Source organism: Halalkalibacter sp. AB-rgal2, from assembly GCF_041821005.1.
Classification (GTDB): Bacteria; Bacillota; Bacilli; order Bacillales; family Bacillaceae_D; genus Halalkalibacter.
Genome location: NZ_JBGUAV010000020.1, coordinates 1 through 57,671, shown reverse-complemented (window position 1 = coordinate 57,671; position 57,671 = coordinate 1). Strand labels below are relative to the sequence as shown.

Here is a 57,671-nt window from a genome sequence, read left to right as displayed (position 1 = left end):
TAGCGTTGCATCGTTAATTCCATTAAAACCGCACCAGCTAGGCCATAATGAATGGATTGTGATGCATTCATGTTCATTTTCCCTGTTTGATCATCTAAAGCAATTAATAATAATTTTTCGGCAAGGGTTAACATACGATCAGCCTCCTTAATTATATAGGCGCTGAAAAAGTTTGATTTTAAACTTTTTCGTGTCCTTTTCCTATACTAATAGTACGAGATGATTAGAAGAAAGGTTTCGAGTATGGATAGGCACAAAGCATATTTCTGCGAATAAAGTATAGTATGAGACTCTTCTTGTTTGCCGACAATGAAGTAAGAGGTGATAAAGGTGGTTCGTATCCAATGTAGTGTGTGTAAGCAGTGGTGTGTTGAAACGATCACGTTTCGATCTGTTTCGCTTTGTGATGAGTGCGAAAGGTTTGTGGTTCAAACGGAGATCGGTGAAGGGAATTATGATCAGCTAGTTGATACATTTAGTGAAACACAAAAAAAATAATATGGAGAATGGAAAATGCGTAACCCAACTATGATACATTATAGTTGGGTTATAGAGCGTGTTCAAGATGTAGCGACTCTGCACATGACTGTAAAGTTGTTCGAAAAAGTCCAATATGTATTTTGATCAAGTGTAAAAAGGAAGAAATAAGGTGAAGGAAATGAAGCATTCAAAGCCATTAATTACTGCGATTCAACAGCATATAAAACAGCAACCTCTCTCTTTACATGTACCGGGACATAAAAATGGTCATGTTTTCTCACACGCGCTGCAAGATGATTTTCAATCTGTGCTACCGTATGATGTAACAGAGCTGATAGGGCTTGATGATCTCCATGATCCAACTGGCCCGATAGCTCTTGCGCAACAGAAGGCAGCTGATTTTTATCAAATGGGTGAAACCCATTTTCTTGTTGGAGGGTCAACAGCGGGGAATCTCGCGATGGTGTATGGTTTATTTGAGCGAGGAGATACGGTCCTTTTGCAACGCAATAGCCATAAGTCGCTTTTTCATGCATGTGAGATTGCTGGAGTAACACCGGTCTTGGTAACACCAGAGTATGATGAGCAAACAGGGCAGGGCGTTGGAATAACAGTAGCTATCGTCAGACAAGCACTGGAGCAATACCCGCAGATTAAGGGTGTTATATTAACGTATCCCAATTATTTTGGTGTGAGCATGGACATTCAAGAGGTAATTCAGGAGGCGAAGAGCCAGGGATTAGCTGTACTAGTAGATGAGGCTCATGGGGCACATTTTTCCATTAGTCAGCAGTTTCCCCCGTCAGCTTGTGAATTAGGAGCGGATGTCGTCGTGCAATCTGCACATAAAATGCTACCAGCGTTAACGATGAGTTCTTTTTTACATATAAGTAAGCACCTTCCTATGCAGGTTGCTCATAGTATAAAAGAAGCACTAACGATGTTCCAGTCAAGTAGTCCATCCTATTTGCTAATGGCCTCACTTGATGGTGCTCGCGAGTTTGCAGAAAGGTTAACAGAAGAAGACATTGAAAATATCTTGGCAGGGATCAATGCTAGTAAGCGAGAATTAAATACTATAAAACAGATTAAAGTGATAGAGTCGAGCAATCAAAGCTATCATTATGATCCGTTAAAAGTTACAATTAGATCAAGAACTGCATTATCAGGCTATCAGCTACAGGAAGTGATGATGGAGTGTGGCATGTACGTTGAATTAGCAACAGAGCGAGATGTTCTGTTCGTGTTTGGTTTGGCTCCCGTACGCTTGGACACAGATGTGCTAGATAAGCTAAGAGAAAAGCTTTCTATCTATTCTGTCGTGAACGAGGAAGATTCAATTTCTCTCTCATCCTGGGTGTCAGATGTACGTTTTACTGAAATGAAACTCGGTCGAGTTAATCAGCTTCAGCAAATAAGAATTCCACTCACTGAAGCGTGTGGACGAATGTCATTAGAGTCGTTTATTCCGTACCCACCTGGGGTTCCCGTATTGCTACGAGGAGAGGTTATTCAGCAAGGGACGATTGACTATATTCAACAATTAGCCGATGCGGGTGCTCGTTTTCAGGGGAAGAAACGAGTGGGTGAGGTTTTAGTAGTAGATTCGGAGGAAAAAGAATGAGTAAAGGTTTGTTTATAACAGTAGAAGGTGGCGAAGGTGCGGGGAAGACGACGGCACTTGATCGCCTTGAGGAAGAGCTTGTCGGAAGAGGTTATGACGTGTTACGGACGCGTGAGCCAGGAGGTATTCGAATTGCGGAACAGATTCGCGAGGTGCTATTGAATACAGACCATAAAGAAATGGATGGTCGAACAGAAGCACTCCTCTATGCCGCAGCGAGAAGGCAACATTTAGTGGAGAAGGTCTTACCAGCTATTGAGGCGGGGCAAGTCGTACTTTGTGATCGATTTATCGATAGCAGCTTGGCCTATCAAGGGTATGCGCGAGGCATTGGAATGGATGCGATCCAGTCAATCAATGACTTTGCGATTGATGGATGTATGCCTCAATTGACGCTTTTCTTTGATGTTGATCCGAATGTAGGCTTACAACGAATAGCGGCTAATCAAGAGCGAGAAAACAACCGACTTGATCAGGAAAAGAAAAGCTTTCACGATCGTGTTCGTCGAGGCTACGAGCTATTGTTAGAGCAATACCCTGATCGTATAAAGAAAATAAATGCTAATGAAGATGTTGAAATGGTTTATCGTATGGCTTTGGAAGAGGTAGAGACTTTATTAAAAGAGTAAATAAATGGTCGGGGGTTTTTGGGGGCTAACTCAAAGCCGCTTCCATTAAGTGTTACGACTATATCATTCTTAGAGGTTAAATGAAGGGAGCTGAAAGTTATGAAGCTAATTATGGCGGTTGTGCAAGATAAGGATAGTGTGAAGTTATCTGATGCGCTAGTGAAAGCTGATTATCGAGCGACGAAGCTTGCGAGTACAGGTGGATTCTTAAAGGCCGGAAATACAACTTTTCTCATTGGAACAGAAGACGAGAACATACAGGACGTTATGCGAATAATAAAAGAGAACTGTGAAAGCCGTGACCAGCTCGTTGCCCCTATTTCACCGATGGGTGGGAATGCTGATTCATACGTTCCATACCCTGTCGAAGTACAAGTTGGTGGTGCTACGGTGTTTGTGTTACCGGTTGAACAGTTTGAACAGTTTTAAGGAGTTATGATATGAAAACATGGCAGCAGTTAGCAGAAATACAGCCAAGAGTTAGTGGCATCCTCATGAAAACGTTAAAAAAGAACAGGTTAGCTCATGCTTATCTCTTTGAGGGTAGTAAAGGGGCAGGAAAAAAAGACGTAGCTCTTCAACTAGCGAAGAGCTTCTTTTGCGAGAGTCTTGAAGAAACTGAGCCGTGCCAGCAGTGTTTGTCATGTCGTCGAATTGAACATGGCAATCATCCAGATGTACATATAATCGAACCAGATGGTCAATCGATAAAAAAACAACAAATTGAGCATTTACAAAAGGAGTTTGCGTACCGTGGTGTCGAATCTATAAAAAAGGTCTATATCGTAGGAGATGCTGATAAGATGACGGCAAGTGCGGCTAATAGCATTTTGAAATTTCTTGAGGAGCCAAATGGAACAACGTTAGCCGTTCTTATGACTGAGCAAGGAAAAAATATTTTGCCGACTATTCAGTCGAGAAGTCAGCTGCTAAGCTTTGCCCCGCTGGCAAGAGAGCCATTTATCCAATTTCTAATAAATGAGGGTATTTCTAGAACGAATGCTCATTTATTGGCTAGCTTAACAACAAGTTTTGACCAAGTGAAGGAGCTCGTTCAAGAGGATTGGATTGCACAAGCACGAAGCGTAGTGATACAATTGATGGAAGAGCTTTACGGTCGACCTTCACAGTTGCTTTTTACGATTCAAGAAAAGTGGTTGGGAACGTTTAAAGACAAAGCTCAGCAAGAAATAGGACTAGATATGCTCCTATTATGGTTTAGAGATCTTTTGTTTGCCAAGGTGGGCAATTTAAATACGGCTTCCTTTGTTGATCAAGTCGATTCATTAGAGAAGCAAGCGCTTCAAAGCTCCCAGGAACGGCTTAGCAGTCACATGGCTGCTGTGCTCGATGCGAAGAAGCAATTGCATGCGAATGTGAATCCACAATTGGTAATGGAGAAGTTAATGCTTTCGATACAGGAGGGATAGAAGATTGCATCAAGTTGTAGGTATACGCTTTAAAAAAGCAGGCAAAATCTATTATTTCTCTCCAGGTACGTTTCAGTTAGAGAAGGATGAAGATGTCATCGTTGAAACCTCACGTGGAGTGGAGTTTGGACGAGTCGTAATTGAAACGAAAACAGTCGGTGAGAATGATGTCGTTCTACCGCTAAAGCAAGTGATTCGAATAGCAACAGCTAAGGATAAGCTTGTGGTAGAAGAGAATCAAGAAGCAGCGAGAAAGGCGTTTCTCGTCTGTTCAGAGAAAATTAATGAGCATCAGCTTGACATGAAGCTTGTTGATGTTGAGTATACATTTGATCGAAATAAAGTGCTATTTTATTTTACTGCTGATGGTCGAATTGACTTTCGGGAGTTAGTGAAAGACTTAGCATCTGTCTTTCGAACAAGAATTGAATTACGTCAGATTGGTGTTCGAGATGAGGCGAAGATGCTCGGCGGGATAGGGCCATGTGGAAGAGTGTTATGTTGTTCTTCCTTTCTCGGTGATTTTGAGCCTGTTTCGATTAAAATGGCAAAGGATCAAAACCTTTCACTAAATCCGGCTAAGATTTCTGGATTGTGTGGCCGACTCATGTGCTGTCTGAAGTATGAAAATGATATTTATGAGGAAGCAAAGAAGATGCTGCCGGATGTTGGGAAAATCATTCGTACACCGCATGGAAAAGGGAAAGTGACAGGTTTAAATTTACTAGAGCACCTCGTTCAGGTCGAGTTAGCTGATGGTGAGGGTATAGTCGAATTTACATTAGAGGAATTAACGAATAAACCGGTTGAAGCCACGGAATAGTGGGGTGGAGTACATCGTGGATAAGAAGGCTGTATTTACGCAAGTGAGTCAATTAGAAGAGCGTCTTGGTGAATTGCATCATGAGTTAAGAGGGTTGAAGGAGCAATTAGCCTATTTAATTGAAGAAAATCATTATTTGCAAATGGAAAACGAAAAACTTCGCGAGCGCCTCGACGTTGATGTCCATGAGGATGATTCTGAGGAGTCGTCTGGAGAGGATAAGAAGAAAAAGCCGTTTGTTGGTGAAGGTTACGATAATTTAGCAAGGCTCTATCAAGAAGGATTCCACGTATGTAATACCCATTATGGTAGCATTCGCGCTGATGGTGAGGATTGTTTGTTTTGTCTCTCATTCCTCCATCAGAAGTAACGGTTTCAACACCATGAAGTGCCCTTAAAAGGTTAGGGATTTACCTTTTAAGGGCTTTTTTTTAAAAAGCTAAGAATGAAAGTATAAAAATCGAGGAAGAAATGTGAGAAGAACTGAAGAAGTTAGCGGGATCATTCAATAAAGAGTGTTGGCTGCTCGTTTACGTTCCACTTCAGAACAAATGAAACCCGTTCGGCTCCGCACAACGCAATTAAGAAAAGCTGCTAACGCGATTTCTTAAGCCAAATAGAACGGAACCTCATTCCGTTAAAAGGGAGAAATACGTCGTTTGGGCGTATGGAGTGGAACGTCATTCCGCTAATGAGCAAAAAAAAGAGAACAGTGAAGCACAAATGGTCAAATAGCGGAATGAGGTTCCGAAAAGGTAGTCTGAAACAGTTTGATAAAGGAAATAACGGAATGAGGTTTCACTAAGGAGAATGAAGGTGGTGCACGGGTAGTGTCGACCCTGTGCGGTTTCTTAAATTTAAAAGTTAGGATAGTATATGATGGAAATAGAATTATTAGAAGGTGAGCGTCTAGATCGGATTGCTGGTACAGAGCTCCGCATTATTCAAAGCAGCGAGGTTTTTTCTTTTTCAATTGATGCGATCTTACTTTCACGATTCGTCCAAGTCCCGATTCGTAAAGGAAGAATTCTTGATTTGTGCTCAGGGAATGGAGTGATTCCAATCGCCTTGACGACTCGTACACAAGCTCAGATTGTCGGTATAGAAATACAAAAGCGTCTCGTTGATATGGCGCGTCGCTCGGTGTTGGTGAATCAATTGGAACATCGTCTTTCGTTTGTGCATGAAAATGTCGTTAATATCCAATTAGAAGGTTCATTTGATGTTGTTACGTGTAATCCTCCCTATTTTCCGACTAACACGAAACGAGATCAAAATATGAATGAATACGTTGCAATCGCTCGACATGAAATTCATTGTACGTTAAGTGATGTTATTCGTGTTGCAAGTCGTTATGTGAAGCATGGAGGGCGTGTGGCCTTCGTTCATCGTCCAGAACGGTTAACAGACTTACTGAATGAAATGCGAGTATGCAAAATAGAGCCGAAACGAATTCAATTTGTTCATGCGAAACCGAGTACAGAAGCGAATATCGTTCTCGTAGAAGGGCGTAAGGAGGGGCAGCCTGGCGTCACTTGTTTGCCACCTATTTTTGTTTACAATGAAGAGGGTAGGTATCATGAAGCTTTTTTACAAATATATGAAGGTGAATTTCGTACGAAGGTAGGGATATAGATGAGACAACAGAAGAGCTTTGTACATGGCGAGGAATTAGGTGTGCTCTATTTAGTTCCAACACCAATTGGAAATCTAGAGGATATGACCTATCGAGCGGTTCGGATATTGGAGGAAGCGGACTTGATTGCGGCTGAAGATACGAGACAAACGAAGAAGATTTGTCATTATTTTGAGATAACGACTCCATTGGTGAGCTATCACGAACATAATCGGAAGGAAGCTGGAACGAAGCTCATAAATGAAATGAAAAGTGGAAAAAAAGTCGCGTTAGTGAGTGATGCGGGAATGCCAGCTATATCTGATCCTGGACAAGAGCTCGTACGAGAATCAATTACGGAGCATATTTCCGTGATTCCATTACCTGGCGCGAATGCTGCCCTAATGAGCTTAGTTGGTTCAGGCTTATCAACGAATTCTTTTCAATTTGTTGGGTTCTTACCTCGTCACGAAAAACGGAGAAAGGAAGAGCTTGAGAAGCTAATCTATCAAGAAGCGACACTGTTATTTTATGAGTCGCCACATCGTTTAAAGGCAACATTAACGACGATGAGAGATGTGCTTGGAAATCGTCCTATTAGTTTATGTCGGGAATTAACGAAGAAGTTTGAAGAGTACATAAGGGGGACGTTAGATGAAGTGCTAGAGTGGACTGTAACGGGTCAAGTGAAAGGGGAATTTTGTATTGTGGTTGAAGGCTTCCGTGGTGAGGTTGAAGCGGACGATTGGTGGGGGGCCTTTACAATAAATGAACATGTTGATCATTATATTGCGGCTGGTTTGACATCAAAGGAAGCGATTAAAAAGGTGGCTTTGGAACGTAAACAACCTAAACGTGAGATTTATGCTAGTTATCACCTAAATTAAAAAAAGAATGCATCAAAGGGGGATGTTTGCCCCTTTGGTACATTCTAATCATAATTCCTTATGGGTATTACCCTTTGTTAGATGCTAAATATGACTGTAAATCTTTTAGAATCTCTTCTGCACCTTGAGGGCTAAGGATGATCTTTCCGTTTGCAATAGAAAGATTATCATCAGATACCTCGCCAGTAATTTGACAAGTCATGTTTGGCTTGTATTTCTTTAAGATGATACGATCATGATCAACATAAATTTCTAATGCATCTTTCTCAGCGATATCAAGTGTACGGCGCAATTCAATTGGGATTACGACACGACCTAGCTCGTCAACTTTACGTACAATACCAGTAGATTTCATAGTATATGTCTCCTCTCAAACTCAGTTTGTTTTATTAGTTTCATTTAGTCATTATTCGACATAATTCTTTCTTTTCTTAGAGTACCAGTGTTTCCAAAACAAGTCAAATACTTTTTTACATTATTTAAATATTTTATTGCTAATTGTCAGTGAAAAACCTTAAAAGTAAGTCAATCTCGTAAAAGGAGGTGCAAAAGTATGATCCAATTTAATCCAGATTTACTAGAAAAAATAAGAGATATTAATCATCATTTGGAAGAAACGTATGCTTTTTTAACGAGAGAAAAAGATATGATTCGACAAAAGTTAGCGAAAATTCATACTGATCATAGACAAATCAATCTATTATCGGTTGAAGAGCTGACGGAATGGCTTGATGGTCAAGAAGTAGCTGCAGTAGATGGATCAGTGAATCAAACGAAAGGGGAGTACCCGCACGTTCTTTATTTCTTTCAAGCGCTAGCGAAAACGACAACTGGCCACCAATGCATGTCTTCAGAAATCTATACCCCATTAATGGAAAGAGAAAACAATGAACAAACAACAGCTCAGATACGTTCTCATATGTTAGCTAAGCATGAACTTGAAGTTGCTTACAAGCTTATAGATGAAAGGAGAGTACGGTTACTATTAATGGATGGAGCGCTTTACCATTATCGTATTGATGCACCAAATGAATGGGAACAGCTTCGACAAAAGGCATTGAAGGAAGACGTCTTGCTCGTCGGTGTATCTGAGGAAATTACGACAGAGAATTTGGTGAAGTTAAGTGAATTCTCTTCATATGAACGTTATCCCCACACATATGATCGTGATCTATTATTTGGTGTGCTCAAGCAAGGAGAACTATTGTATATTGAGGAGATCCAGCATAAGGCTGGCTTGCAGTCGGTTTGGGTAAGGTTGAGTACAGATCCTGCGATAACAGGATTTGATATTTTGATGGAGCAAGCCGAGTATCGTGATAGAATTGCAGAAGTTTTGCAAACATTAACACCGAAGGACGGACGTGGTATTCCGCTCTGGTTAGATATGATTGATCGTGAAGTCCGTGTGACAGATTCATTAGTTGAAGCGATGGTAGAGCAATATATTCACCCACAATTAAAGCAACGCTTCTTTACGAAGAAACGTACGAGTAGACCTTATTAAGGAGGGAATCGAATGCAAATAGTAGGTGTAACGACACAGCATGAAGTGTATGTTGCTTCAAAGACACATAAATTTCGTATGAATGAAATGCTCGTTATCGAGGATGACTCTCTCTATCAGCCGAAAGGAGAGGTAGTTGAGACATTCTCTTATAATCGCTATATACCGATGGGCTTTGATAAAGGCATTGCTGATGACCAAGTTTTAAAGACGTTAGAGCAAATAGGTTATGATATTGGCTCTGATGATATCCACTTAGCAAAAGCCCGTCTATTTGAAGAAGCGATTCAACCTATTCAAACAGGAGCACAAGTGAGACACCCTCAATTTAAGGAAATTGAACATTTACTAGTGAAGGCTCAGCCGGATGATGGGTTAATTCTCGGAGAAGTGAAATCAACTGATTTTATTTCAGAGACGTTACCTTCAACATTAACAGGCTTGTTATCGATTCATGATCATAATGGCTTACGCGGACAAAATGGTGTGCCTTTTATCTTTGATATCCGTTCCATGCAGCAATATCCTCATATCGGCGTATTTGGAGGGTCTGGATCAGGAAAGTCCTTTGGATTACGTGTCATGCTTGAGGAGTTAATGAAGCTACATATACCCAGCCTTGTTTTTGATCCTCATTTTGAAATGAACTTCGCTGCACAGACAGAAGGGGTAGAAGGAAGAAGCTATGAGCAGAATTATACGGTTGTGCAAATTGGACAGGATGTCGGTGTAGATTTTTCAGCGCTTACGACTCGAGATGTAGAGCGATTGTTAGCAGCGGCAGGTTCATTAACAGAGTCGATGATTAACGTCATCCAGTCGATTCATAAACGCAAGGATAGCTACCAGTCATTTAGTGATCGGATCGCGCATTTAGCAGAGGCTCTTGAAATGGGGAAACAAAAGGTGGACGGCTCCTTACACGATGGTGGCATGACAAGAGAAGAGATTGAGCGTTATCAATTATTTAAGCGACTACTTGATCAATATGGTAGTTTACCACTTGCATCGATTAAGGGAATTCAATGGAGAGTTCACCGTCTCCACCAAGCCGGTTTGTTCCAGCAAAACATTCGGGCAATTGAAGAAGGAATGTATGCGGGTAAGCTTGTCGTCGTGCAAGGCGCAGTTTGGTTATTGCAAGTGTTCTCGAGCTATGTGATTGGAGCCCTTTATGGAAAAAGGCGAGCGTACCGTGACGCAAAGCTCCAGCATATGCAAGGAGAGTTCTTCCCACCTTTTTTAGTCGTGACAGATGAAGCACATAACTTTGCACCTAAAGGGTTTGATGCACCAGCTAAATCGGTTTTGAAGGAAATTGCTCAGGAAGGACGTAAATATGGGGTCTTCCTTATATTTGCTACACAAAGGCCGACATTGCTTGATGAGACGATTACGGCACAGTTGAATACGAAGTTTGTCTTTCGGACGGTACGTGGAACGGACATCCAAACGATTAAAGAGGAAACCGATTTAACAGCAGAGGAAGGGAAGCGTCTCCCTTATTTACGATCTGGTGATGCGTTTGTATCATCGGCGATTATGGGACGGTCGATGGCGATTCGAATCAGAATGGCTCATTCAACGAGTCCTCATACGTTAAATCCGTTTGATGAACTTGAGGCAATGAATGCAAAAGGAGTAGATGAGCTTATCTCTGCATTGGATGAGCACCTCCCATTTGCTGAGATGGATCTAATGAAATTATTACCACAATTAAACAGTAAAGCGAAAAAAAGCTGGGATGTACAAGCGTGGAAAAAGGAGCTTGAGCGACTTAGCGCTGATGGTTATATTAAAAAAGAGAAAACACCTTTTGCGACCATGTATACACGATCTTGACGACACAGCGTAAATTCGGTATATTTTGGTTATACTATAAGGTGCTATTCAAGAAAGGACGGTTTTCCTTTTTGAATAGCACGTAGAAAAGAATTTGATAGGAAAATTCCGATGAAGGGATGAGTACATCTCATTTGTCTATAGGTAGCATATGCTATGCAGAGAGCTGGGGGAGCTGAAAACCAGTATAGATGATAGGTGGAAGATGGTCCAATGAGGATTGATATGTGAGTGCTAAGCATAAGCATATGACGTTGCTGGCGTTAACAGAGAAGTTCATAACTTCGTAAGCCTTTTTTCTGTGAGGAAAAAAGGGAATTTGGGTGGTACCACGTGAGCGATGCTCTCGTCCCGTTGTGGATGAGGGCTTTTTGTATGCACAAAATGTATAAAAAATAAGGAGGGCATGGGTTATGTCGACAAACAAAACCTTTTATTTAACAACACCGATTTATTATCCGAGTGATAAGCTACATATTGGTCACGCGTATACAACGGTAGCAGGTGATGCGATGGCGAGGTATAAGCGTTTAAGAGGATATGATGTTCGCTATTTAACAGGTACAGATGAACATGGACAGAAAATTGAAACGAAGGCAAAGGAGAAAGGGCTCACACCACAGCAATTTACGGATGAAATTGTGAGTGGGATCCAAGCACTGTGGAAGAAGCTCGATATTTCGTATGATGATTTCATTCGTACGACAGAGGAGCGCCATAAGAAGGTCGTTGAACAAATCTTTGAAAGGTTAATTGATCAAGGAGATATTTACTTAGATGAATATGAAGGCTGGTATTCAATCCCTGATGAAACGTTCTACACGGAGTTACAGCTAGTTGATCCAGTGAAGGATGAGAATGGGAAGATTGTTGGTGGGAAAAGTCCAGATAGTGGTCACCCTGTTGAAAAAGTCCGCGAACAATCGTATTTCTTTAAAATGAGCAAGTATGCCGATCGTTTGTTGACGTTTTATGAGGATCATCCAGATTTCATTCAACCCGAATCGCGAAAAAATGAGATGATTAATAACTTTATCAAACCAGGACTCGAAGATCTTGCTGTATCGAGAACATCCTTTACTTGGGGCGTGAAGGTACCACGTGATCCAAAGCACGTTGTGTACGTTTGGATCGATGCGCTATCGAATTATATTACGGCTCTAGGCTATGGTCACGACGATCAAAGCTTATACGAAAAGTATTGGCCAGCAAATGTTCATATTGTCGGTAAGGAAATTGTTCGCTTTCATACGATCTATTGGCCGATTATGTTAATGGCTCTTGATTTGCCCCTCCCTAAGAAGGTGTTCGGTCACGGATGGTTATTAATGAAGGATGGCAAGATGTCGAAGTCAAAAGGAAATGTCGTTGATCCCGTACCATTAATTGATCGTTACGGATTAGATGCTCTTCGTTATTATCTATTACGTGAAGTACCGTTTGGATCTGATGGCGTATTTACACCAGAAGGCTTCGTTGAGCGTGTTAATTATGACTTAGCAAATGATTTAGGAAATCTTCTAAACCGAACGGTTGCGATGATTAATAAGTATTTTGAGGGTGTCGTACCAGCGTATGTGAAGGATGCTACTCCATTTGATCGCGAGCTAGTGGAAACAGTTGAGGCGACTATTGCAAAGGTGGAAAATGCACTAGAGGATATGGAATTTTCTGTAGCATTAACGGCTATTTGGCAGCTGATTAGCCGTACGAATAAATACATTGATGAGACACAGCCGTGGATGCTTGCTAAGGAAGAGGAGAAACGGGAAGAGCTCGGTTCTGTCATGTATCATTTAGCTGAATCGTTACGGATTACTTCTATTATGTTACAACCATTCATGACAGAAGCGCCGAAGAAGATTTGGCAGCAATTAGGCGTTGTTGAGAATGAAACCGATTGGTCAACGATACATTCATTTGGCAAGCTTACAAGTGGAGTAAAAGTTGAAAAAGGAAATCCGATTTTCCCACGACTAGATGTTGAGGAAGAGGTTGGCTATATTGTTGGTCAGATGGGTGGAACGATGAAATCGGATAACCAAATAGAAGAAATTGAGGACGAAAATGAAATAACGATTGATGACTTTTCGAAAGTAGAGTTAAAGGTAGCAGAAATTATAAAAGCAGAGAAAGTGGATGGTGCTGACCGTCTATTGAAAATTCAGCTCGATGTTGGAAGTGAGAAGCGACAAGTTGTTTCAGGGATTGCTAAGTTTTACACACCTGAGGAATTAGTTGGTAAGAAAGTGGTTTGTGTCACGAATTTAAAACCTGTTAAATTACGTGGAGAACTATCCCAAGGGATGATTTTAGCAGGAACTAAAGGAAAGAAGCTCCAACTAGCGACAATAGATGGTTCATTACCAAATGGAGCAAAAGTAAAATAAAGTTTTGGAAATAGTCTTGCTACGCACCTAATGAGGTGTATGTTGGAAGCCACTGAAAAGTACAAATCGACTTTATCAGTGCCATTGTTTAGACTAGCAATGGATTCACTCGTTGCTCGGGGCTGAGACATAACTAAAGTGTCTATCTGGAAACCCGAACAAAAGATGAACGTAGCGGATGAAATATACGTAGACTCCTGCGGGATGAAAAGCAAGGTCACTGAAAAGCCAAGGGTGAGACCCCGCAGTGAAGCACGAGGAGGCTCACCGGCTTCCCGCGGAAAGCGAAGTATATTTCAGGAGCGGTTTACGTCCACCATCTATCATTGTTCGGCTTTTCTTTTAGTTAAACCACTTTTGTCCCAGCCTCTTTTCAACATAGGCAACGGTTTCGCTCATTGCTTAAAGGGCACCAAAAAAGTTAAAAATCAAACTTTCAGTGCCCTTGTATGTTGCTCTTCATCAAGCTTTATGATTAACTGAATACTATTACGTACAAGGAGAATGGAAATGTTATTTGATACTCATGTACATTTAAATGCTGATCAATTTGAAGAAGATCTAGACGAAGTTATAAAGAGAGCAGAGACTGCTGGCGTTAAAAATATGGTTGTGGTCGGTTTTGATGAAAAGACGATCAAAAGAGCGCTAGAACTGGTCAATACGTATGAATGGATGTACGCTGCAGTTGGTTGGCATCCTGTTGATGCGATCGATATGACTGATGCACATTTAAAATGGCTTGAGGAGCTTTCTTCTCATCCGAAAGTCGTCGCTCTCGGTGAAATGGGTCTTGACTATCATTGGGATAAGTCACCGAAAGAGGTACAAAAGGACGTATTTCGCAAGCAGATCGCATTAGCTAAAAAGGTCAAATTACCTATTATTATTCATAATCGTGATGCAGATCAAGATATTGTTGATATATTGAAAGAGGAAAACGCCACTGAGGTCGGTGGTATTATGCATTGCTTTGGTGGTAGTGTAGAAATTGCGGAACAGTGTATGAATATGAACTTCTATATTTCATTAGGAGGACCTGTGACATTTAAGAATGCAAAACGACCGAAACAGGTTGCAAAAGCGATTCCATTAGAGAGGTTATTAATTGAGACTGATTGTCCATATTTAGCTCCTCATCCAAATCGTGGGAAGCGTAATGAACCTGCTTATGTTCGTCTTGTTGCTGAGCAAATTGCTGAATTAAAAGAGGTAGATTTGGAAGAAATTATAGAACGGACAACAGCTAACGCAAAAGAAATTTTCAACATAAAACCCTAACAGTTATTGGGGGATATTGTAATAATGTGTCAAATGATCAATCATTTCGAAATGGTTCTACACCTTGGTGGCATTGCATAAATTGGACTTGTCGATAAGTTTTTGTTTTCTTTTGGGACACCTTCATAGATAATAAGGGAGATGTGTCAATCAAAAACAATCAGTTGACAAAGAGGAGGTACAGTGTTTATAATTCGGTCGATACCAAAGAGGAGGGCATATCATGGATTTAAACAGGATAAAGTTTCTTCCCAAGAAGCTATTCGGGAAGAAGACGATTGTATCCTCGATTAGTCTGGTACTCTTCGTTAGTTTGATCACATACGCTGTATACGAAACGACAAAAGCAACGGTAACCGTTATGATTGATGGTGAAGAAACCGTTGTTGAGACACACGCTAATACAGTTGCAGATCTGTTGGAAGAGTATGAGTGGGAAGTCCAATCATATGATCATATTGAACCTAGTGTCGATACAGAGATAGAGAATGAAATGACAATCACCTGGGAGCAAGCGAAGCAAGTTTTCACGATGATTGATGGTCAAGAGGATGCAGTATGGACGACGTCAAAGACGGTCCAAGAACTAATAGACGAGTTAGAAATTGAATACAAAGAACACGATGTAGTAGAGCCAGATTTAAGTGCAGCGATTGAAGAGCAAATGGAGTTAATCTATGAATCTGCTTTTCAAGTGGAGCTAATTAGTGATGGTGAGCAACATGAGTTTTGGACAACTTCGACGACTGTCGCTGACTTTTTAGAGAGAGAAGAAGTAACGTTAGATGAACTGGATCGAGTAGAGCCAGAATTAGATGAACGATTAGAAGAAGAAACATCGATTCAAGTCGTACGTGTAGAAAAAGTCACCGATGTGGTGGAAGAAGCGATTGATTTTGCAACCGTTACTCGTAAGGATGATGACTTACTTTCAGGAAGTGAGGAAGTCGTACAATCGGGTGAGGATGGTAAAGTTGAAAAGCATTATGAGGTTATCCTTGAAGATGGTGAAGAAGTATCTCGTGAACTTGTGAAAGAGGAAACGGTTAAGGAAAGCTCAGATCGAATTGTTGCTGTTGGAACGAAGGAACCTGCACCGACACCGTCAAGAAGTCAATCTACAACGAGTAGTGGCGATAGTGCATCAACATCTAGTGGTACAACGCTGACAGTGGAATCTACCGCGTATACGGCAAATTGCAGTGGATGTAGTGGGGTAACGGCAACCGGAATTAATTTAAATAATAACCGGAACATGAAGGTGATTGCTGTTGATCCGAATGTCATTCCACTCGGTTCAAAAGTGTATGTAGAAGGGTATGGAACGGCTATTGCTGGTGATACAGGTGGCGCTATTGTTGGTAATAAGATTGATGTGCATATGCCAACGAAAGCAGATGCGCATAGTTGGGGAACTAGAACAGTTGAAATTAAGATTCTAGATTAATAAATTGTTGGACACAGAGTTGCGTTGTGACTCTGTGTCTTTTGTTATAAGATAAGAAAGTGTAAATGGATGGCTAGTTTAGGATAAAAGGGCAGTAAGAGCCTGATTGAGCCTCGCTGACTCCATTTTTCAGTTTTAGATAATGAAAAGACTCAGTTTGTGTTCTGTATGAGTTATTGAGTGATTAAGGAGAAGGAAATGAAAATAAAGGAAATCATCGTAGTGGAAGGTAAGGATGATACAGTCGCTATTAAACGAGCAGTTGATGCTGATACGATTGAAACGAATGGCTCGGCCATTGGAGAGCATGTGTTGGCTCAAGTCGAATTGGCGCAAAAGCGAAGGGGAGTCATTATTTTGACCGATCCTGATTACCCAGGAGAGCGGATTCGTACTATTATTAGTCAGCGTATTCCTGAATGCAAGCATGCGTTCTTACCTAAAGCAGAAGCTATAGCGAAACGAAAGGGTAGCGTTGGTGTGGAGCATGCATCTCCGTCAGCGATTCGGGAAGCACTGCGTCATGTTCATATAGAAAAGGAATATGTTGAAGCTAGTATACCGCTAAAGGATCTCCTTGATGCAGGACTTATTGCTGGGGCGTCAGCGAAACGGAGGCGAGAGCGCTTAGGAGAGCTTCTACACATTGGTTATGCGAATGGGAAACAATTACAAAAGCGTTTGCAGATGTTTCGTATTTCACAAACGGAGTTTTCATTGGCGATGAAGACAGTATTTGAGGAGGATCAGTGTTGAATAAGGATATTGCTACCCCGTTACGAACAAAGGCCATTTTAGAGAAGTATGGGTTTGAGTTTAAAAAAAGCTTAGGTCAAAATTTTTTAATCGATTTAAATATACTACATAATATTGTGAAAGCTGCAACTGTTACGAATGAAACGGGTGTTATTGAAGTAGGACCGGGAATTGGCGCTTTAACGGAGCAATTGGCAAAACAAGCTAAAAAGGTCGTTTCATTTGAAATTGATCAACGCCTTTTACCTGTTCTAGAAGATACCCTTTCTTCTTATCAGAATATCGATATTGTTCATTCAGATGTACTAAAGGTCGATCTTCATCGATACATCGCTGAACACTTTCAAGAAGTAAATGATGTGATGGTCGTTGCAAACCTGCCATATTATGTGACAACACCGATTTTAATGAAATTATTAGAAGAGAAGCTGCCTATTCGAGGGATTGTCGTTATGATCCAAGTGGAGGTTGCTGATCGTATAGCGGCGAAGCCAGGAACGAAGGATTATGGAGCCCTATCGATAGCCGCACAATATTTTGCTGAGGCGGAGAAGGTTATGACTGTTCCAGGGTCTGTCTTTATCCCGCAACCCCGTGTTGATTCTGCTGTACTTCGCTTAACAGTGAGAGAGGAGCCGCCTGTAGAGCTCATTGATGAGGCCTTTTTCTTTCGCGTGTTTCATGCGTCCTTTGCCAATAGGCGTAAAACACTACTTAACAATTTAACGCATAATTTATTAACGAAAGCGGAGAAAACAATGATTGAGGATGTGTTGTCTGATATCCAAATCGACCCACGCAGACGTGGAGAAACATTGTCATTAGAAGAGTTTGCCTCATTAAGTAATGCCCTTTACAAAAGGGTCATGGACTAGCACCTTCTCCCTATTCACAACATAGGGTAAGTGGAGAGGGGGCGTGGTTATGAAGCTTAATAAAGGGGATCTCGTCACTCGTCTGTCTTATAATCGAGATCTATTATTTCGAATATCTGAGATTCGTTCGACGGTTGTTGAACTTGTTGGTGAGGATATGCGTTTATTAGCGGATGCGCCAATAGAAGACCTTGTGCTTGTTTCAGAAGAAGAACGAACGAAAATGCTTCAAAAGTCGAAAGAGGTTGAAGAAAGTTCTTATCACCTTTTTCGACAAGATGCAAAGCTATTAAAGCAACGTGGTGAATATGAAGTTACGTCTGGATATGCAAGCGATATTGATTTTTTTGAATTGCGTGGACGTGTGCTTCATATTGATGGTGATAGTCTGTATTTAAAAAAGTGCACAGCTTTGTATGAAAAGCTAGGTGTACCTGTTTATGGTGTCCACCTACATGAGAAGGAGATGCCGGAACAAATAGGGTCATTGATCGAGATTGTCCAGCCCGATATCATTGTTGTTACTGGACATGATGCGTATTTAAAGTCCAGGGGTAATGAGGGTGATATTCGGTCATATCGTCATACGAAATATTTTGCAGAATGTGTTCGGATCGCCAGACGATATACGTGGCATCGGGATGACCTTGTGATTTTTGCGGGAGCATGTCAATCGCATTTTGAAACACTTATTAAAGCAGGAGCAAATTTTGCTAGCTCACCAGAACGAGTAAATATTCACGCACTAGATCCTGTGTATATCGCTTCTCGTATTAGCTTAACGTCCTTTATGGATCGGATTCACTTAACAGAGATTTTGCGAAATACGATAACCGGTGAAAGAGGGCTGGGAGGCATTGAAACAAAAGGTATCATGAGACGTGGGATGCCTTTGAAAGAAGGGTACAATCGCATATATATTGAACAGTCATGATGGCTAAACAGAAGGGCCTTCAGTGAGGGCACCAAAAAGTTAAAACTAAACTTCTTCAGTGTCCTTTCTTCTTTCTCCCATTCTCTTTGTACACATAGTGTGAAAAATAGTCGACCTGTATCGTTCATGCAGTCGACTATTTTATACATATTTTTTCAACATTTTTCACATACTATTTGGGAGTTATGAAAAATGTGTGAAGCAAATACGAGTAAAAGCATTGACAGAGGAGTTGAACCCTTGTTATAATTTTACGTTTGCTTGACTTGTTGTGTTGGGTGTGGTATGATAACTATACAGTGAGGTGGGTGTTCGAATGCCAAAAACGTTGGTTGATATTAAACGCACATTAGATGCTAATGTTGGAAAACGCATTACAATTAAGGCGAATGGTGGTCGTAAGAAGACATCAGAACGTTCAGGTTTGCTTGAGGAGACGTATCCTTCTGTTTTTATCGTCAAGTTAGATGAACAGCAAAATGCTTTTGAACGCGTGTCTTATAGCTATGCTGATATTTTGACCGAATCAGTAGAATTATTATTGTGTGAAGAGGGTTCTGAATTAACAGCTCTGAAAGCATAAGGTGTTTATGATAGTGACAAGAGGATGCTTACCTAATGGATAGATTAGGTGGGCATCTTCTTGTGTATCATGGCACATAATAAGGGTGCTCCTATTTCATAGGTGCACCATCTATCTTCTGGATAAGGAGTTGTTAAGGCATGAGTAGACGGCGTGGTGTCATGTCAGATCAATTTAAGGAAGAGCTTGCCAAGGAGTTAGGTTTTTATGATACAGTCCAAAGGGAAGGCTGGGGTGGCATAAGAGCCCGAGATGCAGGTAATATGGTGAAGCGTGCGATTGAAATAGCTGAACAACAACTAGCTCAGAAGAAATAACAGGAAAGGCACCTCTAGAAGCATCTTCGTTTCTTTCTAGAGGTGCCTTCTTTTTGTTTATATTAGGGCAAGGAAAATTGAACTGATAGCCATTTGACTTCATTAAGGAATTATAAGATGATAAGTGTATCTTGTATGCTAAGAAGGAGGTGAATATAGATGTTATTTGAATCGTTTCAGGATATCATCCCGCTGTTACTCTCCATGAGTATCTTTTTGACTGTTGCAAGCTATAAAGTACTTCAGTATATGGAACGGTCTTTAATGATTAAGCAACGCATGTTGACGAAAAGTAGTTTATATTCGTTTGATGTGTTTATACCAAGTAAAATAGATCCAATCGGTCCTATGCAACGTCGTCAAACGTGGCTAACCTGTTTGACAAAACGAAAGGAATCTCCTGAAGATGATGGTGACTATGGAAACTCTTCGTTAACGAATGAAATCATACGAGGAGGATTTATATGGAACGATCATCTATATTCACATCATCGTTTAAAAGGATTTATATCATACTAGCCATGATTGGCTTATTCATTATTTTAAGTGGTTGTCAGGCGACGACAGAGCCAATTAATGCGGAAACGACTGGGGTCTTTAATCATTACGTTGTGTACCCTTTTTCTTATTTAATAAAATCAATTGCGATTCTTTTTAATGGAAATTACGGCTTGTCGCTTGTGTTAGTAACGTTATTGGTTCGTATCGCCCTTATGCCACTTATGCTAAAGCAATACAAAAATCAATTGACGATGCGTGAGAAAATGAATGTCATTCAGCCAGAGATGAAGGAGTTGCAAGAAAAGTTTAAGGATAAAAAGGATTCGGAAAATCAGAAGCAGTTTCAAAAGGAAATGATGGAGCTTTATACGAAGCATCAATTTAATCCAATTGCGTCGATTGGATGTTTGCCAATGTTGATCCAGTTCCCGATATTAATTGGATTTTATTATGCCATTATGAGGACACCGGAAATAGCTGAGCACTCTTTTCTATGGTTCCATCTAGGCGAAACTGATTTTATTTTACCGTTTCTTGCTGCTCTCGTTTATTTTATTCAATTTAAGGCTTCACAAATGGGAATGGAAACGCAACAGTCAAAGCAGTTTGCTGTTATAGGATATATAGGTCCTGTTTTAATGGGAGTGTTTTCATTTACGGTACCAGCGGCACTTCCGCTCTATTGGACGGTAGGGGGACTGTTTTTAATTGCTCAAACTCTACTTTCAAAGGCGATTTATAAGTCTAAGCCGATTCAGTCTACTCATGAAGTCGTTAGTGAAAAGTAACGTTGTTATCCGGATTTATGCACGTTTGTGCTAATCCGGATTTTTTTAAAGTATCATAATAAGAAAAGAACGCTACCGCGGTTTTTCTTATAAAAATGATTAGGCTATGGTATGATGTTTAGACTAATGATAAAATAGCGTAAGCAAAAGGAATATAGAAGGTGACTAGATTGAAATGTTCGGTGAAAGCTCCTGCGAAAATTAATTTATCGCTTGATGCGGTAAAAAAACGTGAAGATGGATATCACGAAGTAGAGATGATTATGACAATGGTTGATTTAGCCGACCGCATTGATCTAACCCTGACACAGAGTGGCGATATCAAGGTGGAAGTATCGGAAGGCTTTGTTCCAAATGATCATCGTAATTTAGCTTATAAAGCGGCTGAATTGTTAAAGGAACGTTTTGAGGTTCGTCTAGGTGTTGATATATACATAACAAAATGTATTCCCGTTGCGGCAGGTTTAGCTGGTGGAAGTAGTGATGCGGCTGCAACGTTAAAAGGTCTTAATAGACTGTGGAAGTTAGGGTTAAGTTTAGATGAGTTGGCAGAATTAGGAGCGGAAATTGGCTCGGATGTTTCGTTTTGTGTTTATGGGGGCACGGCATTGGCGACAGGAAGAGGAGAAGTTATTCAATCGATACCATCTCCTCCCTCCTGTTGGGTCATTTTAGCGAAACCGCCGATCGGTGTATCGACAGCTGATGTATACAAGAGATTAGATTTACGTAATGTAGAGCATGCGCCTACAGCGGAGATGATAAAAGCCATTGAACAGCAAGATTTTAAAGCGATATGTCATAACCTCCACAATGTATTAGAATCTGTTACATTAGATTTGTATCCTGAAGTGAGAAGAATTAAGGAGCAAATGGCACGCTTTGGTGCGGATGGAGTACTGATGAGCGGAAGTGGACCAACTGTTTTTGGACTTGTTGAGCATGAGTCCCGTATGCATAGAATTTACAACGGTTTACGCGGTTTTTGTCACGATGTTTATGCTGTTCGGTTAATTCGTTCAACGAGCTCTTGCTAAAAGCCGGATAAAAGTGTTATGTTTATAAAAAATATTCGGTTTTAGTGGAGGTAGCATGAAAAAAATAAAGCGCAGTGGTCGTTTAGTTGATATGACTTATTTTTTACTGCAACACCCACATGAGGTCATATCTCTCACACACTTTTCAGAGCGTTATCAATCTGCAAAGTCTTCGATTAGTGAAGACTTAGTCATTGTCAAAGATATATTCGAGGAAGAAGGATACGGCTCATTATTAACAATATCAGGTGCAAGTGGCGGAGTGAAATTTATTCCCCGTATTGAAAGTAAGCAAGCGGAGCTACTAGTAGATGAAGTGATTGATTCGTTGGCTGTACCGGAACGAATATTACCTGGCGGTTATTTATACATGATGGATCTATTAGGGAATCCAACCTTTATGCAGCGTGTTGGTCGAGTATTTGCTTCGATTTTGGCTTCTGAAAAGATTGATGCTGTTTTAACGGTTGCAACTAAGGGAATTCCATTGGCCTACGCAGTTGGGCAACAACTAAATGTTCCTGTAAGTATTGTACGCCGAGATCACTTAGTGACAGAGGGCTCAATGGTTAGTATTAATTACGTGTCAGGTTCGTCGAAACGAATTCAAACGATGACGCTTGCGCGTAGAAGTTTAGCGCCTGGCTCTCGTGTTTTCATTGTTGATGATTTCATGAAAGCAGGAGGAACGATTCGTGGGATGATGGATTTGCTAGAGGAGTTCCACGCGGAATTAGTAGGCATTGGTGTGTTAGTGGAGACTGTAGGAGTGGAAGAACGTTTAGTTGATGAGTATATGTCGATTACTCGTTTATCAGAAGTGAATGTCCGCGATAAATCAATTAAAGTTGAACGTGGAAATGTATTAGGATTACTAAAGGAAGCAGAGGGGGAGTAAAAAAATGAGAACTATTTATACATCAGATGCACCGGGTGCAATTGGACCATATTCGCAAGGGGTAGTCGTTAATAATATGTTCTACAGCTCAGGTCAAATTCCATTAACGGCAACAGGTGAACTGATTCAAGGTACAGTGGAAGAGCAAACTCATCAAGTATTCAAAAACTTACAGGCTGTACTGAAGGGAGCAGGAGCTTCTTTAGAAACAGTTGTTAAGGCGACAGTATTTATTAAAGATATGAATGATTTCCCGCTTATTAACGATGTGTATGGTGAATATTTCGATAAGCATAAGCCCGCTCGTTCTTGTGTAGAAGTAGCAAGGCTACCGAAAGATGTGCTTGTTGAAATTGAAGTGATTGCGTTAGTGAAAGAGTAGTTCGAATAGATGGATGTAGGAAAGAAGGCGAAGTTGTCGCCTTCTTTTTTATATGGTTAGAAAATATAAATTAGTGAATATCATGAAGTTGTCATTTCTCAAAGACGCTTTGTCTATGGTAAGAAACGAATAAGCAGTTTTTCTTATAAATTCAAAAAAATAAAAAAAGTTTCGAAAAAAAGAAGGAAATCCCATATTTTTAGAGAAATGTCTATGTATGAATAAACATTCTTATAGGTGGTGACTTAAATGCAGGTGACAGATGTGAGATTACGTCGTGTAAATACGGATGGACGAATGCGTGCCATTGCTTCTATTACAATTGATCACGAGTTTGTTGTCCATGATATTCGTGTTATTGATGGTAATAATGGTTTGTTTGTAGCAATGCCAAGCAAAAGAACTCCAGATGGCGAATTTCGAGATATTGCCCACCCAATTTCTTCGCAAACAAGAGAAAAGATCCAAACAGCTGTTTTAACGGAATATGAAAAGGCTGGCGAAGTAGAAGAAGTGGAGTATGAAGAAGCAGGTGCTTCGTAGTCTCGTTTTATGGATAAGCAAAACCACTATGATCGAAATACATAGTGGTTTTTTGCGTCTGATTTTTTTCAAAGTGAGAAGAATAGCATGGATCGATTTTTGTCGGATATTAATAGCATATTTGTGAAGGTTATCGATAAATCCTTGAAATAGCCTTAGTTTTAGAGTATATTCGTAATGGAAAATGGAAGATCTGGAGGGAAACCATGAGCAATCGTTATGCGGTTATTTTAGCAGCGGGACAAGGAACACGGATGAAATCAACGTTATATAAAGTGTTACATCCTGTATGCGGGAAGGCAATGGTTCAACATGTCGTTGATCAAGTCGCAGCTTTAGAAGTGGAAGAACAGGTTGCTGTTGTCGGTTATGGCGCTGAAGTTGTACAAGAGCAGTTAGGTGAACAGGTTTCGTATGTTGTACAGGAGAAGCAGCTAGGCACAGGGCATGCGGTTATGCAAGCTGCTGATTTACTTGAGCAAAAAGAAGGCATTACGCTCGTTTTATGTGGAGATACACCCCTTCTGACAGCAGATACGTTGAATGAGTTGTTAGAATGTCATGAACGTGAAGATGCGAAGGTGACTGTATTAACAGCAAAGGCCGAAGATCCTAGTGGCTATGGACGGGTTATACGAAATGAGCATGGACTTGTTGAACGAATTGTTGAACAGAAAGATGCTTCAAAAGAAGAGCTTGAGGTGCAAGAGATCAATACCGGTACGTATTGTTTTGATAATGCTTTACTCTTTAAAGCGTTGAAGCAAGTTGGTAATGATAATGCGCAGGGTGAATATTATTTACCAGATGTTATTGAAATATTGAAGAAGCAAGGTGAAGCCGTAGCTGCCTATCAAACACCGATGTTCGAAGAGACCTTGGGAGTAAATGACCGGGTAGCATTATCTCAAGCTGAACAATTGATGAGAAAGCGCATTAATGAGTATTGGATGAGACAAGGGGTTACGTTAATTGACCCTGGAAATACGTATATTTCTGCACAAGCAATGATTGGGCAGGATACAATCATCCATCCTGGCACACACTTACAAGGAAATGTGTCAGTCGGTCGTAACTGTATCATTGGTCCAAATACTGAAATCAAAGACAGCTTAATTGGTGATGAGACAGCTATTAGACAATCTGTTGTCCATGATAGTGAGATTGGTAAAGTGGTTTCGGTTGGTCCGTTTGCTCATATTCGTCCACAGTCAAACATCGGGGATGAAGCGCGAATTGGCAACTTTGTTGAAATTAAGAAATCAAGCTTAGGTCATGGAAGTAAAGCTTCGCATTTAAGTTACATAGGGGATGCAACGGTTGGATCAAATGTGAATTTTAGCTGTGGCGCTGTAACTGTAAACTACGATGGAAAGAATAAATTTAAGACGGTCATTGAAGATGGTGCCTTTATTGGATGTAATGCGAACCTGATTGCGCCTGTAACGGTTGGTAAGCAAGCGTTAGTTGCTGCTGGTTCCACGATAACGGATGATGTACCAGAGTCGTCTCTCTCCATCGCACGCTCTAGGCAAACGAATAAACATGATTACATCAACAAGAAAGATTAGATAAATAAGTGATTTCGGAGGGAAAAAAAGATGCCCAAATACGGCGATCCACGGTTAAAGATTTTTACACTTAATTCAAACCCTGATTTAGCACACCAAATTACAGAGCATATTGGTGTTCCAATGGGAGATTGTTCGGTTACACGATTTAGTGATGGGGAAGTCCAAATAAATATTGAAGAAAGTATTCGTGGCTGTGATGTTTACTTGATTCAATCGACATCTGCACCAGCAAATGAACATATTATGGAACTTCTCATTATGATTGATGCATTGAAACGAGCATCTGCACGTACAATTAATTTGGTTCTCCCATACTATGGTTACGCTCGTCAAGATCGCAAGGCGCGGGCAAGAGAGCCGATTACGTCAAAGCTTGTCGCTAATTTAATGCAAACAGCTGGGGCAACAAGAGTATTAACTCTAGATTTACATGCGACACAAATACAAGGCTTCTTTGACATTCCAGTTGATCAGTTAGTAGGGGTACCTATTTTGGCTGATTATTTTCAAGATAAGAAGCTAGAAGATATTGTCATTGTCTCTCCTGATCATGGAGGAGTAGTTCGGGCACGTAAAATGGCTGATCGCTTAAAAGCACCAATTGCGATTATTGATAAGCGCAGACCGAAGCCTAACGTATCTGAAGTTATGAATATCGTTGGTCATATTGAAGGGAAAACAGCGATTATTATTGATGATATTATTGATACGGCTGGCACGATTACATTAGCGGCAAATGCGTTAGTTGAATCAGGTGCCAAGGAAGTATATGCATGCTGTACACACCCTGTTCTATCAGGGCCGGCCATGGAACGTATTAATAATTCAAAGATTAAAGAGCTTGTTGTCACCAATTCTATTCCACTAACGGACGAGAAAAGAAGTGAAAAGGTTACAGAATTATCGGTCGCAGCCTTACTTGGGGAAGCGATTATCCGTGTCCATGAGCACGCTTCCGTAAGTAAGTTATTTGATTGATTTGAAAAAGTGGTTTGAAAAGGTCGTATTCGGGGAAAACATGAAATAGAGACATCTAAAAATCAAATTAGAGGTGGTATAAATCATGGCAACCGTTTTACAAGCAAATCCGAGAGAAGACTTAAGAGGTTCTGCAACGAGAAAAATACGCAAAAAAGGATATGTACCTGCTGTTATATATGGAAGTAAGACAGAGAGTAAGCCTGTGGCAGTTGAAGGAGTAGACCTATTAAAAACGATTCGGGATGTAGGTAAGAACGGATTATTTTCCTTGGATATAGAAGGAAAGTCAAAGCACCAAGTGATGGTACACGACATTCAAGTAGACCCGCTTAAAAATGAATATTTGCATATTGATTTCTTTGAAGTGGATATGCAATCTGAAATTGTGGCAGAGGTAGCTGTTCAACTTGATGGTGATGCGCCTGGTGAAAAAGAGGGCGGCGTTGTCTCTCACTTATTATATGATTTATCAGTGAAATGTTTACCAGCTGATATACCTGAAGAAATTGTTGTAGATGTATCAAATTTAGCGATTGGTGATTCCATACAGGTAGCCGATATTCGATCTTCTGTTAAGGTCGATGTCGTTAATGAAGATGAGGAAACGATTGTAACCGTTCAAGCTCCTGCAGCTGAAGTTGAGCCAGAAGGAACGGAAGCTGAGGAAGGTGCGGAGCCAGAAGTCATTAACGAAAAGCCTAATAACGAGGAATAAAGAAATCTATATTATGAAAATAGCCTGTAATGAGATATACTCATTATGGGCTCTTTTACAGTGAATTGTGAGGGCCTTACCAAATGTGGGGTAGATATGAGCTGCCACGTGTGGATTGTAAGGGAGAGAATAGCCTTGAAATTAATTGTCGGACTAGGAAATCCAGGTGAAAAATATCGAGGAACACGCCACAATGTAGGCTTTGACTGTATTGACTATTGTGCGAAAGAGCTAGGAATTGAACTTAATCAATTGAAGTTTAAAAGCTTGTACGGTAAGGGACTTGTTAATGGCGAAAAAGTGATTTTGTTGAAGCCACTAACGTATATGAATTTATCTGGTGAAGCGATACGTATGATTAGGGATTATTACAAATTGTCCGTTGAGGATCTTGTTGTCATTTATGACGATATGGACTTGCCACCCGGAAAGATTCGCTTACGGCAAAAAGGGAGTGCGGGTGGTCATAATGGGATTAAGTCCACTATTCAACAGTTAGGCACGAATGAGTTTAATCGAATTCGAATTGGGATTAATCGACCTGATCCAGGTCAATCGGTTGTAGATTATGTCCTCGGTAGCTATAAGCCTGAGGAAAAAGAATTTGTATCAAATGCCGTGAAACAAGCTACAGCAGCAGTAGAGGCCTGGACAGAGATGCCTTTCCTTCAAGTGATGAATCGTTTTAATTAGTGTATAGGTCATGTTCAATTCGCTCATACTAATGACAAGTATACGGGTGAAAGGAGCGCTAGTATTGGCTATCCATTATCAATGTAGGCATTGTCATGCAAAGGTTGGGACGATTGAACATTCCATACATGCAAACGTATTAGGCTTTGATATGCTCACGAGTACAGAGCGAACCGAGATGGTATCATATTTGGAAAATGGCGATATACACGTAAAGGTCATTTGTGAAGATTGTCATGAAGCACTTATTCGAAATCCTGACTTGCATGAAGTCGATATTGTCGTACAATAGAGGGAGACTCTATTTTAAAATGAGAGGATTATTACAAGGCTTCGAAGGTATCTCAAAGGATAACGTGCCCTTTTGAGATGCCTTCCTTTTCTATGGCAGGAACTTTAGTTACAGAGCACGAATACAAAAGAAATAGCATTCATACATATATTATCATGTTGAACGTGAGGTTAAGACATAACAGGGGGAGAAGTATGAAAGGATTGCAACAGTATTTTCGTACAAGTGAAGATATACAAACGATTGCTACAACAGTCAAATCTGGAATGAAGGAGCAGCTAATAACGGGACTAACAGGTTCATCTAGAGCGTTGTTTGCTTCGTCATTGTTTCTAGAAACGTCACAGCCGATGCTGATCGTCACACATAATTTATATCAAGCACAGAAGCTCTATGAGGATTTTATTGAATTCTTAAACGAGGATCAAGTTCTATTATATCCTGTAAATGAGCTTATTTCAGCCGAAATAGCCGTTGCTAGTCCGGAAATGAAAGCGCAACGCATTGAGGTGTTAAATAAGCTTGTACAATCATTTAATGGTGTAGTGATTGTTCCTATAGCTGGAATGAGAAGACAGCTTCCTCCAAAACATGTCTGGGAGCTTCATCAGCTTGAATTGAAAGTCGGATCGGATATAGGTGATACGACGAAGCTACTTGATCAGCTTATTACTATGGGTTTCCAAAGAGTAGATATGGTCGCCTCACCAGGTGAAGTGAGCGTACGTGGAGGTATTATTGATCTGTATCCGCTTACAGTTACGAATCCGATTCGAATTGAATTATTTGATACAGAGATTGATTCTATTCGTAGTTTTCAAGTTGAAACGCAACGTTCGGAGGAGGAAATGCAAAATGTACTCATTTCTCCAGTACAGGAAGTGCTATTACGCCATGACGATTATAAGCGAGCGGAGGAACGCTTAAGAAGTAAGCTTTCTAGTACGGTCACAAAAATTAAATCTAAGGAAATAAAAGAAAAACTAACACAGCATATATCTTTTGAAGTAGGGCAGCTAAAACAGCAAACATCGTTTCAAGGAATGTATAAATACATGTCTCTTTACTATGAGGAAGAGTACTCGCTTGTATCCTATTTACGAGAAGATACGTGTATTTTGTTTGATGAAATGTCACGAATTAAAGAAATGGCCGATCATTTAGATCAAGAGGAAGCGCAATGGAGTATGGCGTTATTAGAGCAAGGAGAGATGGTTCATGACGTTAGGATGTCTCTCCCTGTATTTGAAGAAATTAAACAAAAGCGTTTTTCATCAATCTATTTATCTTTATTTTTAAAGCATGTTCCGTCGACAAATCCAGAAAACATCATGTCTATTACATGTAAGTCGATGCAGGAGTTTCATGGGCAATTACCTTTATTAAAGTCTGAGGTGGAGCGTTGGCTGAAACAAGATCAAGCGCTTGTCTTTTTAGCGAGTTCAACTGATCGAGCAAAGCGCTTAGTTTTACAGCTTGAAGAAGAGGGGATTGATAGTCAGCTTGTTGAGGACCAGACGGAATTAATCCCTGGAAAAGTTCATATGATGGTAGGTGCGCTTCATAAAGGCTTTGAGCTGCCAAAGAGCAAACTCGTTGTCATTACAGAGGAAGAGATTTTTGCGAAAAAAGCGGTCAAACGGCCACAGCGTAAGAACAAATTGTCAAATGCTGAGCGAATAAAAAGTTATTCTGAATTAAAAGTGGGAGATTTAATTGTTCACACGAATCATGGGATTGGGAAATATTTAGGTGTAGAAACGTTAGAGATAAATGGTCTTCATAAAGATTACTTACATTTGCGTTATGCTGGAAATGACAAGCTGTATGTGCCAGTTGAACAAATCGACCAAGTGCAAAAATATGTTGGCTCAGAAGAAAAAGACCCGAAAATCTACGCATTGGGTGGAAATGATTGGAAGAAAGTAAAGAAAAAAGTACAATCATCTGTAGAAGATATAGCGGATGATTTGATTAAATTGTATGCTGAGCGTGAGGCGAGTAAAGGCTTCGCTTTTGCAAAGGATACTGAGGAGCAAAGAACGTTTGAGTCATCGTTTCCTTATCAAGAAACGGAAGATCAAATTCGAGCAAGCGATGAAATTAAAGAGGATATGGAAAAAGGGCGTCCAATGGATCGTCTATTATGTGGAGATGTAGGTTACGGGAAGACTGAGGTAGCTATTCGGGCAGCATTTAAAGCGATTATGGATGAGAAGCAAGTAGCCATCTTAGTTCCAACGACGATTCTAGCGCAACAGCACTATGAAACGATTAAAGAGCGTTTTGCCGATCATCCTATTAACATTGGTGTATTAAGTCGTTTCCGCTCTCGAAAGGAGCAAAATGAAACATTAAAAGGATTAAAGGCTGGTTCGATTGATTTAATTGTAGGTACTCACCGTTTGTTATCAAAAGATGTGGAATATAAGGATCTCGGTTTGCTAATTGTTGATGAGGAGCAACGGTTTGGTGTTACACACAAAGAAAAGATAAAAAAACTTAAGGCAAATATCGACGTACTGACGTTAACTGCGACACCTATTCCTCGTACGTTACATATGTCAATGTTAGGTGTCCGTGATCTATCTGTCATAGAGACACCTCCAGAGAATCGATTTCCTGTTCAGACGTATGTCGTTGAATACAATGGAGCACTAATACGTGAAGCTATTGAACGTGAGTTGTCGCGTGGTGGTCAAGTTTATTTCTTATACAATCGGGTGGATGATATTGAGCGGATGACTGAGCAAATCTCTATGCTTGTTCCAGATGCGCGTGTTAGCTATGCGCATGGACAAATGAATGAAAGAGAATTAGAAACGATTATGCTGGACTTCCTTGAAGGTAATAGTGATGTGCTTGTGACGACGACGATTATTGAAACAGGTGTCGATATACCAAATGTTAATACGCTTATCATCTACAATGCAGATAAAATGGGTCTATCACAGCTGTATCAAATTCGAGGGCGTGTGGGTCGTTCGAATCGGGTTGCCTATGCATACTTTACGTATCAACGCGACAAGGTTTTAACAGAAGTAGCAGAAAAACGTTTGCAGGCTATTAAAGAATTTACTGAGTTAGGCTCTGGATTTAAAATTGCGATGCGTGATTTGTCTATTCGTGGTGCGGGGAATTTATTAGGAGCGCAGCAGCATGGGTTTATTGAATCAGTTGGATTCGATTTGTATTCACAAATGCTAAAAGAAGCTATTGATGAGCGAAAAGGTGATAAGCCTACAGAGAAACCATTTGCAGTTGAATTAGATGTGAAGGTTGATGCTTACATTCCTGAAAGCTTTATTCAAGATGCTCAACAGAAGATCGAAATTTATAAACGATTTAAAGGGGCTAGCACGGTTGAAGATATTGGTGATTTACGCGATGAAATCTTCGATCGCTTTGGAGAATATCCAAAGCAGGTTGATTTCCTGCTACGGTTAACGAATATCAAGCTGATTGCAAATAAAATTCGAATTGAAAAGATTTCCGAGCAGAAGGATCAAATCGAGATTTTGATATCTGAGGAAACGACGCAAACAATCGACGGTGCCAAATTAATGGAACTCATTCTTCCTATTGGAAGGGAGGTTAATATTGGCACAAATAATCGTCAAATCAAATGTACAATTAAGACGAAATCATTAACGGACGAGCAAATACTTGATCGAATGGAAAAAGTAATGGATTCTATTCCACGAACTCAAAAAAGCCTCACTTCATAATTGCTAATGTACTGAAAGACTTATGTGCTTAAGGGCACCGAAAAAATTTGGGTTTTAACTTTTTCGGTGCCCTCGGTTTGTTTGGTTCAGTACGCTCTAATTGTTGAATTGGGAAATTTAGCTAAGTGGATAAAATGAGTAATTGGTGAATAGTTCTTTTTTTACGAAAGATACTATAGCTAAGAAAAGAAATGGATATTTTTCTTATCACTTACCATCAAGTGAATACATCATTAGAAAGTGAGGCAATAACGTATGAAAGCTACAGGTATCGTTCGTCGTATTGATGATTTAGGACGGGTTGTCATTCCGAAAGAAATTAGACGGACTCTTCGTATTCGTGAAGGTGACCCTTTGGAGATTTTTGTTGACCGTGACGGGGAAGTTATTTTAAAGAAATATTCACCAATATCAGAGCTTGGCGATTTTGCGAAGGAGTATGCAGAAGCTCTCTATGATAGTTTGAATCATTTTGTTTTAATTGCTGATCGAGATACTTTTATTGCTGTAGCAGGTGCACCGAAAAAAGAGTTCTTAAATAAAGCAGTTGGTCAGGTTATTGAAAAAGTAATCGATGGTCGAAAAACTGAACTTGTGACATCCCAAGGTGATTATAACATCGTTAGCGATCATCAGGATGATTTGAAAGGGTATGTGGCAACGCCAATTATCGCCAATGGTGATCCGATTGGTGCCGTTGTGATCTTTAGTCGCGATGAAGAGTTGACAGGTGCGATGGAGCAGAAGCTGGCTGAAACTGCCGCTGGTTTCCTTGCTCGGCAAATGGAGCAATAAGAAAGGATAAGGAAGAGAGAATATTTTCTTGAACAACAGCCTGTTAAAGCCTTAATTATTTCAATTTTATATTTTCTCTATACGAAGGTCGTTACAATGTTTTTTAGTTGTAGCGACCTTTTAGCTGTTATAACCCTATATTTTCTTTGCCGTTTGGCCCAACTTTCAGTATGATAATACGTAACGGAAAAAAAGTGAGGAGAATGGCTAGTGCAGGAACAACAGCGAATGATGAAAGGGCTAGCCGTTGTATCAATAGCCGCATTAATAGCAAAAGTGTTAAGTGCGATTTATCGTGTGCCTTTTCAAAATCTAGCAGGAGATGTAGGTTTTTATGTTTATCAACAAATCTATCCATTATATGGGATCGTTATGGTGTTATCCATGTATGGCTTACCTGTCGCACTATCAAGAAAAAGAGTGGAGCTTCTTGAATTAGGTAAAAAGAAGGAAGCGAGACAATTAACGGCTTTATTTTTTTATAGTTTATTGCTAATGGTTGTGCTCATATGGTTAATCATATATTTCCAAGCAGGAACGATTGCAACGATAATGGGAGATTCTCAGTTAAAAGAACCTCTTCAAGCAATGAGCTATATTTTATTTGTTATTCCTTTTTTAAGTGTCGGGCGTGGCTATGCACAAAGTGAAGGGGAGCTTATATCGACGGCTGTTTCACATATTGGTGAACAAATTATTCGTGTGTCAGTCATCATCGGCCTTACAGTTTATTCTGTATACTATGGGTTCGATGCTTACCAAATCGGAGCAGGAGCAGCTTATGGTTCTTGGATAGGGGCGGGGTGTGGCGTCTTCTTGCTGTTAATCATGACAAGAGGTAATTGGTTCAAACAAGTATGGATTGTCCAGACAAACTCTACTTCGTTTAAGCAGTTGCTACCTATCTGCCTTTCGCTAGTAAAGCATAGCTTCTATATTTGCATGAGTGTTCTTGTGCTTATATTGTTTCAGCTTGTTGATGCATTTACAATCGTTCGTTTACTGGAATCTTCGGGTATGGATTCATTAACAGCATATATTGAAAAAGCGGTCTATGATCGTGGACAGCCTCTTATTCAAGTAGGGGCAGTGTTAACGACTACATTTACGTTAGCATTGGTTCCAATGATTACAAAGGCTGTTACAGCAGGACAACCGAAAGAAGCAAAACGCCATCAACAGACTGCTTTTCGATTAACATTCTTAATAGCAGGAGCGGCAACGATCGGATTGTTCATCATTATGAACGAGACGAATCACATGTTATTTACAGATGGAAAGGGTTCAGATGTTCTTAGGGTATTAGTACTTGTGATTTTGTTGCAATCTCTATTTATCACAATGTCCGCCATTTATCAAGGATACTCCTTCCTTCATTTACCCTTTATTGCCGTGCTCGTAGGACTTGCAATCAAGATAGCTGGTCAGTTTCTTTTTGTCACTCACCTAGGTGTAATGGGAGCAGCATGGTCAACCGTTATTGGGTTTGTCTGTATGCTAGTCTATTTAATGTATAATGGGTATAAAAGACGGATTCTTTCGTTTGGCCGTATTCGTTCATATAGTACGATTCTTGTTGTATTAATAGGATTGGCGGTTGTTAGCTTTGCATTTAAGCAATGGCTTATTCTGTTTATTCAGGAATCGAACCGTTTATATGACACTCTTATAGCAGTATCAACCTCGTTCGTTGGTATGGTGGTAGTTATGGTTACAATTAGCCTTCTTCCTGTATTTAGCAAAAGCGAATGGGAGATGGTACCTGCGTTGAATAAAATGAGAGCAATCGTCATGAAAAGAAGGTGAAAAAGATGAAAAAAATAACAGTCATTGGCTTAGGTGCTGGTGGTCTTGAGCAAATGTCATTAGGTATATATCGTTATATAACAAAGCACAAAAAACTCCTTGTTCGGACAATGGAGCATCCAGCGATCAAGGAGCTGGAAGCAGAAGGGGTTGTCATTGAGTCGTTTGATCATTTGTATGAAGAATATGATGATTTTGAAAGGGTTTATGAAGCGATTGTCGAACAATTAAAAGAAAAGAATGATACAGAATTGATATATGCCGTACCAGGTCATCCATTTGTCGCAGAAAGAACGGTTCAATTATTAAAGGATGATCAAGACGTGACGCTACACGTATTAGGTGGACAAAGCTTTTTAGATGACATGTACACAGCGTTACAAGTTGATCCAATTGAAGGCTGTCAGATCATTGACGGGACAAGCATGAATAGAGATGAGCTTGAGCTGACTCATCATATGATTATTGTACAAGTGTATGATTCGTATATTGCCTCAGAAGTGAAGTTAACATTGATGGATCGCCTACCCGATGATTATGAGGTGACGATTGTGACGGCGGCTGGCTCTCGTGATCAAATCATTAAAACCGTACCATTGTATGAGCTTGATCGTGATCTAGCTCTTTCTAATTTAACGGCTGTCTACATCCCTCCAGTTAAGAATGATCAGTTATTATATGGGGAATTCGATGCGTTGCGTCAAGTTATTGCCAAGCTTCGTGGGCCTGGTGGTTGTCCGTGGGATCAGAAGCAGACGCATGCTTCATTAAAGAAATATTTATTAGAAGAAGCGTATGAAGTATTAGAAGCGATTGATCAAGAGGATGATGAGCATTTAATCGAGGAATTAGGCGATGTCCTCTTGCAGGTCATGCTGCATGCACAAATTGGTGAAGATGAAGGCTATTTTTCAATTGACGATGTTGTCCGTTCGCTAACAGAAAAGATGATACGACGTCACCCTCATGTGTTCGGTGATGTGAAGGTAAAGGACAGTGACGATGTTGTCCTAAACTGGGATGTGATCAAACAGCAAGAAAAGGGGCAACAGCCTGAGGAGCTGCTGTTAGATGGAGTTCCAAAGGGAATTGCCGCGTTAATAGAGGCGAAGAAGCTTCAAAAGCAAGCGGCAAAGGTTGGTTTTGATTGGTCAGAGGCAGCTCCGATTCTCGTCAAGCTACAAGAAGAGATTGGAGAATTCCTACAAGAAGTGAAGGACGAGCGTATGAATGAAATGACGAAAGAGCTCGGTGATATGTTGTTTGTCGTAACGAACTTGGCTCGTTTTTATGGAATAGATGCTGAAGAAGCGTTATTAGGAGCTAATCAGAAATTTAGAAGGCGCTTTAATCATATTGAAATGGTTACGCGAGAACGAGGATTGGCCATGTCGAATCTGACTCTGGAGCAATTAGATGATATTTGGGAAGAAGCAAAACAATTAGAGAAAGAAGGGGATTTAACATGAGACTTGATAAATTTCTTAAAGTATCTCGAATTATTAAAAGAAGAACATTAGCGAAAGAGGTTTGTGAGCAAGGACGGATTACAATTAATGACCAAGTGGCAAAGGCCGGTTCGAATGTGAAGCCTGGAGATATACTTGTGATTCGTTTTGGACAAAAGCTCGTAACGGTTGAAGTTAATGATGTGAAAGATGTTGTTCGTAAGGAGCAAGCAGGTATGCTGTATACGATTGTAAAAGAGGAGCCTGTATCGTAAGGTTGAGGCCACTAAAAAAAGTAAAAGTTATATAGGAGTATGAATTTGTTTATCTGAGAGAGCTTGTTCTAAATAAAATTCTTTGTTCATACATTTCATTAAAGAAGTGAATGGAGGAGGAATGAGCATGGATAATCAATATGAATACGGTACTCCAATGGGGAGAAAAAGGGAAACAAACGATCACGATATTCGTTTAATTAGTAGGAAGCAGTTAGATATTACCGGAGTGAAACAGGTTGAGAGCTTCGATAATGAGGAATTTCTGCTTGAAACGGTTATGGGATTTCTATCTGTTCGTGGGCAAAATTTACACATGAAAAACCTAAATGTCGATCAAGGGATTGTGTCTATTGAGGGAAAGGTATATGATCTCGTTTATTTAGATCAAAGTCAGCAGGAGAAATCTAAAGGATTATTTGGGAAGTTATTCAAGTGAATGTCACCATTCAATTTTATACAATCCTATCAATGATTGGTATGGGTCTTTATATTGGAGCAGCTATTGATACGTACCATCGCCTTCTAAAGAATAGGACGACATATTATTGGTTTTTTGCTTTAAATGATGTTTTATTTTGGTTCATTCAGGCATGTATCGTATTTTATGTTCTGTTGTTTGTGAATAATGGTGAAGTGCGTTTTGTGATGTTTGTTGCGCTTCTTTGTGGTTACGCAGCGTATCAAGCTCTTTTTCAACGAGCGTATCAAAGTTGTTTAGAGTATTTGATTAATAAAATACTAGCCATATATCGAATGGTCGTTCGATTATTTGTTGTTCTTCTTATAAACCCTACTAAGTATCTATTGAAAGTAGCATATTCATTGTGTATGATGATAGTATCGATAGTCTTGACGGTTTTCCACGGACTGTGGAAATGTATTTGGAAAATAGGCTATTTATTAAGTATTCCGCTATTTAAATGGACAGGTCTTCTATCTCTTTTCGAGAAATGGCAGCCTTTTTTGAAAAGAATAAAAGGATTTTTGTTGTTTAAGAAGAAAAATGATTAATAAAAGGGAGGGAATCATCATGGTCACTAACCGAATGTCAAGAGTAAGAGAATTAGACAATCAGTATATTCAGCAAAAAGAGCGTGAATTGGAACTATCCACAAAGAAACGCCGTGGTCTCATTCGACGCTTAACGGTTATCGGAATTGTAACGGTCGTATTACTAGGCTTTGGTGGTGTGACCATATCCTCTCAGCTTGCCGTAGTAGATGAAAAAAGGCAGGAGAAAGCAGAGCTAGAAGCTTTTCTAGTTGAGCTTAAGCAAGAAGAAGATCGGTTGCATGTAGATGTGGAAAATTATCAAGATGTGTATTACATAGCTGAAATTGCTAGACGTGATTACTATTTGACAATGCCAGGTGAAACGTTGTTTAAAATACCTAACATACCAATAGATTGACACATTTTTTTCGATTCGAGTATAATGTAAACAAACGAATATTTTTAAGATTTCTTAAGGAGGATCTATTTTTTCATGTCAATCGAAGCAGGCAGCAAGTTACAAGGCAAGGTTACGGGGATTACACATTTTGGAGCTTTTGTAGAGCTTCCAGGTGGTTCAACGGGTCTTGTTCATATTAGCGAAGTCGCTGATAATTATGTTAAGGACATTAATGAGTTTTTAAAGGTTGGAGATGAAGTAACAGTTAAAGTTGTGAACGTTGAGAAGGATGGGAAGATTGGTTTATCAATTCGTAAAGCGCAGGATCGTCCAGAACGATCAGAGCGACCAGAACGTCCTGAGCGTCCAGCCAACTCAGAACGTCCGAATCGTCCTTATCAGCAAAGGTCGAATCGCCCACAAGGTGGTGGCCGTGGCGGAGGTCAACGACAAAACCAATCACGACCGTCTACATTGTCTTTCGAAGATAAAATGAGCCGTTTCTTGAAGGATAGTGAAGAGCGCATTTCTACCTTAAAACGTCAAACGGAATCTAAGCGTGGAGGTCGAGGCGCACGAAGAGGATAACTTGCTGCTATAGCTCATGATAATTAAACACCGAGGCATTTGCCCCTCGGTGTTTTTTGTTTTTCTTAGAAAGTCATTTGTCACAATTCATGTTGACTTAGAGAAATGGATATAGTATATTATTACTTGTCGTGATTAAGCTATATGAAATATGGCGGTGTAGCTCAGCTGGCTAGAGCGTACGGTTCATACCCGTGAGGTCGGGGGTTCGATCCCCTCCGCCGCTACTAAAGGAAAAGCTATCTCATGCTATAAGGTAGCTTAAAACGTAGACAAAACGTCTTTGAGAAATGATTCTCAAAGGCGTTTTTTACGTTATCTCAGGAGAGTTTATTTGCTCTGTTTTGTATTTGTTCGGTTTCTCTTTTGTTAAAATACTTTGACTCAGCCTTATGCGACGCATGTAAAGAAATATACCTCTTATTTTTAATCTCACCTGTTTTTCTTTCCCCATCATGTTCAATAATCTCCTATATTAAGAGGATTTCTTTGCTGATGAAAGCAGTAGTTTTGGTATGTGTACCTATTTTAGCCGAAAAGAGTCGAACACTTTTTATGTATTGAGTCTCCATTTTGACAAAAACTGTGCGTCACAATCGCTATAATAAAACCACGATTTTAAAAGAGGTGGTGGAAGTAAGAATGAGAAAAGAAGTGGTGATGGAACAAGCCTGGATTCATGGCGGAAATGCTTTTAAACAATTAAAAGTGTGGATGCGGTCTTTATTTTTTCAGTATGGATTGCTTATTGCGGTAGTAGGTTTTTTGCTTGGGAGAGCGATGATCTTAGCAGAATTGGCCCCGTTTGCACTTCCTTACTTGGCAGCTATTTACTTTTTAAAGAAGGAACGTGTAGCAATAGCGGCTATTTCTCTCGTATTAGGGGCATTATCAAGTTATCATGGACAAGCTCTCTTTATTGCTATTGCTATATTCTCCTATGTGATTATTTATAAGCTCACCACTCGCTTTGCGACTGACTCGGCTAGGTCTTTACCTTATATGGTATTTGGTGCAAGTATATTAACGAGAGTAGGAATGGTCTTTTTAGTCGAAGGGACTGTCAGTCAGTATGTATGGATGATGTCCACAGTCGAGGCGGGTTTAAGTTTTATTTTGACGATGATCTTTATGCAAAGTGTGCCGTTAATTACACAGAGGCGCTTTCAGCAACCATTAAGAAATGAAGAGATTGTATGCTTAATTATACTATTAGCATCTATTATGACAGGGACGGTGGGCTGGGCTTTTTATGATGTGACAGTTGAGCATGTGCTGGCGAGGTACCTTGTGTTAGTTTTTGCCTTTGTTGGCGGAGCGGCAATTGGTTCGACTGTTGGAGTTGTAACTGGGTTGATTTTAAGCTTAGCGAGTGTAGCTAGCTTGTATCAGATGAGTTTACTTGCTTTTGCAGGTTTGTTAGGTGGTCTGTTAAAAGAGGGGAAGCGTGTAGGTGTCGGACTCGGTTTACTTGTAGGAACATTATTAATTGGCCTTTATGGTGACGGTGGATCGGCGTTGTCTGTAACACTACTAGAATCGTTGTTTGCCATATTGATTTTCTTTTTAACGCCTAAAGGATTTATTTACTACCTTGCGCGATATATTCCCGGAACTGCAGAATATTCAAAGGAGCAGCAGCAGTATTTAAGGAAAATAAGAGACATTACAGCAGGGCGTGTTGAGCAGTTTTCAACGTTATTCCAAACATTATCGAATAGCTTTCAAGCGTCTGAGCGCGTTTCAACTGAAGAGGATGAAGAAAGAGAAATGGATTACTTATTAAGTAATGTAACAGAGAAAACGTGCCAAACATGCTTCAAAAAAGAGAGGTGTTGGGTTAAGGATTTTTCAAAAACATATGATTCTATGCAACGAATGATGGTTGAGATGGAGCATCAAGGAGAGATAAAAGATCAAGTGTTAATGGCTGAATGGAAGAGACATTGTATTAAGCCAGACAAGGTGATTCATGCGATTGACCAAGAACAACAGCAATTTCAAGCAAATCAAAAGTTAAAGAAGCAAGTGATGGAAAGTAGAAAGCTCGTTGCCGATCAATTGTTAGGCGTATCACGAGTGATGGGCGATTTCGCTAAAGAAATTCAGCGGGAAAAGGAAGCGTACTATTATCAAGAGGAGCAAATGGTTGATGCGTTACGAACAGTCGGTATGGAGGTAGGTCATATTGATATATTTAGTTTGGAAAAAGGCCATACAGAAATTGAAATGAGTGTTGCTTATCAAGGGGAGGGACATTGTGAGAAAATTATTGCTCCAATGATTTCTGATTTGTTAAAGGAAACGATTATTGTGAAGAAAGAGGAGAGTGGTTTCTATCCTAATGGCTACAGTCATGTTTCGTTTGCATCGGCTAAACAGTTTGTCGTCAATACAGGTGTTTCTCATGTTGCTAAAGGTGGTGCGTGGGTGTCGGGTGATAGTTATTCGACCATTGAACTCGATACCGGAAAATATGCCATTGCGATCAGTGATGGGATGGGGAATGGTGAACGTGCACATTTGGAAAGTAATGAAACACTACAATTATTACAGAAAGTATTACAATCAGGAATAGAGGAAACGGTAGCCATTAAATCGGTTAATTCGGTTTTGTCGCTACGATCAACAGATGAAGTCTTTTCCACATTAGATTTGGCAATGATTGATTTGCAGAATGCAGAAACGAGGTTTTTGAAAATTGGTTCGATTCCAAGCTTTATTAAACGAGGGGATCAAATTATAAAAATAGAGGCAAGTAATTTACCAATGGGTGTGTTCCAGGAGTTTGATGTTGATGTTGTCAATGAGCAGCTTAAGCCAGGAGATCTCCTTATTATGATGAGTGATGGTATTTACGATGCTCCAAAGCAAATTGAAAATAAGGAAATGTGGATGAAGCGTATGATTACGGAAATGAATACAGATAAACCTCAAGATATTGCTGATTTAATATTGGAGCGTATTATTAGACAAGGACAAGGAGATATTGAGGATGATATGACGGTCATTGTGGCAAAGGTAGAGCAAAATACTCCGAAATGGTCCGCGATTCCACTGTATAAATCACCGCATCTATTTAGAAAACAAACACAGAAGGCCGCATTCTCTTAAAAAATAAATTAGAGAGGTGTAAGTGGATTCGCGGGAGGCGTCGGCTACGCTCGTTACATGCTTTTCTGAAAGAAGCTCACATGTAGAAAAGCTCAAACCCTTGTAACGGCTTAGCACGACGTAATTAAGAAAAGACTGCTACGCAGTTTTTCTTAGGACATTATCTGTTTTAACGTATAAAACCTTTTAAGCTAGTGAATGCTGTTACCATTCAATGCTTGGAGGGGATTTAAGTGAATAAGGGAACGTTAAGGCAAGTTCTATTGTTGACAGATGGACATTCAAATCATGGTGAAGATCCAATTGCGATAGCAGCGCTAGCTAAAGAGCAAGGTATTACAGTAAATGTCGTTGGAATTGTTGATGATAATCATTTAAGTGAAAAAGGAATAGAGGAAATTGAAGCGATAGCGATGGCTGGTAATGGAGTCAGTCAAATTGTTTATGCTAAACAATTACCTCAAACGGTTCAAATGGTTACGCGAAAAGCGATGACGCAAACGATTCATGGAGTGGTTAATAAGGAGCTTTCACAAATATTGGGAGATAGTACGGAGATGGAAGATTTGCCGCCGAATAAACGTGGGGAGGTAATGGAAGTAGTTGATGAGCTTGGTGAAACAATGAGTCTTGAAGTTCTTCTACTAGTTGATACGAGTGCTAGTATGAAAAACAAACTTCCAATGGTACAAGAAGCGTTAACAGATCTATCAATTAGTTTAACGTCAAGAATAGGTGCTAATCGCTTCTCTTTATACTCTTTTCCTGGGAAGCGAAAAAATATCGATAAACTATTAGACTGGTCACCGAAACTTCAATCATTAACAAGCCTTTTTCAAAAGCTGTCTTCAGGAGGGATTACTCCTACAGGGCCGGCATTAAAGGAAGCACTGCATAAATTCTCAAAGGCAGAATCAAGAAGGGGTTTGATCGCTGGTGAAGATGAAGAGCAGCTATTCAAAGAATCAGGGATGTAGACTTGCTTCAGGGGAAAAATTTCTCGGGAAATGGCACAAAAATCCGTATCGAGTGATTCGGAAGCTGGGTGAAGGAGCAAATGGGACGGTTTATTTAGCCGATTCAAAGCAAGGACAAGTGGCACTAAAGGTTGGGTTGGACCAAATGTCGATAACATCAGAGGTGAATGTATTAAAACATTTTTCGAAGGTTCAAAGCCAAATGCTTGGACCTTCTTTGTTTGATGTCGATGATCTTACTTATGAAAATAAAACATTTCCGTTTTATGTGATGGAATATTTAAAGGGACCTTGTTTGCTAGATTTTATGAATTCTAAAGGAGTTGAATGGCTCGGTCTTTTAATGGTGCAGTTGTTAGGTGATTTAGAAAGGCTGCATCGGTCAGGCTGGGTGTTTGGTGATTTGAAGCCGGAAAATATGATTGTAGTTGGTCCCCCGGCTAGAATTCGTTTGTTGGACGTTGGTGGAACAACATTAATAGGTCGTTCAATCAAAGAATTCACGGAATTTTACGATCGTGGTTACTGGGGCTTAGGAACGAGAAAGGCAGAATCTAGCTATGATTTGTTTGCAGTTGCTATGATTATGATTAATTGTGTTTACCCGAAACGATTCGAAAAGCAAGGTGAAAAGCCACTTGTATTTTTAAAACGTCAAATTGAACGGAAATCGATTTTATCTCCTTTTAAGCACGTTTTGTTAAAAGCGTTACAAGGGAAATATGATAGCGCACAGCTAATGAAAAACGATATGCTAAAGGCATTGTCGAAAGGACTAGAAGTTAAGGCGCCACCCAAGTCTTCAACTTCATCACAGCAAGTGAAGAGATCTAGAAAGAAGAGCTCGACTTATGCTAAGGAAAGTAAAAATCGTCGTCCAGAAAAAAAGCAGGGGTATTTTGTGGAAATCTTTTTGCTTTCCTCTTTTTTTCTATTACTATATATCCTATACTTATTTGGACAAATGATGTAATGAATTTTACACGGCGTATTGGAGGGGGTGAAGCTGGGGATGGAAGCAGCGGTTTTGTCGTTTATTTCTAAGCACAAATTATTAAAGCCGAAGCAAACGGTTTTAGTTGCTGTTTCAGGTGGTCCGGACTCAATGGCACTTCTCCATTTGCTGTGGTCAAATCGTACAGCTTTAAACATTGTCGTTTGTGCCTGTCATGTCCATCACCAGCTTCGAGGAAAAGAAGCTGATGATGATGAGGTTTATATTCAGCAATTTTGCAAAGAAAAATCTATACGACTTTTTGAAAAAAAAGTCGATGTAAAGAGCTATGCAACCTATCATCAAGTGAGTACCCAGGTGGCAGCGCGGCAATTACGCTATCAATGGTTTAGTGAGCTAGCGAATGAAATGAAGAATAGCGTCGTAGCGACAGGGCATCACGGAGACGATCAGATGGAAACGATGATGATGAAAATCGTGGGTGGTAGCTATGCCTTGAAGCCTTACGGGATTTTACCGAAACGAACCATTGAGAAAATAAAAGTGATTCGACCGTTTCTTGGAATAACAAAGGATGAAATTGAGCATTATTGTAATGAAGCTTGTATTGAACCGAGAAGGGATTCTAGTAACAAATCAAGAGCGTATACGAGGAATCGGTTTAGAGAGGATCTCTTGCCACATATGAAACGGGAAAATCAAAAGGTTCATATTCATATGCAGCGTCAAAGCGAATGGGCTTATGAAGATGATGAGTTTTTAATGCAGTTAGCTGAAGATAAGCTGTCTTCTATCATTGTTCAAAAGAATGAACAAATCGTTACAATTTCTCGTAGTTCTTTTGTTGTTGAGAACATGCCTTTACAAAGGAGAATGATTCATCTAATATTAAATTATCTCTATGGGAAATATTCTCCAACGGTTACCTCTATACATATTGAGCAAGTGATTCACATGATACAACGTGAACAACCTGGCGGAGAGCATTATTTACCCCATTCTTTTTTATTTCAACGCGACTATAACAATTGCCATTTTATGAAGGAGCCAATGAATAAACAGCTTAATCAATCATATATTCTATCTGTACCAGGTTATGTACAGGTAGCCGATTGGTCCTTACATGCACGAATAACGAATATGCATAATCAAGAATCTGTAGATGAAATGGTAGTGGATTATGATGAAGTGACATTTCCGTTGTCGGTTCGTCACCGCCTTCCGAATGATCGAATGCATTGTCGTGGGATGAATGGGACAAAGAAAATAGGGCGTTTGTTTATTGACCGAAAAATTCCTAAGCAAGAAAGAGACAAGTGGCCGATTGTCATTGATGGAGCTGGCCGAATTTTATGGGTCCCTCTTCTACATCGATCAATGGTTGCTAATGTCCATTCTAAGACGAAAAAGCGTCTTATTTTATCATGTAACTATGAGAATTAACTTGCTAGGAAAAGTCGGCGTTGTTTAGATTTGATAGACAATTAGGAGGTTTATGGAACTTGATGAAGGACGAGATTAGAGAGGTATTGATATCTGAAGAACAGATTCAAAGTAAATGCCTTGAGTTAGGGCGACAAATAACCGAAGAGTACGAAGGTCGGTTCCCGCTTGTTATTGGTGTGTTAAAAGGAGCTCTTCCTTTCATGGCTGATTTAACCAAGCGAATTGATACTCACCTTGAAATGGATTTTATGGATGTATCAAGCTATGGCAAAGGCACAGTGTCTTCTGGAGAAGTGAAAATCATTAAAGATTTAGATGCTTCTGTAGAGGGAAGGGACGTACTAATTGTAGAAGATATTATTGATAGTGGTTTGACCCTTAGTTATTTAGTCGAGCTCTTTCATTATCGTAAAGCAAAGTCGGTTAAGGTTGTGACATTGCTTGATAAACCAGACGGAAGAAAGGTTGATCTTATTCCAGACATAACTGGCTTCACAGTACCAGATGCCTTCGTTGTTGGATATGGATTAGATTATGCAGAGAAATACCGCAACCTTCCTTATATTGGGGTATTAAAGCCTGAGATTTATGAGAGTTAACATTTGTGATCAAATGAACAGTTATGATACGATAATTGAAGTCTTATTGTCGTGGGAGGAGGTCAAGAATGAATCGGATTTTTCGTAATACCATTTTTTATTTACTTATCTTTCTTGTTATTATAGGAATTGTGAATGCATTCAGTTCCGATCAAACTGAAACAAAGCCTGTAACATATACTGAACTAAGAGAACGAGTTGAGCAACGAGAAGTAAGTGAGATGACCGTCAAGCCAGCTCGTCAAGTATATTTAGTTCGTGGTCAATTTACCGATCAGCCTGAAGATGAATATTTCGAATCGAATTTATTAGTGAGTGAAGAAACGGCTCAATTCTTAACAGAAGCTGTTGGTCCAGACGGTAGTCCGCTTGTTGTTGAAATTGAAGGCGCTGATGAGACAAGTGGTTGGGTGACTTTCTTTACATCGATCATTCCTTTCATTATTATCTTCATTTTGTTCTTCTTCTTATTAAGCCAAGCTCAGGGCGGCGGTAGTCGTGTAATGAACTTCGGTAAAAGTAAGGCCAAAATGGTTAGTGATGAAAAGAAAAAAGCGAAATTTAAAGATGTTGCTGGTGCTGATGAAGAGAAGCAGGAGCTCGTGGAAGTGGTTGAGTTTCTAAAGGACCCTCGTAAATTCTCAGCAATTGGTGCGCGTATTCCAAAAGGGGTTCTTCTAGTTGGACCACCTGGTACAGGGAAAACATTACTTGCACGTGCGGTTGCAGGAGAAGCGGGCGTGCCATTTTTCTCGATTAGTGGTTCAGATTTCGTTGAGATGTTTGTTGGTGTTGGGGCATCGCGTGTCCGCGATCTATTTGAGAATGCGAAGAAAAATGCACCTTGTATTATTTTCATTGATGAGATTGATGCTGTAGGGCGTCAGCGTGGAGCTGGTTTAGGTGGAGGTCACGATGAACGTGAGCAAACGTTAAACCAATTGCTTGTTGAAATGGATGGATTTAGTGCTAATGAGGGGATTATCATTATTGCTGCAACAAACCGTGCTGATATTCTCGATCCAGCCTTGTTACGTCCTGGCCGGTTTGATCGTCAAATCCAAGTGAATCGACCTGATGTCAAAGGACGTGCAGAGGTTCTAAAAGTACATGCACGAAATAAGCCTCTTAATGATGATGTCAATTTAGAATCAATTGCAGCGAGAACGCCAGGTTTTTCTGGGGCAGACCTTGAGAACTTACTAAATGAAGCAGCTCTCGTTGCTGCTCGTCATGATCAAACGAAGATAAGTATGATTCATATTGAAGAAGCCATTGACCGTGTGATTGCCGGCCCTGCTAAGAAGAGCCGTGTCATTTCGAAAAAGGAAAAAAATATTGTTGCTTGGCATGAAGCTGGTCACACGGTAGTAGGTGTGAAGCTTGAAAACGCAGATATGGTACACAAGGTAACGATTGTTCCTCGTGGAATGGCAGGCGGGTATGCGGTCATGCTACCAAAAGAAGATCGTTATTTTATGACGAAGCCGGAGCTGCTTGACAAAATTATCGGTTTACTTGGTGGACGTGTGGCTGAGGAAATTCAATTTGGTGAAGTGAGTACAGGTGCACATAATGACTTTCAACGTGCAACTTCTATCGCTAGGAAAATGGTTACTGAATATGGTATGAGTGAAAAGCTAGGTCCTATGCAGTTTGGCTCTAATTCTGGAGGCCAAGTATTCCTCGGTCGTGATATTCAAAATGAACAAAATTATAGTGAAGCGTTCGCTCATGAAATTGATTTAGAAGCACAACGTTTCATTAAGGAGTGCTATGAGCGCTGTCGACAAATTTTGGTTGAGAATAAAGCAAGTCTTGATCTTGTCGCTGAAACGTTACTTGAATTAGAGACTCTTGATGCAGAGCAAATTAAATCGTTAATAAACGAGGGTAAATTGCCAGAAGATCATCATACGAATCGTCACAAAGAAAATGGTGATGAAAAAACGAGTGATGTGAAAGTAAACATTCAATCGAAGCAGGATGATCAGAAGTCAGATACTGAACCAGTGAATCAAGAAGAAGAGCAAGAGGATTCACCAAACAAAAAGGATGAATAATTCATCGTGATGTATAGGGTGTCTCATAAGGTCAAACCTTATGGGGCACTCTTTTTTAAAAGGTAAGAAAGTATAAAATTCTTTAAAAGACGCTTTCGCGTTTTTCTTAGGCTCTATACTAAATGTGGTGGTGAGTGTGTTTGATTGTTGTCATTGATGTAGGCAATACGAATATTGTTTTCGGTGGCTATGAAGGAAGATCGTTAAAGTATCATTGGCGTATGGCGACGAGCAGGGAGAAGACAGAAGACGAGTATGCCATGCTAATGAGAGCATTATTTGAACAAGAGCAACTACATTTTTCGATGGTGGAAGGTGTCATTATTTCATCGGTCGTACCCCCTATCATGTATACGCTCGAATTAATGTGTAAAAAGTATTTTAACCAGAAGCCCTTGGTCATTGGACCGGGCATAAAAACGGGTCTTAATATTAAATATGATAATCCAAAGGAAGTTGGAGCAGATCGAATTGTCAATGCGGTAGCTGGCATACAATTATATGGAGCCCCTCTTATTATTGTCGATTTTGGTACAGCGACTACCTTTTGTTACTTGAATGAACAGAAGCAATATATGGGGGGAGCGATTGTACCAGGGTTATCGATTTCAGCCGAGGCTCTGTATACAAGAGCGTCGCAATTGCCAAGAATTCAACTTTCCAAGCCTAATCAAGTAATTGGGAAAAATACGGTTCACGCGATGCAATCAGGCGTGTTTTACGGTTATATTTGTCAAGTGGATGGTATGGTAAACCGATTCAAAGCCTCAGCAAAAAGTGACCCTGTTGTCGTTGCGACAGGAGGTCTTGCGGAATTACTCTCTGAAGAGGCAGAAACGATTGATTACGTCGATCCCTTTTTGACGTTAAAAGGGTTGAAAATGATTTATGATAAGAACAAAAAGGTAGGCGAAAAGAATGACTGATTATTTAATTAAAGCAACCGCATTTGGCGGTAAAGTACGAGCATATTCGTTAGTAGCGACAGAAATGGTCAATGAAGCCGTTCGAAGACAAGGAACATGGCCTACTGCATCAGCTGCGTTAGGGCGTGCAATGATGGCAAGCACGATGATGGCAATGATGCTAAAAGGAAATGAAAAAATGACTGTTAAAGTTGAGGGAGGTGGTCCAATTGGATCGATCGTGGTCGACGCAAATGCCAAAGGTGAAACGAGAGGATATGTGACCAATCCGCACGTTCATTTTGATTTAAATGAGCACGGAAAGCTAGATGTTGCCCGAGCAGTAGGGAAAGAGGGCTTCTTGTCTGTTATTAAAGACCTTGGGTTAAAAGAGCACTTTACCGGAAGTGTTCCGATCGTTTCTGGTGAATTAGGTGAGGACTTTACGTATTACTTCGCTTCCTCTGAGCAAACACCTTCTTCAGTGGGTGTCGGAGTGCTTGTTAATCCTGATAATTCTGTTTTGGCAGCGGGTGGATTTATTATTCAGTTAATGCCTGGAGCAGAAGATGCGATTGTAGAAGAAATTGAAAAAAGACTGTCTGCCATTCCCCCTATTTCAAAATTGATTGAACTTGGTATGCCGCCTGAAGAAATTTTGCAATCTTTACTCGGGGAGGAAAATGTTAAGGTATTGGAGAAAGCACCAATTATATTCAATTGTCACTGTTCTAAGGAAAGAATTGAGAATGCGATTATCAGTCTTGGGGCTGAGGAAATTCAAAGAATGATTGAAGAAGATCACGGTGCTGAGACGCGTTGCCATTTTTGTAACGAAGAATATTATTTTTCAGAAGACGATTTAAAACAATTGCTAGAACAAGTTAAATAAAAATAAAATTTTGAAACGTTTCAATTGACACCTTGGTAGCGGTTTGATACTATTATTTTAACAAAACCAATAAATTTACTAGGGATTAAAAGGAGGAACTATTTATGAAGGTTGTTCAATCTATTACAGATTTAATTGGTCAAACGCCGTTAGTAAAACTGAATCGTCTTGTTTCTGATAAGCATGCTGATATTTATTTAAAGCTCGAATATATGAATCCTGGAAGCTCCGTTAAAGATCGTATCGCACTTGCGATGATCGAAGCGGCTGAAAAAGCAGGCAAATTAACAAAAGATACGGTCATTGTAGAGCCGACTAGTGGGAATACGGGAATTGGCCTGGCGATGGTTGCTGCTGCTAAAGGCTATAAAACAAAGCTAGTGATGCCTGAGACAATGAGTATGGAACGTCGTAACTTACTGCGTGCTTATGGCGCGGAGCTTGTGTTAACGCCAGGACCAGAAGGTATGGGCGGAGCGATCCGCAAAGCAACTGAGCTTGCACAAGAAGAGGGACACTTTATGCCTCAGCAATTTGAAAATGAGGCGAACCCTGAGATTCACCGTAATACGACTGGTAAGGAATTACTTGAGCAAGTTGAAGGTCAAATTGACGGATTTGTATCAGGTATTGGTACAGGTGGTACGATCACAGGTGCAGGTGGGTTGTTAAAGGAGCACTATCCAAACCTACAAATTGCTGCTGTTGAACCGTCTGATTCTCCTATCCTTTCAGGCGGTAACCCAGGTCCGCATAAGATTCAAGGTATTGGAGCTGGATTTGTTCCTAAGATTTTAGATACTGATATATACGATGAAGTCATCCAAGTATCGACTGAACAGGCATTTGAATATGCTCGTCGTGCTGCAAGTGAAGAAGGGATTCTTGGTGGTATTTCTTCAGGTGCTGCGATTTATGCTGCGCTTCAACTAGCTGAAAAGCTTGGGGCAGGTAAAAAGGTAGTGGCCATTATTCCTTCAAATGGAGAACGTTATTTAAGTACTCCTTTATATCAATTTGAAGATTAAGCGACCATTCTTAATAAATAGTTCAGAAAAGATATTGGGAAGCATTCGTTGCTTTTCCGATATCTTTTTTTAGGATAAAAAAACGTATGAATGGAAGTTCTCGTTGTGTGAAAGAAAAAAGGAACCGATCTTTTCTTTATAGCTATTCTCATGTAGAATATACGAAAGGAAAAGAGACAGAGGTGAGGACGGTGTCCAAACAAATGAAAAGACTCAAAAAAGCTAAGTCTTTTCCTCTTCATGAAAGTAAGTGGTTTAAACGTTATACACAGCTTATCGTTGATCATCCTCATCATATTTTATTAGAAAGTGGACGTGGTGGGCGCTATAGTATCATGGGATTAGAGCCTATTGCAGTCGTAACAGGTAAAGGTACAACGTTAACGATTGAGGATCGAAATGGCGTCGAAAAAAGGCAAGGCGCCCTATTAGAGTTATTAGAGGACGTCCTTGCACCTTATCATCATCCTACGAGTGCAGAGCTCCCTCCATTCCAAGGTGGAGCAATGGGTTATCTCAGCTATGATATTGTTCGTGAAATCGAGGATTTACCGAACCAAGCGAAGGACGACTTGGCATTACCTGACCTTTACTTTATGATATTTGATGATGTGTTCATATATGATCATATGGAGAATCGGATATGGATCATTGTATATGGTGACAAGAGTGAAGGAGAACGATTAGATAAACGGCTAACAGACTACTTCGAGCAGTGGACTAAACATGGTGAAGATGAACAACAGATGATAGCGTTAAGTGACAGTCAAGGTGAAGTGAAGTCTTCTCTAACAGAAGAAGCATTTTGCAAGGCGGTAATGCGAATTCAGGATTATATCTCTGCTGGAGACGTCTTTCAAGTTAACCTTTCTGTCAGACAGCAGAAGCCATTAAATGTCCCATCTTTAGAGGTGTATAAAAGGTTAAGGCAACTGAATCCTTCTCCTTATATGAGCTATTTGCAAACACCTGATTTTCAATTAGTTAGTGCTTCCCCTGAGTTGTTAGTGAAAAAGCAAGGCGAAGAGCTTTCAACTAGACCGATAGCAGGAACGAGGTCACGTGGTAAAAACGAAAAGGAAGATCAAGAGCTTGCAGGAACGTTAATCAATAATGAGAAGGAGCGAGCTGAGCATGTGATGCTTGTTGACTTAGAGAGAAACGATCTAGGGAGAGTTTCTTCGTATGGGACAGTGGAAGTAGATGAATTAATGGTTATCGAAAAATATTCGCATGTCATGCATATTGTTTCAAATGTGAAGGGTATGTTAGCAGAAGGGCATACGTTATATGATGTTATACGTGCTACGTTTCCAGGAGGGACGATAACAGGTGCTCCCAAAGTACGCACAATGGAAATCATTGAGGAGCTTGAGCCTGTTCGCCGCTCGGTCTATACTGGATCAATCGGATGGATTGGTTTTGATAAGAATATGGAGCTGAATATTGCGATAAGGACAATGGTTTGTAAAGATGGCTATGCCCATGTACAAGCAGGTGCGGGGATTGTGATTGATTCCGTACCGGAGAATGAATATAAAGAATCATTAAAAAAGGCGAGAGCCCTATGGAAAGCATTAGAGCTTAGTGAAGAAGAGTTGAGAAAAAATCCAGTTCAGTTGAGTTGAGGAGGTAATAAGATGATTTTAATGATTGATAATTATGATTCGTTTACGTATAACCTTGTACAATATTTAGGGGAAATGGGCCATGAGCTCGTCGTTAAGCGTAATGATCAAATGACGATTGCTGAAATTGAACAGCTAAATCCCGAGTTTTTAATGATTTCACCAGGCCCTTGTAGTCCTAATGAAGCTGGTATTAGTCTTGAGGCTATCTCCGCATTCGCGGGAAAAATCCCAATTTTTGGTGTTTGTCTCGGGCATCAATCAATTGCGCAAGTATTTGGTGGGGACGTCGTACGTGCTGACCGTTTAATGCATGGAAAGACGTCTAAGATTGAACATAATGCGCAAACGGTTTTTAAAGGATTAGAAAACCCGTTAACAGCAACAAGGTATCATTCTCTTATCGTAAAAAGAGAAACATTACCTGAATGCTTTGAGATTACAGCTGAAACGGCAGAAGGGGAAATTATGGCTATTCGCCATAAGGAATTACCTATTGAAGGAGTTCAATTTCACCCAGAGTCAATCATGACGGATGATGGCAAGAAGATGCTTCGAAACTTCATTGAAACATATGGTAAGGAGACGTTAACGTGTTCATCTACGTAAATGGAGACATCATTCATAGAGAAGAGGCACGCATATCACCTTATGATCATGGTTATTTATATGGCCTCGGTTTGTTTGAAACATTTGCGGTTGTAGATGGTCATCCATTTTTGTTGGATGACCATTTTCAACGTTTGCAAAGAGGTCTGGCTGTGCTGGATATTCAATGGACCTATTCTAGAGAAGCGGTGCTGACCATTTTACAAAGTCTGTTGAAGAAGAATGGATTGACAAACGCTTACGTCCGATGGAATATTTCAGCTGGAATTGAGGATATTGGACTGTACACCGGAAAGTATAGCCAGCCTTCGGTTATTGTGTTCGTTAAACCGTTACCAAATAGACCGCTTGAGAAGAAAGCGGAGTTTCTTCAGCTCAGGAGAAATACACCTGAGGGCTCTGAGCGGTTAAAATCACACCATTATTTAAACAATCTTTTAGCGAAGAGGGAATTAGGGCCAAACCGAGATAAAGAAGGTATTTTTTTGACACAAGAAGGTTTTGTTGCTGAAGGAATAGTCTCGAATGTGTTTTGGGTACGTGATCGCATCGTGTATACTCCAGATTTAGCAACAGGGATATTAAGTGGTATAACAAGACAGTTTGTATTAAAACAGCTAAATCATTGGGGGGTACGTTATGAAGAAGGTTTCTTTCTACCATCCGATGTGAAGGATGCAGATGAAGTCTTCATGACAAATTCGATTCAAGAGATCGTGCCACTTTATTTTGATGGGCAAAGAAAAGGAGATCGATTCATAACGACTCAGCTTCAAGGCTCGTTTGAAAAGAACCGCCGACGTTTGTGGAGTAGTGATGAATTGAAATAGGTAGGTGAATCAATTGGGAAGATGGCAAGAGAAAATGAAAAGGAAAACATTGATAATGGGCATTCTCAATGCGACACCGGATTCATTCTCTGATGGTGGCCGTTATAACGATGTAGAGTTAGCGGTTATGCAGGCAAAGCGAATGATTGCTGATGGTGCTGATATGATTGATGTAGGTGGTGAATCAACGAGACCGGGTGCTACTTTTGTTGAAGTGGAGGACGAATTAGACCGGGTGCTGCCGGTTATTCGTGCCCTGCGTCAGGAATTGGGCGAGCCAATTTCAATCGATACGTACAAGGCAGAAGTAGCGAATGAAGCGATTCAAGCTGGAGCCTCTATCATTAACGACGTATGGGGGGCGAAATGGGATAAAAGGATGGCGGAAGTCGCAGCTCGTAATGATGTCCCAATTATCTTGACTCATAATCGCGAGAATCATGTTTACGCTGATTTAATGTCTGAGGTTATAAATGATTTACAAGAAAGTATTGCGTTATGTAAGCAAGCGGGTGTAAAGGAAGGTAATATCATTTTAGACCCTGGGATAGGCTTCGCGAAAACATATGAGGAAAATATGGAAGTCATGCGTCATTTAGATCGTATAGTAAATCTTCGTTACCCTGTCCTGCTTGGTACATCACGAAAATCGATTATTGCCAAAACATTAGATCTTCCAGTTGACGAACGAGTGGAAGGGACAGGTGCAACGGTTTGTTACGGTGCTATGAAGGGGTGTTCTATTATGCGTGTCCATGATGTGAAGGAAATGGCACGAATGACACAAATGATGGATGCGCTAATGAGAAAGGGTGAGTAGAAGTATGGATCGAATCTATTTAAATGAATTACAGTTCTACGGTTATCACGGTGTCTTCGAGGAAGAGAAGAAGCTCGGTCAACGTTATATCGTGGATGTTGTTATGAAGCTAAATTTGATCGAAGCTGGACGGACAGATGAACTAAATTATACAATTGATTACGGTGATGCGTATGAACGTATTCAATCTATTGTCGAGGGCAAGCCTTATAAGTTAATAGAGGTTGTAGCGGAGAAAATTGCAGCAGAATTATTACAAACATACACACTATTACAGGAGTGTACAGTGAAAGTAACGAAGCCCAATCCACCGATAGCTGGACAATATAAGGCGGTTGCTGTTGAAATAACGAGGGGAAGGTTATGAAGCATATTGCTTATATTGCTTTAGGCTCTAATATTGGAAAACGCCAAGCCCATTTGGAGAAAGCGATTGATTTACTTAGTCGAGAAGCTATGATTGACGTATGCGCACTCTCCTCAATTTATGAAACAGATCCAGTTGGATATGAAGATCAACAAAGCTTTTTAAACATGGTCATATCCATTCGAACAAGTTTAACAAGTGAACAATTATTGGAAATAACACAAAAGATCGAGCGAGATTGCGGCCGAACAAGAGAAATAAAATGGGGGCCGCGTACAATAGATCTTGACATTCTGCTCTACGACCAAGAAAATATGGAGATGGAGCATTTAATCATTCCTCATCCGAGGATGTGGGAACGTGCTTTTGTGTTAGTGCCACTAAAAGAAATTGCACCGACGTTGTATGTTGTAGATAAGGGACAGACTGTTGAAGAGCTTTATAATACATTACCAGATAAAGAAGGGGTAAAGGTATGGAGTACTTTGGACGACGCATCCGAGCGTTTCGAAAATTAAAAGGCTATACTCAACAACGCTTTGCAAAAGAGGTGGGTCTCTCACTGTCTGTACTCGGTGAGATTGAAAGGGAGAGCCGACAACCGACAGAAGAACAGCTAGAACGAATTGCTGCTACGCTAAATGTTCTTATAGATGAAGTGAAGGGAACTTAAATCGGAGGTGAAAGAACATGTTACAAATAGGTTCCATTAAGATGAAAAACCAAGTCGTTCTTGCGCCGATGGCCGGTGTTTGTAATCCTGCCTTTCGATTAATAGCGAAAGAGTTTGGTGCAGGCTTAGTTTGTGCTGAGATGGTAAGTGACAAGGCCATTTTACACAAAAATGAGAAGTCATTAAGTATGCTATACGTTGACGAGCGCGAGAAGCCTTTGAGCTTACAAATATTCGGTGGTGAAAAGGAGACGCTTGTAGAGGCAGCGAAGTTCGTTGATCAAAATACGAATGCGGATATTATTGACATCAATATGGGGTGTCCAGTTCCGAAAATTACGAAATGTGATGCAGGAGCAAAATGGCTGTTGGATCCAAATAAGATATATGAAATGGTGTCAGCGACAGTTGATGCTGTTCGGAAGCCTGTTACAGTGAAAATGAGAATGGGCTGGGATGAGGAGCATATTTTTGCGGTAGAAAATGCACAAGCGGTAGAGCGTGCTGGTGGTAGTGCGATTGCGTTACATGGACGTACACGTGTTCAAATGTACGAAGGTGTTGCGAACTGGGATATCATCAAGCAAGTAAAGGGATCTGTATCTATTCCTGTCATGGGTAACGGTGATGTGAAAACACCTGAAGACGCAAAACGTATGCTAGACGAAACGGGTGTTGATGGTGTCATGATTGGGAGAGCGGCATTAGGAAATCCATGGATGTTGTATCAAACGATCAATTACTTAGAGCATGGGGTGACACCTGTTGAACCACCCCCTCGTGAAAAGATCGATGTTTGTATGGTGCATCTCGATCGACTAATTGATTTAAAGGGTGAAAATGTTGCTGTTCGTGAAATGCGTAAGCATGCAGCGTGGTATTTAAAAGGAATGCGTGGGAGTGGGCGCATCCGTGATCAAATCAATCAATTTGCTACAAGAGATGATGTGGCTAACACATTGTACGGTTATATTGAGCAGCTAGAAGAACAGCAGGCAGAGACGTCAAGCGCTGTTTGACTTTTAGCGTACTCTTCACTATAATTCGTTTGTGATAAGTATACTGCCAGTGTTGTCACTGGCAGTTTTTTCTACATAGAATCGGACATAAGCGTTTGATAACAAAGTAAGGAGAGTGAAATAGATGTCGCAGGAAATAGAGTTAAATGAATTGTTAACGGTGAGACGGGACAAGTTAAAGCAATTGCAAGAAAAGGGGATTGATCCCTTTGGGGAGAAATTTGAGAGAAGCCATTCTGCTAGAGAAATGAATGAACAATTTGGTGAACTGGATAAAGAAACATTAGGTGAGCAGGAAAAGGAAGTGATTCTTGCTGGGCGAATTATGACAAAGCGCGGAAAAGGGAAAGCGGGCTTTGCCCATATCCAGGATTTAACGGGTCAAATTCAAATCTATGTCCGCAAAGATGCTGTCGGCGATGAGGCGTATGAGCTTTTTAATTCGATTGATATTGGTGATATTGTGGGTGTTAAAGGGTTGGCTTTTAAGACGAAGGTTGGCGAATTATCTATCAAGGTACAAACCTTTACTCTACTCTCGAAATCATTGCGCCCACTACCAGATAAGTTTCATGGTTTAAAAGATATTGAGCAACGCTACCGTCAACGTTATGTCGATCTAATTGTGAATCCGGAAGTTCGTGATACATTTGTTTTGCGTAGTCGTATTTTACAATCAATGCGTCGTTATTTAGATTCTAATGGTTACTTAGAGGTAGAGACACCGACGATGCATTCGATTGCTGGTGGTGCCTCGGCTCGTCCGTTTGTGACACACCATAATGCGTTAGATATGACATTATATATGAGAATTGCTATTGAACTTCATTTAAAGCGTCTCATTGTCGGTGGCTTAGAGAAGGTGTACGAAATTGGACGAGTATTTCGTAATGAAGGGGTGTCGACGCGACATAATCCTGAATTTACGATGATCGAGTTGTATGAGGCGTATGCTGATTATCATGACATTATGGAATTGACCGAAAATCTTGTGGCTCATATCGCTAAAGAAGTTTTAGGGACAACGATTGTTACGTATGGCGACCATGAGGTTGATTTGACCCCTAGATGGAAGAGGGTTCACATGGTGGATGCGATCAAGGAGAAGACGGGTGTAGATTTTTGGCAGCAATTGAGTGACGAAGAGGCGCGTCAACTAGCGAAAGAGCATCGTGTTCCTGTTAAAGAGACGATGACGTTTGGGCATGTTGTCAATGAATTCTTTGAGCATTTTGTTGAAGAAGAGTTGATACAACCTACGTTTATATATGGCCACCCAGTTGCTATTTCACCCTTAGCAAAGAAAAATGAGGACGATGGGCGCTTTACCGATCGTTTTGAATTATTTATTGTTGGTCGTGAGCATGCTAATGCTTTTACTGAGCTTAATGATCCGATTGATCAGCGTCAGCGTTTTGAGCAACAGCTTGTTGAGCGTGAACAAGGTGATGAAGAGGCTCACATGATGGATGAAGATTTTGTTGAGGCGTTGGAGTATGGAATGCCACCGACTGGTGGGCTTGGAATAGGGATTGACCGTTTAGTGATGTTGCTAACGAATTCGCCATCTATTCGCGATGTATTATTGTTTCCGCAAATGCGTCACAGAGATCAACCAGAATAAAGAGTAGACTATTAGTGGTGTCTGAAGGTTTGTATTTGACTTTTAGGACACCACTAGTAAAAGAATCATTGTTCTAAACCTTCAAAGGGACTGGATACGTAAATAATTTTTTAAAAAGTACTTGCGCTACATGGTTAAATGATGTTATATTATTTCTTGTCGCTAAGACAGAGAATAAATGAGCCAAAAAAGATTTGACAATCCGGTCTCATTTTGTTATGATTTTAAAGTCGCTGTTAAATAGAAAGCGACATTAAAAAGC

Annotated in this window: 59 protein-coding genes and 1 tRNA gene (1 of these 60 running past the window's edge); 58 read left to right on the top strand and 2 right to left on the bottom strand. The window is 40.2% G+C overall.

The annotated features are described in order from the left end of the window. Positions 1-134, bottom strand: the 5' portion of a protein-coding gene (locus tag ACERJO_RS15065; protein ID WP_373648006.1) for a GOLPH3/VPS74 family protein. Its footprint begins 568 nt before the window's first position; the window shows 134 of its 702 coding nt (coding positions 1-134); it begins with the start codon at positions 132-134; its stop codon lies off the left edge, out of view. A gap of 196 nt (positions 135-330) precedes the next feature. On the opposite strand from ACERJO_RS15065, the gene ACERJO_RS15060 reads away from it, so the two are divergent. From ACERJO_RS15060 to rsmI, 9 genes are all read left to right on the top strand, one after another. Further along, entirely contained in the window at positions 331-498 is a 168-nt protein-coding gene (locus ACERJO_RS15060) for a sigma factor G inhibitor Gin (RefSeq protein WP_373648005.1), read from the top strand. 160 nt (positions 499-658) lie between these two features. After that, a complete protein-coding gene (locus ACERJO_RS15055) occupies positions 659-2,104 on the top strand; it encodes an aminotransferase class I/II-fold pyridoxal phosphate-dependent enzyme (protein ID WP_373648025.1) in 1,446 nt (481 codons plus the stop codon). Then, positions 2,101-2,733, top strand: coding sequence for a dTMP kinase (tmk, locus tag ACERJO_RS15050; protein ID WP_373648004.1), 633 nt, complete (start codon positions 2,101-2,103; stop codon positions 2,731-2,733). Before ACERJO_RS15055 ends, tmk begins: the two co-directional genes overlap by 4 nt. 99 nt (positions 2,734-2,832) lie before the next feature. Next, a complete protein-coding gene (locus tag ACERJO_RS15045) occupies positions 2,833-3,162 on the top strand; it encodes a cyclic-di-AMP receptor (protein WP_035345747.1) in 330 nt (109 codons plus the stop codon). Positions 3,163-3,173: 11 nt separating this feature from the next. Further along, positions 3,174-4,163 carry a DNA polymerase III subunit delta' gene (holB, locus tag ACERJO_RS15040; protein ID WP_247107243.1) on the top strand — a complete coding sequence of 330 codons (990 nt, stop codon included), beginning with the start codon at positions 3,174-3,176 and terminating at the stop codon, positions 4,161-4,163. 4 nt (positions 4,164-4,167) lie between these two features. Continuing rightward, positions 4,168-4,986 carry a PSP1 domain-containing protein gene (locus ACERJO_RS15035; protein ID WP_247107244.1) on the top strand — a complete coding sequence of 273 codons (819 nt, stop codon included), beginning with the start codon at positions 4,168-4,170 and terminating at the stop codon, positions 4,984-4,986. Between the two features lie 16 nt (positions 4,987-5,002). Further along, positions 5,003-5,356: a DNA replication initiation control protein YabA gene (yabA, locus tag ACERJO_RS15030; protein WP_373648003.1), complete on the top strand. Its 354-nt coding sequence runs from the start codon at positions 5,003-5,005 to the stop codon at positions 5,354-5,356. 509 nt (positions 5,357-5,865) lie between these two features. Next, positions 5,866-6,621: a tRNA1(Val) (adenine(37)-N6)-methyltransferase gene (locus ACERJO_RS15025; protein ID WP_373648002.1), complete on the top strand. Its 756-nt coding sequence runs from the start codon at positions 5,866-5,868 to the stop codon at positions 6,619-6,621. Beyond that, positions 6,622-7,488: a 16S rRNA (cytidine(1402)-2'-O)-methyltransferase gene (gene rsmI, locus ACERJO_RS15020; protein ID WP_373648001.1), complete on the top strand. Its 867-nt coding sequence runs from the start codon at positions 6,622-6,624 to the stop codon at positions 7,486-7,488. A 67-nt stretch (positions 7,489-7,555) separates the two neighbouring features. Here the strand turns inward: rsmI and ACERJO_RS15015 are convergent, their stop codons facing one another. After that, positions 7,556-7,843 (bottom strand): transition state genes transcriptional regulator AbrB, encoded by a 288-nt coding sequence (locus ACERJO_RS15015; RefSeq protein ID WP_035345759.1) that lies wholly within the window; start codon positions 7,841-7,843, stop codon positions 7,556-7,558. A gap of 198 nt (positions 7,844-8,041) precedes the next feature. Between ACERJO_RS15015 and ACERJO_RS15010 the strand changes: the two genes are divergently transcribed. The 49 genes from ACERJO_RS15010 to lysS all read left to right on the top strand — a co-directional run bounded on the left by ACERJO_RS15010 (position 8,042) and on the right by lysS (position 57,409). Beyond that, positions 8,042-8,995: a DNA double-strand break repair nuclease NurA gene (locus tag ACERJO_RS15010; RefSeq protein WP_247107248.1), complete on the top strand. Its 954-nt coding sequence runs from the start codon at positions 8,042-8,044 to the stop codon at positions 8,993-8,995. Positions 8,996-9,007: 12 nt separating this feature from the next. Further along, entirely contained in the window at positions 9,008-10,837 is a 1,830-nt protein-coding gene (locus ACERJO_RS15005; RefSeq protein WP_373648000.1) for an ATP-binding protein, read from the top strand. Between the two features lie 413 nt (positions 10,838-11,250). After that, positions 11,251-13,227 carry a methionine--tRNA ligase gene (metG, locus tag ACERJO_RS15000; protein ID WP_373647999.1) on the top strand — a complete coding sequence of 659 codons (1,977 nt, stop codon included), beginning with the start codon at positions 11,251-11,253 and terminating at the stop codon, positions 13,225-13,227. Positions 13,228-13,737: 510 nt separating this feature from the next. Continuing rightward, positions 13,738-14,508 carry a TatD family hydrolase gene (locus ACERJO_RS14995; RefSeq protein ID WP_247107251.1) on the top strand — a complete coding sequence of 257 codons (771 nt, stop codon included), beginning with the start codon at positions 13,738-13,740 and terminating at the stop codon, positions 14,506-14,508. A gap of 223 nt (positions 14,509-14,731) precedes the next feature. Beyond that, on the top strand, positions 14,732-15,955 hold the full coding sequence (locus ACERJO_RS14990; RefSeq protein ID WP_373647998.1) for a resuscitation-promoting factor: 1,224 nt from the start codon (positions 14,732-14,734) through the stop codon (positions 15,953-15,955). A 198-nt stretch (positions 15,956-16,153) separates the two neighbouring features. Further along, the gene (gene rnmV / locus ACERJO_RS14985) at positions 16,154-16,711 is read left to right on the top strand and encodes a ribonuclease M5 (protein ID WP_247107253.1); all 558 of its coding nucleotides are present in this window, start codon (positions 16,154-16,156) and stop codon (positions 16,709-16,711) included. Beyond that, entirely contained in the window at positions 16,708-17,586 is an 879-nt protein-coding gene (gene rsmA, locus ACERJO_RS14980) for a 16S rRNA (adenine(1518)-N(6)/adenine(1519)-N(6))-dimethyltransferase RsmA (RefSeq protein ID WP_373647997.1), read from the top strand. Before rnmV ends, rsmA begins: the two co-directional genes overlap by 4 nt. Before the next feature lie 49 nt (positions 17,587-17,635). Further along, positions 17,636-18,520 carry a sporulation peptidase YabG gene (gene yabG, locus ACERJO_RS14975; protein ID WP_247107255.1) on the top strand — a complete coding sequence of 295 codons (885 nt, stop codon included), beginning with the start codon at positions 17,636-17,638 and terminating at the stop codon, positions 18,518-18,520. Positions 18,521-18,836: 316 nt separating this feature from the next. Continuing rightward, entirely contained in the window at positions 18,837-19,103 is a 267-nt protein-coding gene (gene veg / locus ACERJO_RS14970; RefSeq protein ID WP_035345775.1) for a biofilm formation stimulator Veg, read from the top strand. A 140-nt stretch (positions 19,104-19,243) separates the two neighbouring features. Further along, positions 19,244-19,420, top strand: coding sequence for a small, acid-soluble spore protein, alpha/beta type (locus ACERJO_RS14965; RefSeq protein WP_247107256.1), 177 nt, complete (start codon positions 19,244-19,246; stop codon positions 19,418-19,420). A gap of 159 nt (positions 19,421-19,579) precedes the next feature. Further along, positions 19,580-19,939, top strand: a complete 360-nt coding sequence (locus ACERJO_RS14960; RefSeq protein WP_373647996.1) for a hypothetical protein — start codon at positions 19,580-19,582, stop codon at positions 19,937-19,939. After that, positions 19,885-20,709 carry a membrane protein insertase YidC gene (gene yidC, locus ACERJO_RS14955; protein WP_373647995.1) on the top strand — a complete coding sequence of 275 codons (825 nt, stop codon included), beginning with the start codon at positions 19,885-19,887 and terminating at the stop codon, positions 20,707-20,709. Before ACERJO_RS14960 ends, yidC begins: the two co-directional genes overlap by 55 nt. A gap of 170 nt (positions 20,710-20,879) precedes the next feature. Continuing rightward, entirely contained in the window at positions 20,880-21,746 is an 867-nt protein-coding gene (gene ispE, locus ACERJO_RS14950) for a 4-(cytidine 5'-diphospho)-2-C-methyl-D-erythritol kinase (RefSeq protein ID WP_247107289.1), read from the top strand. Between the two features lie 55 nt (positions 21,747-21,801). After that, positions 21,802-22,644, top strand: a complete 843-nt coding sequence (purR, locus tag ACERJO_RS14945; RefSeq protein WP_247107259.1) for a pur operon repressor — start codon at positions 21,802-21,804, stop codon at positions 22,642-22,644. A gap of 4 nt (positions 22,645-22,648) precedes the next feature. Continuing rightward, a complete protein-coding gene (locus tag ACERJO_RS14940; protein ID WP_373647994.1) occupies positions 22,649-23,026 on the top strand; it encodes a RidA family protein in 378 nt (125 codons plus the stop codon). Positions 23,027-23,275: 249 nt separating this feature from the next. After that, positions 23,276-23,569, top strand: a complete 294-nt coding sequence (gene spoVG, locus ACERJO_RS14935) for a septation regulator SpoVG (RefSeq protein WP_035345789.1) — start codon at positions 23,276-23,278, stop codon at positions 23,567-23,569. Positions 23,570-23,775: 206 nt separating this feature from the next. Continuing rightward, on the top strand, positions 23,776-25,140 hold the full coding sequence (gene glmU, locus ACERJO_RS14930) for a bifunctional UDP-N-acetylglucosamine diphosphorylase/glucosamine-1-phosphate N-acetyltransferase GlmU (protein WP_373647993.1): 1,365 nt from the start codon (positions 23,776-23,778) through the stop codon (positions 25,138-25,140). Between the two features lie 30 nt (positions 25,141-25,170). Then, positions 25,171-26,121, top strand: a complete 951-nt coding sequence (locus ACERJO_RS14925) for a ribose-phosphate diphosphokinase (RefSeq protein ID WP_247107262.1) — start codon at positions 25,171-25,173, stop codon at positions 26,119-26,121. Positions 26,122-26,206: 85 nt separating this feature from the next. Beyond that, on the top strand, positions 26,207-26,839 hold the full coding sequence (locus ACERJO_RS14920) for a 50S ribosomal protein L25/general stress protein Ctc (RefSeq protein ID WP_373647992.1): 633 nt from the start codon (positions 26,207-26,209) through the stop codon (positions 26,837-26,839). A gap of 135 nt (positions 26,840-26,974) precedes the next feature. Next, the gene (gene pth, locus ACERJO_RS14915) at positions 26,975-27,532 is read left to right on the top strand and encodes an aminoacyl-tRNA hydrolase (RefSeq protein WP_373647991.1); all 558 of its coding nucleotides are present in this window, start codon (positions 26,975-26,977) and stop codon (positions 27,530-27,532) included. 64 nt (positions 27,533-27,596) lie between these two features. Continuing rightward, complete coding sequence (gene fin, locus ACERJO_RS14910) at positions 27,597-27,824, top strand: anti-sigma-F factor Fin (RefSeq protein WP_035345799.1); 228 nt, start codon at positions 27,597-27,599, stop codon at positions 27,822-27,824. A 194-nt stretch (positions 27,825-28,018) separates the two neighbouring features. After that, a complete protein-coding gene (mfd, locus tag ACERJO_RS14905) occupies positions 28,019-31,552 on the top strand; it encodes a transcription-repair coupling factor (protein ID WP_373647990.1) in 3,534 nt (1,177 codons plus the stop codon). 255 nt (positions 31,553-31,807) lie between these two features. Beyond that, a complete protein-coding gene (gene spoVT / locus ACERJO_RS14900) occupies positions 31,808-32,347 on the top strand; it encodes a stage V sporulation protein T (protein WP_247107266.1) in 540 nt (179 codons plus the stop codon). A gap of 210 nt (positions 32,348-32,557) precedes the next feature. Next, complete coding sequence (locus ACERJO_RS14895) at positions 32,558-34,153, top strand: putative polysaccharide biosynthesis protein (protein WP_373647989.1); 1,596 nt, start codon at positions 32,558-32,560, stop codon at positions 34,151-34,153. A gap of 5 nt (positions 34,154-34,158) precedes the next feature. Beyond that, on the top strand, positions 34,159-35,622 hold the full coding sequence (gene yabN / locus ACERJO_RS14890; RefSeq protein WP_373647988.1) for a bifunctional methyltransferase/pyrophosphohydrolase YabN: 1,464 nt from the start codon (positions 34,159-34,161) through the stop codon (positions 35,620-35,622). Then, a complete protein-coding gene (locus ACERJO_RS14885; protein WP_035345809.1) occupies positions 35,619-35,876 on the top strand; it encodes an RNA-binding S4 domain-containing protein in 258 nt (85 codons plus the stop codon). The genes yabN and ACERJO_RS14885 overlap by 4 nt, the downstream gene beginning before the upstream one ends. Before the next feature lie 157 nt (positions 35,877-36,033). Next, positions 36,034-36,315 (top strand): sporulation protein YabP, encoded by a 282-nt coding sequence (gene yabP, locus ACERJO_RS14880; protein ID WP_373648024.1) that lies wholly within the window; start codon positions 36,034-36,036, stop codon positions 36,313-36,315. Beyond that, entirely contained in the window at positions 36,312-36,890 is a 579-nt protein-coding gene (yabQ, locus tag ACERJO_RS14875; protein ID WP_247107270.1) for a spore cortex biosynthesis protein YabQ, read from the top strand. Before yabP ends, yabQ begins: the two co-directional genes overlap by 4 nt. 19 nt (positions 36,891-36,909) lie before the next feature. Continuing rightward, positions 36,910-37,290, top strand: a complete 381-nt coding sequence (locus ACERJO_RS14870) for an FtsB family cell division protein (protein ID WP_247107271.1) — start codon at positions 36,910-36,912, stop codon at positions 37,288-37,290. A 75-nt stretch (positions 37,291-37,365) separates the two neighbouring features. After that, complete coding sequence (locus tag ACERJO_RS14865) at positions 37,366-37,860, top strand: S1 domain-containing RNA-binding protein (protein ID WP_247107272.1); 495 nt, start codon at positions 37,366-37,368, stop codon at positions 37,858-37,860. Positions 37,861-38,013: 153 nt separating this feature from the next. Then, positions 38,014-38,087, top strand: a tRNA-Met gene (locus tag ACERJO_RS14860). Between the two features lie 415 nt (positions 38,088-38,502). Continuing rightward, a complete protein-coding gene (spoIIE, locus tag ACERJO_RS14855) occupies positions 38,503-40,974 on the top strand; it encodes a stage II sporulation protein E (RefSeq protein ID WP_373647987.1) in 2,472 nt (823 codons plus the stop codon). A gap of 233 nt (positions 40,975-41,207) precedes the next feature. Then, complete coding sequence (locus ACERJO_RS14850) at positions 41,208-41,951, top strand: VWA domain-containing protein (protein WP_247107274.1); 744 nt, start codon at positions 41,208-41,210, stop codon at positions 41,949-41,951. Further along, positions 41,917-42,924: a serine/threonine protein kinase gene (locus tag ACERJO_RS14845; RefSeq protein WP_373648023.1), complete on the top strand. Its 1,008-nt coding sequence runs from the start codon at positions 41,917-41,919 to the stop codon at positions 42,922-42,924. Before ACERJO_RS14850 ends, ACERJO_RS14845 begins: the two co-directional genes overlap by 35 nt. Before the next feature lie 39 nt (positions 42,925-42,963). After that, positions 42,964-44,349 (top strand): tRNA lysidine(34) synthetase TilS, encoded by a 1,386-nt coding sequence (gene tilS / locus ACERJO_RS14840; protein WP_373647986.1) that lies wholly within the window; start codon positions 42,964-42,966, stop codon positions 44,347-44,349. 62 nt (positions 44,350-44,411) lie between these two features. Continuing rightward, complete coding sequence (gene hpt, locus ACERJO_RS14835) at positions 44,412-44,951, top strand: hypoxanthine phosphoribosyltransferase (RefSeq protein WP_247107292.1); 540 nt, start codon at positions 44,412-44,414, stop codon at positions 44,949-44,951. Between the two features lie 68 nt (positions 44,952-45,019). Next, a complete protein-coding gene (gene ftsH, locus ACERJO_RS14830; protein WP_373647985.1) occupies positions 45,020-47,014 on the top strand; it encodes an ATP-dependent zinc metalloprotease FtsH in 1,995 nt (664 codons plus the stop codon). Between the two features lie 140 nt (positions 47,015-47,154). Beyond that, complete coding sequence (locus ACERJO_RS14825) at positions 47,155-47,940, top strand: type III pantothenate kinase (RefSeq protein ID WP_247107277.1); 786 nt, start codon at positions 47,155-47,157, stop codon at positions 47,938-47,940. Then, positions 47,933-48,811 (top strand): Hsp33 family molecular chaperone HslO, encoded by an 879-nt coding sequence (gene hslO, locus ACERJO_RS14820; RefSeq protein ID WP_373647984.1) that lies wholly within the window; start codon positions 47,933-47,935, stop codon positions 48,809-48,811. Before ACERJO_RS14825 ends, hslO begins: the two co-directional genes overlap by 8 nt. A gap of 104 nt (positions 48,812-48,915) precedes the next feature. Beyond that, a complete protein-coding gene (gene cysK, locus ACERJO_RS14815) occupies positions 48,916-49,839 on the top strand; it encodes a cysteine synthase A (RefSeq protein WP_247107279.1) in 924 nt (307 codons plus the stop codon). Between the two features lie 203 nt (positions 49,840-50,042). Beyond that, complete coding sequence (pabB, locus tag ACERJO_RS14810) at positions 50,043-51,467, top strand: aminodeoxychorismate synthase, component I (protein ID WP_373647983.1); 1,425 nt, start codon at positions 50,043-50,045, stop codon at positions 51,465-51,467. Between the two features lie 12 nt (positions 51,468-51,479). Then, positions 51,480-52,076, top strand: coding sequence for an aminodeoxychorismate/anthranilate synthase component II (gene pabA, locus ACERJO_RS14805; RefSeq protein WP_247107281.1), 597 nt, complete (start codon positions 51,480-51,482; stop codon positions 52,074-52,076). Further along, positions 52,061-52,906: an aminodeoxychorismate lyase gene (pabC, locus tag ACERJO_RS14800; RefSeq protein WP_373647982.1), complete on the top strand. Its 846-nt coding sequence runs from the start codon at positions 52,061-52,063 to the stop codon at positions 52,904-52,906. Before pabA ends, pabC begins: the two co-directional genes overlap by 16 nt. A 34-nt stretch (positions 52,907-52,940) precedes the next feature. After that, a complete protein-coding gene (folP, locus tag ACERJO_RS14795; protein ID WP_373648022.1) occupies positions 52,941-53,726 on the top strand; it encodes a dihydropteroate synthase in 786 nt (261 codons plus the stop codon). 4 nt (positions 53,727-53,730) lie between these two features. Then, positions 53,731-54,093 (top strand): dihydroneopterin aldolase, encoded by a 363-nt coding sequence (gene folB, locus ACERJO_RS14790; protein ID WP_373647981.1) that lies wholly within the window; start codon positions 53,731-53,733, stop codon positions 54,091-54,093. Continuing rightward, positions 54,090-54,611, top strand: coding sequence for a 2-amino-4-hydroxy-6-hydroxymethyldihydropteridine diphosphokinase (gene folK / locus ACERJO_RS14785; RefSeq protein WP_373647980.1), 522 nt, complete (start codon positions 54,090-54,092; stop codon positions 54,609-54,611). The genes folB and folK overlap by 4 nt, the downstream gene beginning before the upstream one ends. Then, on the top strand, positions 54,569-54,766 hold the full coding sequence (locus ACERJO_RS14780) for a helix-turn-helix domain-containing protein (RefSeq protein WP_247107285.1): 198 nt from the start codon (positions 54,569-54,571) through the stop codon (positions 54,764-54,766). Before folK ends, ACERJO_RS14780 begins: the two co-directional genes overlap by 43 nt. A 17-nt stretch (positions 54,767-54,783) precedes the next feature. Next, on the top strand, positions 54,784-55,785 hold the full coding sequence (gene dusB / locus ACERJO_RS14775) for a tRNA dihydrouridine synthase DusB (protein ID WP_373647979.1): 1,002 nt from the start codon (positions 54,784-54,786) through the stop codon (positions 55,783-55,785). Between the two features lie 124 nt (positions 55,786-55,909). After that, positions 55,910-57,409 carry a lysine--tRNA ligase gene (lysS, locus tag ACERJO_RS14770; protein WP_373647978.1) on the top strand — a complete coding sequence of 500 codons (1,500 nt, stop codon included), beginning with the start codon at positions 55,910-55,912 and terminating at the stop codon, positions 57,407-57,409. Positions 57,410-57,671: the final 262 nt, after the last annotated feature.

Coding starts and splice junctions, on each gene's coding strand:
- ACERJO_RS15055 (WP_373648025.1), top strand. CDS start 659: ATGAAGCATTCAAAGCCATTAATTACTGCGATTCAACAGCATATAAAA.
- tmk (WP_373648004.1), top strand. CDS start 2,101: ATGAGTAAAGGTTTGTTTATAACAGTAGAAGGTGGCGAAGGTGCGGGG.
- ACERJO_RS15045 (WP_035345747.1), top strand. CDS start 2,833: ATGAAGCTAATTATGGCGGTTGTGCAAGATAAGGATAGTGTGAAGTTA.
- holB (WP_247107243.1), top strand. CDS start 3,174: ATGAAAACATGGCAGCAGTTAGCAGAAATACAGCCAAGAGTTAGTGGC.
- ACERJO_RS15025 (WP_373648002.1), top strand. CDS start 5,866: ATGGAAATAGAATTATTAGAAGGTGAGCGTCTAGATCGGATTGCTGGT.
- rsmI (WP_373648001.1), top strand. CDS start 6,622: ATGAGACAACAGAAGAGCTTTGTACATGGCGAGGAATTAGGTGTGCTC.
- ACERJO_RS15015 (WP_035345759.1), bottom strand. CDS start 7,843: ATGAAATCTACTGGTATTGTACGTAAAGTTGACGAGCTAGGTCGTGTC.
- ACERJO_RS15010 (WP_247107248.1), top strand. CDS start 8,042: ATGATCCAATTTAATCCAGATTTACTAGAAAAAATAAGAGATATTAAT.
- ACERJO_RS15005 (WP_373648000.1), top strand. CDS start 9,008: ATGCAAATAGTAGGTGTAACGACACAGCATGAAGTGTATGTTGCTTCA.
- metG (WP_373647999.1), top strand. CDS start 11,251: ATGTCGACAAACAAAACCTTTTATTTAACAACACCGATTTATTATCCG.
- ACERJO_RS14995 (WP_247107251.1), top strand. CDS start 13,738: ATGTTATTTGATACTCATGTACATTTAAATGCTGATCAATTTGAAGAA.
- ACERJO_RS14990 (WP_373647998.1), top strand. CDS start 14,732: ATGGATTTAAACAGGATAAAGTTTCTTCCCAAGAAGCTATTCGGGAAG.
- rnmV (WP_247107253.1), top strand. CDS start 16,154: ATGAAAATAAAGGAAATCATCGTAGTGGAAGGTAAGGATGATACAGTC.
- yabG (WP_247107255.1), top strand. CDS start 17,636: ATGAAGCTTAATAAAGGGGATCTCGTCACTCGTCTGTCTTATAATCGA.
- veg (WP_035345775.1), top strand. CDS start 18,837: ATGCCAAAAACGTTGGTTGATATTAAACGCACATTAGATGCTAATGTT.
- ACERJO_RS14965 (WP_247107256.1), top strand. CDS start 19,244: ATGAGTAGACGGCGTGGTGTCATGTCAGATCAATTTAAGGAAGAGCTT.
- ACERJO_RS14960 (WP_373647996.1), top strand. CDS start 19,580: ATGTTATTTGAATCGTTTCAGGATATCATCCCGCTGTTACTCTCCATG.
- yidC (WP_373647995.1), top strand. CDS start 19,885: ATGGAACGATCATCTATATTCACATCATCGTTTAAAAGGATTTATATC.
- purR (WP_247107259.1), top strand. CDS start 21,802: ATGAAAAAAATAAAGCGCAGTGGTCGTTTAGTTGATATGACTTATTTT.
- ACERJO_RS14940 (WP_373647994.1), top strand. CDS start 22,649: ATGAGAACTATTTATACATCAGATGCACCGGGTGCAATTGGACCATAT.
- spoVG (WP_035345789.1), top strand. CDS start 23,276: ATGCAGGTGACAGATGTGAGATTACGTCGTGTAAATACGGATGGACGA.
- glmU (WP_373647993.1), top strand. CDS start 23,776: ATGAGCAATCGTTATGCGGTTATTTTAGCAGCGGGACAAGGAACACGG.
- ACERJO_RS14925 (WP_247107262.1), top strand. CDS start 25,171: ATGCCCAAATACGGCGATCCACGGTTAAAGATTTTTACACTTAATTCA.
- ACERJO_RS14920 (WP_373647992.1), top strand. CDS start 26,207: ATGGCAACCGTTTTACAAGCAAATCCGAGAGAAGACTTAAGAGGTTCT.
- mfd (WP_373647990.1), top strand. CDS start 28,019: ATGAAAGGATTGCAACAGTATTTTCGTACAAGTGAAGATATACAAACG.
- spoVT (WP_247107266.1), top strand. CDS start 31,808: ATGAAAGCTACAGGTATCGTTCGTCGTATTGATGATTTAGGACGGGTT.
- yabN (WP_373647988.1), top strand. CDS start 34,159: ATGAAAAAAATAACAGTCATTGGCTTAGGTGCTGGTGGTCTTGAGCAA.
- ACERJO_RS14885 (WP_035345809.1), top strand. CDS start 35,619: ATGAGACTTGATAAATTTCTTAAAGTATCTCGAATTATTAAAAGAAGA.
- yabP (WP_373648024.1), top strand. CDS start 36,034: ATGGGGAGAAAAAGGGAAACAAACGATCACGATATTCGTTTAATTAGT.
- ACERJO_RS14870 (WP_247107271.1), top strand. CDS start 36,910: ATGGTCACTAACCGAATGTCAAGAGTAAGAGAATTAGACAATCAGTAT.
- ACERJO_RS14865 (WP_247107272.1), top strand. CDS start 37,366: ATGTCAATCGAAGCAGGCAGCAAGTTACAAGGCAAGGTTACGGGGATT.
- spoIIE (WP_373647987.1), top strand. CDS start 38,503: ATGAGAAAAGAAGTGGTGATGGAACAAGCCTGGATTCATGGCGGAAAT.
- ACERJO_RS14845 (WP_373648023.1), top strand. CDS start 41,917: ATGAAGAGCAGCTATTCAAAGAATCAGGGATGTAGACTTGCTTCAGGG.
- tilS (WP_373647986.1), top strand. CDS start 42,964: ATGGAAGCAGCGGTTTTGTCGTTTATTTCTAAGCACAAATTATTAAAG.
- hpt (WP_247107292.1), top strand. CDS start 44,412: ATGAAGGACGAGATTAGAGAGGTATTGATATCTGAAGAACAGATTCAA.
- ftsH (WP_373647985.1), top strand. CDS start 45,020: ATGAATCGGATTTTTCGTAATACCATTTTTTATTTACTTATCTTTCTT.
- hslO (WP_373647984.1), top strand. CDS start 47,933: ATGACTGATTATTTAATTAAAGCAACCGCATTTGGCGGTAAAGTACGA.
- cysK (WP_247107279.1), top strand. CDS start 48,916: ATGAAGGTTGTTCAATCTATTACAGATTTAATTGGTCAAACGCCGTTA.
- pabB (WP_373647983.1), top strand. CDS start 50,043: ATGAAAAGACTCAAAAAAGCTAAGTCTTTTCCTCTTCATGAAAGTAAG.
- pabA (WP_247107281.1), top strand. CDS start 51,480: ATGATTTTAATGATTGATAATTATGATTCGTTTACGTATAACCTTGTA.
- folP (WP_373648022.1), top strand. CDS start 52,941: ATGAAAAGGAAAACATTGATAATGGGCATTCTCAATGCGACACCGGAT.
- folB (WP_373647981.1), top strand. CDS start 53,731: ATGGATCGAATCTATTTAAATGAATTACAGTTCTACGGTTATCACGGT.
- folK (WP_373647980.1), top strand. CDS start 54,090: ATGAAGCATATTGCTTATATTGCTTTAGGCTCTAATATTGGAAAACGC.
- ACERJO_RS14780 (WP_247107285.1), top strand. CDS start 54,569: ATGGAGTACTTTGGACGACGCATCCGAGCGTTTCGAAAATTAAAAGGC.
- dusB (WP_373647979.1), top strand. CDS start 54,784: ATGTTACAAATAGGTTCCATTAAGATGAAAAACCAAGTCGTTCTTGCG.
- lysS (WP_373647978.1), top strand. CDS start 55,910: ATGTCGCAGGAAATAGAGTTAAATGAATTGTTAACGGTGAGACGGGAC.